Here is a 55,856-nt window from a genome sequence, read left to right on the forward strand (position 1 = left end):
AGATGCCCCGGCTCTTGGCCTCGATGATGCGGTTCTCGATCTGGTCGGACATGCCCAGCCCGTGCCGTCCGCCGATCGCGTTGGCCTCCAGCACGAGGTCGACGGAGGTGGCGAACTTCTTACCGTTGATCGTCACCGGGCGGCCCAGCTCGAAGCCGATGGTGACGTCTTCGGGGGCGATCTCGACGTCCGCGTCCCAGAACCGCACGCCCATGATCGGGTCGACGATCTCGACGCTGGTGTCGAGGTGCTCCAGCGACTTGGCCTCGTGCGTCGCGCCCCAGATGTTCGCGTCGGTCGAGTAGGCCTTCTCCGTGCTGTCGCGGTAGGGCAGGTCGTGCGCGACGAGCCACTCGGACATTTCCTTGCGGCCGCCCAGTTCGGTGACGAAGTCGGCGTCCAGCCACGGCTTGTAGATCCGCAGCGCCGGGTTCGCCAGCAACCCGTACCGGTAGAACCGCTCGATGTCGTTGCCCTTGAAGGTGGACCCGTCGCCCCAGATCTGGACGTCGTCCTCGAGCATCGCGCGCACCAGCAGAGTGCCCGTGACCGCGCGGCCGAGCGGGGTGGTGTTGAAGTAGGCGCGGCCACCGGACCGGATGTGGAACGCCCCGCAGGTCAGGGCCGCGAGGCCTTCCTCAACGAGAGCTTCCCGGCCGTCGACCAGCCGGGCGATCTCGGCGCCGTACGCCTGCGCGCGACCGGGCACCGACGCGATGTCAGGCTCGTCGTACTGGCCGATGTCGGCGGTGTAGGTGCAGGGCACCGCACCTTTGTCGCGCATCCACGCGACAGCTACGGAGGTATCGAGGCCACCGGAAAAGGCGATCCCGACGCGCTCGCCGACAGGCAGGGAAGTAAGCATCTTGGACACAGCATAATTATGCACACGGATGCATCATCGTGCAATTTGGGGTCGGATCAGTCAGGGAGAACCACTAGACATACGCCTCAAGACCCGGTCGCGCTCGGCAGCATCGCGGGACAGCCGCCGGTCTCGTAGGCCGGGTCGTACTCGAAGTGCCAGTACTCGTTCTCATAGCGGCGGCACCAGCCCAGCGCGCGGCCGTTGCCTTCCACCCAGGCCGCCGAGGCGGTCGGCTGGATGTCCACCGCGATTCCCTTGACGTGCATCGACTTCTCCGGCGGCAGGACGTATCTCGCGGCCAGTTCGGGAGTGCCGAACCGCCGCACGGCCTCGGTGAACTCACGCTGTTGCTGGGCCACGCTCCGTTTGCTGTCCTGCACACACAACCGGACCCCCTGCGTCTCCGCCTTGGCCCGCAGCCGCTTCCACCCGTCCAGGACGTCCGGACGCGGGCCCTGGGGTTCTTCGTCGACATACCGTTTGTCGAGCGGGCAGACCGGCCCGGTCTCCGGCCCCGGGACTTCGCCGGGACCGGTGGCGACCGGCAGCGGCGCCGGACAGCCGGCGGTCGCGTAGGCCGGGTCGTACTCGAAATGCCGATACTCGTCTTGATGACTCCGGCACCAGCCGAGCGCGTGACCGTTCCGTTCGACCCAGGCCGCCGACGCCGCCGGTTGCACGTCGATCGCGATTCCCTTGACATGCATCGACTTCTCCGGCGGGAGAACGTAGATCCCGGCGAGTTCCGGAGTGCCGAACAGCCGCACGGCCTCGGTGAACTCCCGCTGCTGCTGGCCGGTGCTCCGCTTGCCGTCTTGAAGGCACAGCCGGACACCCTGCTCCCCCGCCTCGGCCCGCAACCGCTGCCACGCGCCCAGGACGTCCGGGCGCAGGCCTTCGGGCGGTTCGTCGACGTACCAAGCGTCGAGCGCACAGGCCGCTCCGGCGTCAGGCCCCGGGACTTCCTCGAGAATCGCCGTGGGCTGCCCGGCGACCTGGACGTGGGCGAGTTCCAACCTGCCCGTGGCGCCCACCGCGGCCACGGCAGCCACCACGAGTATCAAGGGCAGCAACACACCGAACACCGTGCGATTGTTTCCGGGGATTGACACCAACTCGAACGTACCGACGGCTCAGGTGGTCGCCCACTGTTGATGATCTCGGTCACATCAGGGCCGAGACGCCGCTCGTTGCCTCCGCGTTCAGACTCGGATCACGCGCAGGCAAAGGCGTTTGAGGACGTCGCGGAGTTCGTCGTCGGGCAGGTGGGTCAGGCTGCGGGTCGCCGGGCCGAGATCGCTGAGCATGGCGTAGGCCGCGCGCTGGTCGGGCGTGGGCGCGTCGCCGAACAGGAGGCGCAGGCCGCGTTCGGACAGTTCGTCGAGTTCGCGGCTGATTCCCTCGTGCCGCCGGATGATGGGGTCGGCACGGTTCATCGGCGCGATGGTGCGGTGGGCGAGGACGACCTGATTGACGAAGCCGTCGACCAGGAAGTCCACCCGCGCCTGTTTGCCCTTGATCTTCTCGGCTTGATCCAGCATCCCGGCGAGGGCGGTGACACTGCCCTCCAGAAGGGCTTCCAGGATCTCGATCTTGGTGCGGAAGTAGTAGTAGACATTGGCTTTGGTCACGCCCATGGTGTCGGCGATCAGCTGCAGGGACGTCGCGTCGAACCCGTACTCGGTGAACAACCGCCGCGCTGTCTCGAGCACGGACTTCCTCGTGTTTTCGGCCTGTTCGGCCCGGGTCGGCGACATGGGGCGATGCTAACCCACCGGACGATCGGCGACCTGCGGCACAGCCTGCGTCAACTCGCGGTCCCGATGGGCGAGGTAGGTCTCCGGCCGTCCTTCGACATGCAGCTCCGGCAGGATCCGGCCTAGCCGGCGCGGCATCCACCAGTTGGCACGGCCGAGCATCTGTATGACAGCGGGTACCAGCATCAGCCGGATGACGGTCGCGTCGAGCAGGATCGCGGCCGACATCCCGACCCCCAGCAGTTTGAGGACGACCTCCGACCTGGGGATGAACGCGGCGAAGACCGCCACCATGATCGCCGCGGCCGCGGTGTCGGGGTGTCGACACCGATCAGCTGACCGGCCCAGCCTCCTTGCAGGACAAGGGAAATCACCCCGTAGGCGGCGGCGACCGACAGCAGGTTCATCACCGCCGCCTTGACGGCGACCGCGATACTCCGGAAGGCGACCAACAGCAGCAACATCGACAACAGCACGACACCGGTGATGAGCAACGGAATCCACTGAGCGATGTTGTCGTTGCTGTCGATGGACCTCGCCACGATGCCACCGACACTGACGTCCACGCCGGTGCCTGCCGTGGCGGCGGGAAGGATCGAATCGCGCAGTTGCCGGACCAAGTCCTCGGTCCGCGGGTCCTGCGGGCCGTCCGCCCCCGCGCCGAATCCGGCCGCCGTCATGTCGTAGGCCTGCCGGGTCGAGGTCTCCGCCCGGTTGTTGCCCGCGTCGGGGAAACCGAAGCGCACACTCAAGAACGGGGTGGCGAGCACGAGCATGATCACGACGCCCACGCCCGCGGCGATGAACCGGTGCCGCTGAGCGCGAGCCCGGCTATCGCGACCATGATCGGCAGGCCGGCCGCGACGACGGAACCGAACGTCGGCAACAGGATCACCGCCGCGGCGAGCAAACCGATGCCTTCCGAACCGATGGCGCCGGATTCGGCGGTCTGGATCGCCTGGCCGCCCACGGCGATGTCGATGCCGGGTCGCTCGGCCTGCGTGCCGAGGTCGATCAAGCGCTGCGCGACGAGCACACGGCCGTCCTGGGAAACCGATCCCGTTGTGGCATAAGGATCATCGGCGCCCACGACATGCGGCACGGTGGTCATCTCGGCCAGCAACCGCTGGACGTCCGCGGTCACGGTGGACACCCCCGCGTCGGCCTGGAAGTCCCCACTGAACGCCGAGGAGAGCGCGAAGGCGCCGACCAGGGCCAGCAGCCAGGAGAACAGGACAAGGCGACGCCGTCGATACATCACTCGCGCGAGCCTGCCGAGTGGTCCCGGTCTGAGATCGTTCATGGGGTTCTCCCGCTACGGTGATTTCATTAGCCACTCGGCTAACAAAATCACTAGCGCATCTTCGCACGACCGACTACAAAGGAAGAACGATGACCAGCACGACATCCCTCCACATCCAGCAGCTGCCCGCAGGCGCGAGTACCGACGCGGCGTTGATGCGGCAGATAGCGGACCTGGTCAACCGGGTCTACGCCACCGCCGAGGCGGGACTGTGGCAGCCGGGTGCCACCCGCACCACCGTCGAGGAGATCACGCGGCTGACCGGCGCCGGTCAACTCGTCGTCGCGCGGCACGGAAGCGCGGTCGTCGGCTCCATCAAGGTCCAGCATCTCAGCGCCGAACTGGCCGAGACCGGCATGCTGGTCGCCGATCCCGACCGGCGGGGCGAAGGAATCGGCCGGGAACTCCGGCGTTTCGTCATCGACCTGCTCCGGCAGCGGGGAATCACGACGTTGCAGATCGAACTGCTGTCACCGCGAGACTGGGAGCAGCCGTCGAAAAAGTTCATGGCCGAGTGGAACGAACGAGCCGGCTACCGGGTGATCCGCAAGGGAGCTTTCGAGGACCAGTACCCCGACCTCGCGCCACTGCTGGCCACTCCCTGCGACTTCATCATCTATCACATCCCCTTGCAGCCATGACGGTTTCGACGTTCGGCTGGAGGGATCGATATGTCGGGTACTGCGTCGGCGTCATCGAAACAGACGACGCCGCAAGCATCCTGACCGATTTCGGCGCGGACCCCCGACTCGCCGTCCACGGGAGATTTTCGTGACGCCGTCGAGCTTCACTCCGAAGCCACCGCCTACTACCCGGTGATACAGGTCGTCGGCCCGCGGTACTTCGCCAGCTGTCGAGGAATGCGCGCACGATCGATCGCGCTGCCCGCAAACCTCCTCAAAACACGTAAGGCAAATTTGGCGTGTCGTGGGTGTCTCAACGACCCTCGCCATCTGTCGACAGATGGCGGTCGTGAGTGGCAACAAGTGTTCTAACGCTTGTAAACACTCACGACCCACCCACCCGAGTGAGCGGTCTGTGAAGCCGAGTGAGTCGACGTAGTCCACTGTGGACCTGGCGGGACGGGGGGGCTTCCGCCCGGCTTCATTTCCGGATGGCGTCGTGGTCCATGAGGCTGCGGGCACAGTCGACGACGGTGACCTCGGCCGGTCGCGGGGTCCAGCCGAGGAGTCTCCGTGCTTTGGCTGCGCTGTGGCGATTGCGGCGGCCGAGGGCGGGCATGATCTCGCGCAGCGAGCTGTCGAAAAGGGCCGCGACGCGGACGGCGATGTCGGGCAACTGGCGCGTGGGGACCTTGCGCCCGTCGTCGCCGAGGCCTTCGCGCAGCGCCAGGGCGATGTCGTACATCCAGAGGAACTCGCCAGTGGCGAGGAAACGCTGCCCGGCGGCCTCGGGATCGGTCATGGCGCGGATGTGGATGTCGGCGAGGTCGCGCACGTCGACGACCTCGAGCCCGATACGCGGGGTGCCGCGCATCGCTCCGCCGACCAGCCGCGCGATGATCCGGACCGAGCCCAGGGCGTCGGTGGAGAGCACCGGCCCGAAGACCGCGCCCGGCAGCACCGTGGCTAAAGTCATCGGGCCGTCGTAATCGGCCATGAAGTCCCACGCCGCCTTCTCGGCGGCCGTCTTGGAACGCCGATAGGCGGGCAGGCCCGGGGTGTCCAGGTCCGTCCACAATGTCTCGTCGGTGACGCCGTCGGTGGCGTAGGACATGGGGCTGGCCGTGTTGGCCGCCGAGGTCATCACCACTCGTCGCACCCCCGCGGCGACGGCAGCGCGCAAGACCCGCACCGTGCCGTCCCGCGCCGGCACCAGCATCGCCTCCACGTCTTTCGACGCGTTCAAACCCAGCGGCGAGGCCACGTGCAGCACGTAGTCACAGCCGTCCACCGCCTCCTTCCAGCCCTCGTCCGAGGTCAGGTCCGCGACCGCGAACTCCAGCCGATCGGCCCGGCCGGACACCGACCCCACCGCGCGCCGCACCCGCTCCGCCCGGCTCGCGTCGCGCACGGTGGTCCGCACGTCGAAACCGCGCTCCAGCAGCTCCGCGATACACCAGCCCGCCACGTAACCCGTCCCACCGGTCACCAGCACCGAACCCGACATGACATCCTCCCCCGTTCATTAGCCATTCGGCTAATGAACCTACTTTAGCACCGCCGCAATCAGACGGCGCGACACGATGGGATGAGCCGCGTCACGAGAACCATGAACGCGGTATTGAGCGGAGAACCCCTGGAACCAAAGTGTTCTCCGCTCAGCGCCAGGTGATTCTCAGCCGCAGACCCGGACCTGCCCCCTCAGAGCCGAAACAAGAAGTGCCCCCAATGTGGCGTTGGGGGCATCCAGCGTCCCCAACGCCGCATTGGGGGCATCGCCGGTCAGGACGTGGCCGACGAGTCGGCTTGGCCGGGGGCGAGCGCGGCAACGCAAGCGTCGAGATCGCGAAGCAATCGCTCCTGATGGGCCGGAGAGAACGGCGTGAGCATCTGCCGCTCAACAGCCCGCACGGCGACGCTGGCGGCGTGCAGCTGCCGACGGCCCTCGGGGGTCAGCCGGCTGGGCAATGCCCGGCCCTTCGGAGCCGTCGCCGGACGGGTGACCAAGGCGCGCTCCTGCAGCCCGCGCAGCACCAGGTTCATCGACTGCCGCGAGACGAACGCGCCGCGCGCCAGGTCCGCATTGGACAGTCCGGGCCGCTGCGCGAGCAGTTCCAGGCAGGCGTACTGCGGCACGGTCAGCTCCAGCGGGCGCAGAGCGGCGTCCATCCCGCCGCGCAGCGCCGAGGCCGCCCGCTTGAGCGCGTAGCCCACCGACTCGTCCAGCGATTCGACCGTCTCCACTTGCGGCATGTCAACATCATGACATAGGTTAGCCATGTCAACATGCTGACATGCCTACGGAGGACATCATGACCGTGACCGGACCGGACTTCCTTGCCTTGCAGGTGCGCGATCTCGACCGCGCCGCCGAGTTCTACGAGACCCGGCTCGGGCTGCGCCGGCTCCCAGCCGGCCCACCCGGCGCGGTCGTGTTCGACACCGCGCCGGTCCCGTTCGCGGTCCGGGAGCCGTTGCCGGGGACCGATCTGGACGCCGCGTCCCCACGGCCGGGACTGGGGGTCTCGCTGTGGCTGCACGCGGACAACGCACAAGCCCTGCACGATCAGCTGGCCGCCGCCGATGTCCCGATCGCCGCGGCCCCGGTGGACGGGCCGTTCGGCCGCACGTTCACCTTCTCCGACCCCGACGGCTACGCGATCACCATCCACGACCGAGCCTGAAGGGACGGATCATGCCGCGCCACGAAGTGACCGTCGAGGTGCTCGGACCCTGGTCCCTGGACACCGGCAAGCGGTTCTGGGAGGGCTTCACGCCCGCCGCATTGGCCACGCAGGACCAGCCACACCAGTTGCGGACGGTGTTTCGCGCCGAGGATGACTGGACCCGCGCCGAGGTCCACGTCACCCAGCAGGGCGGCGCGGCCCGGATCGTCGTGCTCGGCGACGGTGACCTCGACCAGGCCGCCGCACAAGCCCGCCGGTTCCTTTCCCTGGACGTCGACGCCCGAGGCTGGCCCGAGGTCGCCCGGCGCGACCCGGTCATCGCCGACGCCCAGCACCGGTTGCCCGGGCTACGTCCCTGCGGGTTCCACTCCCCCTACGAGGCCGCGGCCTGGGCCGTGCTGTCCCAGCGGGTGCGGATCGCGCAAGCCGCACGGGTACGCGACGACCTCGTCCGCCGCCACGGCGAGGACGGCACGTTCCCCGCCCCGCGGCTGCTGCGCACCCTCGATCTCGACTTGCCCGGCCGAAAAACCGAATACCTGCACGCCGTCGCGGAGGCTGCCTTGGACGGACACCTCGACGGCGTCACGCTCCGCTCGTTGGACCCCGGCGAGGCCGTGCGCACCGTGCGGGAGGTGAAGGGGCTCGGGCCGTTCGCCGCCGAACTCGTCGTCCTGCGCGGTGCCAACGCCCCGGACATGGTCCCGCAGCACGAACGCAGGCTGGACGACGAGATCGGCCACCGCTACGGCCCCGGCCACACGCTCGCCGAGGTGTCCGAGGCGTGGCGGCCGTTCCGCACCTGGGCGGCGGTCCACCTGCGCACGCTGCGCGAAGAACGCACGCACGAAATCAGCGGCCACCGCGCGGCTCAGAGCGCGCGGGCCCCGGTTTTGGTGGAGAAACGGAATTCCACGGTCACCGGCAGGGTTTCGAGGTCGAGTGCTTGACGCAGCCGTGGGAGACCCTCGGTTTCGAGCCGGTGGCGGATCGCGGTGAGGTCGGCGTCCTGTTCGACGCTGATCACCAGCGCCACGGCCGGCGCGTCCTGAATGCCCGCCAGCGTGGCATGAGCGCCGTGAACGCCTTGGTAGGTCTTGACCTCACTGACGAACGGGTCGGCAGCGGTGCTCGCGGCAAGCTCCATGCGCCCTCGATCGGGATCGCCTTCGAAATGCCAGGTGTGCGTCTTGGGCTTGCGGGCCAACTGCGCGGCCAGCCACCGTACGAGAAGCAGCCCGAGCGCGACGGCGGCCGCGGCGGCGACGTAGAAGGCCCAGGTCGGCGGGGTTCCGATAGCGGGGATCAGCGCGGAATCACTGGGGACGACGTCGAGTTCGCCGAAATGCGTGGCCACGGCGAATCCGCCGGCGGCGAGCAGGACGATCCCGAAGACGGTGAGCAGGCCACGGTTGAGGCGGGCGGGACGGTTGAGGCCGGTCATGACGCGCTCCTGGCGGCGTGGACCTTGACCTTCACAGTCGGGCGGAGGGCGGGGGTGATCTGGTCGAGCCGGTGTTCGATCGCGGCGCGGACGGCGTCGGCGAGCCCATCGGTCGTGGTCCGGCCGGTGGTCACCTTCGCGAAGACCTTGCGCCGCTTGAGCTTCAGCTTCGCCCCGGACACACCATCCACTGTGGACGCGGCGGTTCGCAGGGTGGAACGGTAGCTCCGCCGCGACGCGCCCGAGTCCAGTTCGCCTTCCAGCGGGAGCACGGTGAGCCTGCCCGGCAGGAACGCCGTGAGCAGGAGGACCACACCGAGCAGCACGGCCCCGCCCCCGGCGAGCGCGGGGATCAGGTCGTTCCACCGCGCGCCGTGCAGTGCGTCGGCGGCGGTTTTGTAGCTGAGCCAAGGGGTTTCGCCGAGGATCGTCTGGATCGCGACAACCGCGACGACCGCGCAGGCGGCGAGCAGGACGACCGCGGTGAGGGTGGCGGGGGTGCTGCGGCGGGGGCGGCGTTTCACTGGACCCTCCTGGTTTCGGTGACACCTGAATGCAGCGCGGTCACGGTGATGTCCACCCGCGACACGGTGAGCCCGGTGAATTCCTCCACGCGGCGCATCAGATGCTCGCGAGCCCGTTCGGTGGTGCGCGCGACCGAAAGCGGGTAACTGATCGACAGCCGCACGTCGAGGCTGGCTGTCTCGCCGCTGACCTTCGCGGTGACCTTGGCCGGGTTGGCGAGATCCTCGCTGCCGACGGCGACGCCGAGCATCCTCGTCGCGGCTCCGCCGATGCCGTCGACCTCGGTGACGGCGCGGGCGGCGATCCGCTCGACGGTGCCATCGGAGACGGTGAGCCTGCCCCGCTCCCCCAGGCCGGCGGGCGCTGTCCTGGGGGAAGGGCCCGGCAAGGTGGTGGTCATGGCCGTCAGCCCCGGTCGCGGCCGGACAGCGCCGAGAGGTCGAGCTTGCCGTCGAGCACCCGGCCGGCGAGCAGGCCGAGCGCGCCGAGGACCAGGACGACGAGGAAGGCGCTGAACCCGCCGAACGCCGCGGCGAAGCCGAGGGCGACACCGGTGAGGAGGCCGAGTTGGGTGGAGTTCATGGGTTTTCTCCTTGCTGTGGTGATCGGTCCGCCCCGTGCCGGAGGGCCGTCACGGCGGCGGCGATACGGTCGGCGTCGATCTCGACGCCGGCGCTCACAGAACGCGACCGGTATCGTTCTTGGTGTCCTCGTCCTCGTCGTCGCCCGGGATGTGCACATCGGAGACGTTGATGTTGACCTCGACGACCTCGAGCCCGGTCATCTGCTCGACGGCGCCGATCACGTTGCGTCGCACCGAACGCGACAGGTCGGCGATGGACACGCCGTATTCCACGAGGATCTGCAGGTCGATCGCGGCCTGCGTCTCGCCGACCTCGACGGACACGCCCTGGCCCGCCGACGCCGACGCGCCCGGGATGCGCTCGCGGATCGCGGAGAACGCCCGCGCCGCGCCGCCGCCGAGGGCGTAGACGCCGGAAACCTCGCGGGTGGCGAGACCGGCGACCTTCTGCACCACGGTGTCGGCGATCGTGGTCGAGCCCTGCTTCGACACCAATGCGCCGGTGGTGGCCGTCTCGACGGTGGTCGAGCGAGCCGGGGTCTTGGTGGTGGTCGGGTTCGTCATGACGTTCTCCTCTGGTCCGGTTCTTCTTGCCTGGCGAGGAAATCCGCGGTGGCCCGCGTCGCTTCCACACCGGTAAGACCCGGCTCCCGTCAGATCGTCACGCCCCCGTTCCTGTGTCCCCCGTCTCCCCGATGCCGGCCTCGGTGCCTCCACCTGAAAGTTCGGATAACAGTGTGTCACCATGCATGGCCTTCAGGTGACTTCTGCGTATCTTCGCAGGGCGGGCTCACCACGCTGGCCGGCACAGGAGGATGATGCAGGACGTGACTTCTCCGGAGATGCCATCCACGGCTGGCAACGCACCATTCGACGCGTTGCGGATCACCGTGCGTAATCAGCGATCGGCCGTGATCTGCGAGGCCACCGGTGAAATCGACCTGGCCACCTCGTCCCAGCTGGGCGAAACCCTTACCGCCGCCCTCGCCGACGCGCCCGAGGCGGTGGTGGCCGATCTGTCCGCGGTGACGTTCCTCGATTCCTCCGGCCTGCGTGTGCTCATCAACGCGCACGTGTCCGCCACCAGCGCCACCCGGTTCGCCGTCGTCACCGGTGGCAGCGCGACGCTGCGGCCGCTGCAGCTCACCGGGCTGGACGAGGAGATCGCGGTGTTCGGCTCCCTTGACGACGCCTTGGCCGCCGGCTGAGTCTTCGCCATCTGTCGACAGATGGCGGTAGTTGCGGACGCGGGGTATCACGTGATGTCGACATCTCGTGGCGCCTTGCCGCGCGCGGCTTGCGGGAGCGTCTGATCTACAGTTGCGTTCTCAAGTAGTCAGCTGACGACTTAACCCGGGCCGGCGACATCGACCATCTCGTCCTCACCGGCATCGCCACGAGCGGCGTCGTGTTGTCCACCCTGCGCCAAGCCGCCGACCTGGACTTCGGCCTGACCGTCCTGGCCGACGGCTGCCTCGACGACGACCCCGAAGTGCATCGGGTTCTCACCGAAAAAGATGTTTCCCCGCCAGGCTGAGGTCACGACCGTGGCGGACTGGGCAGCAGCGCTCTGAAGAGCGGTCAGCGCGAGGGGTATTCGCCGTCGGTGACGTGGTCGCCCCAAGTGGACTCCTCGCCCTCACCGGGGCCTTCCCGCATGGCGACGTGGGTCATGAAGTGCCTGGGTGCCGCGCCGTGCCAATGCCACTCGCCGGGCGGGGTGTAGATGGTGTCGCCGGGCCGGATTTCGGTGACTTCGCCGCCACGGGACTGGACCAGCCCGAGGCCTTCGGTGACGTGCAGGGTCTGGCCGACGGCGTGGGAGTGCCACGCCGTGTGGGCACCCGGGGCGAAGCGGACGACGTTCACCCGCATCCGCGAGGGTTCCTCCCCCTTGGCGATGACGTCGACCCACACGTCACCAGTGAACATCTCCGCCGGTCCCTTGGTGCTCGGCTGTTTGGGCAGGATCTTCAACTTTTCCTCCTGACGATGTACTTCGTGGTTCAGGGTCGGATGAGGACCTTGAGCGCCTCGCGGTCGGCCATGGCGCGGTAGCCGTCCGGGACCTCGTCGAAGCCGACGGTACGGTCGAACACCTTGCCCGGCTCGATCTTGCCATCGAGGATGTCCGGCAGCAGCTCGTCGATGTAGGCCCGCGCCGGAGCCACACCACCGGTGAGGGTCACGTTGCGCATGAACACGCCGAAGTCCATCGGGACCTCGGCATACTGCGGCGCGCCGACCCTGCTGACGACACCACCGTCACGAACCACACCGAACGCCGTCTCCAGCGCGGGCTTCAGGCCGACGCACTCGAGCACAGTGTGCGTGCCGTCACCGCCGGTCAGCTCCCGCAGCTTCTCGACACCCTCCTCACCGCGTTCCGCGATCACGTCGGTGGCACCGAACTCGCGGCCGAGGTCGGTGCGGGCCGCGTGCCGTCCCATGAGGACGATCCGTTCGGCACCGAGACGCTTCGCCGCGAGCACCGCGGACAGCCCGACAGCGCCGTCCCCGATCACCGTCACCGTGGTACGCGGCCCGACCCCTGCCGTCACCGCGCAGTGGTGCCCGGTGGAGAACACGTCGGACAGCGTCAGCAACGACGGCAGCAGCGCGGAATCCTCACCGACGGGCAGCTTCACCAGCGTGCCCTGCGCCTGCGGCACCCGCACCGCCTCACCCTGGCCACCGTCCACATCGGACGCACCCCACTGACCGCCGTGACGGCACGAGGTCTGCAGGCCCTCGGCACAGAAGTCACAGGTGTTGTCCGCCCACACGAACGGCGCGACCACGACGTCACCGGACTTCAGCCCGGAGACCTCCGAGCCGACGTCCTCCACCACACCGAGGAACTCGTGCCCGATCCGGGCGCCGTGGTCGGCCGCCGGTTTCGAGCCGTAAGGCCACAAGTCGCTGCCACAGATGCACGAACGCAGCACGCGCACGACCGCGTCGGTCGGTTCGAGCAGTTTCGGGTCGGGCACGTGCTCGACTCGCACGTCGCCGGCACCGTAGATCAACGTCGCTCGCATGAAAACCTTCCCATCGAGGTGGTCCGGGGTCCCCTACTGCGTACCCTGGACATCCCTCAGGGAACCGCGTCTCACCCGGACGTGGCAGGGGCCACTGTTCCGGGTAATGCCAGCACCCCCCACCACCCAGGTGACACGACCTAGTGGACCGCCGATCGCAGGACTTCCCGTACCGGCACCGGCGGCCTGCCGAGCAGGCGCTCCAGTGCCGGGTCGAACCGCGCGAACTCGCCTTGGCGGCTCGCGGCGAACAGGCCGACGAGCATGTCGGCCGCCGGTTCGGGGAGCCCGTGGCCGAGGAGACCGGCTCGGTAGTCGGCCTCCGACACCATGACCCGGCGGATCGGTCGGCCTGTCAGCTCCGAGGCGATCGCCGCGACACCGGCCATGTCGATCGCCTCCGAACCGGTGAGGTCCGGGCTCACGCCGTCGAAGACGTCGTCGGCGAGGACGATCGCCGCCGCCTCGGCCAGGTCGGCGTGAGACGTCCAGGACACCGGGCCGTCCTCCGGAACGGCGAGTTCGCCCGTTTCGACAGCGCCACCGAGCAGCATGGCCGCCGACGCCGCGTAGAAACCGTTGCGGAGTGAGGTGAACGGGATCCCCGACTCGCGCAGCACCGCCTCGGCGGCGGCGTGGTCAGGCATCGGAGGGAAAGGCGAAGACGGGTTCGAGCCCATGTGGCTCGTGTAGACGACGCGTTCGGCACCGGCTTTCCCGGCCGCGGCGATCGCCGTCTCGTGCAGGCGCAACGCCGTCTCACCGGTGGAGTCCACCGACACGACCAGGACTCGCGACGCACCCTCGAACGCGTGCTCGAGGCTTGACGCGTCGGCGAAGTCACCTCGCCGGACACGAACGCCCCGCTCCGTCAGCTCACTCGCTTTGTCCGGGTCTCGGACACAGACACCGATCCGCTCGGGCCCGACCCGGTCGAGCAGCCGCTCAACGACCGCGCGGCCGAGTTTCCCGTTGGCACCACTAACAATGATCATGAGACCACCCTCCCGGCACCCCGGCCGTACCGGAAGGATCAGCCCGCTCCGGGTTGTTACCCTCAGGGACATACAGATCGGAGGTGGGGCCGTGGAGTCCCGGGCACTGCGCTACTTCCTCGCCGTCGCCGAGGAGCTCAACTTCGCCCGTGCGGCCGAGCGGCTGGGGATCTCCTCCCCGCCGTTGTCCCGTGCGATCCGGAACCTCGAAGCGGAACTGGGCCTCACGCTGTTCGAGCGAACCACCCATAACGTCACGCTCACCGCGGCCGGCGAAGTGCTCCTCGAACACGGCCGTGTCGCCGTGGACGCCCTGCAGGCAGCCGGACGGCGAGCGCAACGCGCCGCCGTCGTGGAACCCGTATTGGTACTGGCGGTCAAAGCCGACAGTGATGCCGGGCTGCTGGACGCCATTCTGGCTAGGTTCGCGGCCGAACCCGCGGCGCAGCCGGTCACGATCCGCTTGTGCGGTTGGGGCGAACAGCCAGGGCTCCTGCTTCGAGGCGAAGCCGACGCGGCCCTGGTCTACGAGCCGTTCGACCGCACCGGCCTCGACGCCGAGACCGTGAACATCGAACCGCGTGTCGCCGCGGTCCCGGCGGCACACCCGCTCGCCTCACGCGAAAGCATCAGTCTCGCCGAGCTCGACCTCCCGATCTTCGAGCCGGCGAATCCCGAGGAGCTCCGCCGGTATCTCGACGGGATCGTCGAGGACCACGGTGTCCGTGATCTCCCCCAGCTGCTCAAGCTCGTCGAACTCGGCAAGTTCGTCACGCTGCTGCCCGAATCCGTCGTCGCCCGCTACCCGCGACCGGGTATCGCCTACCTGCACGTCCCGGACGCCCCACCCGCGGTCCTCGCGATCGCGTGGCCACAACAGTCCCGCTCGCCGGCCACCGCGGCACTCGTCCGCGCCGCCGCCTCCCGGATGGACCACGACGGCCTCCGGGCGGACATCGACATCCGCCCGGAGGCCGCGCATTGATCAGTAGGCCGATCAGTAGGCCGCGAGGATGAACCCTGTCCAGCCACTGCCGATCTGGACACCTTGCCCGAACCTGCCGGTGCCTTCGCCGGACCACCGCCACAGGGTGTTGTCCGAGGCCCGGATGGCGATCATGTCCGCCCGGTTGTCGCCATTGATGTCCATTGTGGTCAGTTGACGGAAGCCGTTCCAGCCACTGCCGACTTCAACGGCCGTGTCGTAGGATTCGCCGTTCCGCTTCCAGTAGAAGAGGTCGCCCGCGCTGTTGGTGGCCCAGATGTCGCCGTCACCGTCCGCGTCCGCGTCTCCCCCGGTGTGGCGGAGCAAGCCGGCCCAGCCCGGGCCGACGGCGTCGCGCACGGCGAATCCGCCGTTGCCCCGGCCGATGTAGACGTACATGTTGCCGCCGTCGCGGGCGAGGATGTCGGCTTTGTTGTCCCCGTTGACATCCGCGAAGGACAGGTACTCGATCGCCGCCCAGCCCGCGCCCACCGTGACCACCGGGGTGAACGAACCATCACCGCGGTTGTGCCAGTAGTACAGGGTGTTTCCGTCGGTCGCGAAGAGGTCGGCCCAGCCGTCGGCGTCGGCGTCACTGATCGCGATCCGGTCGAAACCGCCCCAGCCGGGCCCGAGCCGGACAGCGGCGCCGAAGCCACCGGTCGACTTCCCGTGATAGACCCACGCGACCCCACCGGAATCGACGCCGATCGCGTCGTCGTACCGATCGCCGTTGATGCTCTTGGCCGCCCGGACGGGCGGCGGCGAAACCCCGATCGCCGCGCGTGCCTGGGTCAGGAACTTCTTGTAGGAGCCCGATTTGTACGTCGACCACGGTGACCAGTCGGTGCCGCCGTCGGAGATCCGGAACGCGGCGTTCGCGTTGCACTGCGCGTTGTAGGCACAGGTATCGGAAACGTCGGGGTGGTAGTAGTCGTTGATCTGCCAGAGGCCGCGGTCGATCGAATGGCCGGGGTTGACGCCCCGGGCCGCCGGGTCGCACCGGGACTCGGCCATCGCGACGGCGACCGCCACCACGAAGTTCTCCCCGGTGAACCCGGCGGTACGCCCCACGGAGACGCAGAGGTCGATGTCACCGGCGGCCTGTGCGGGCGCGGTACCCATCAACCCGGCGAGCAGAGCGGTCGCCGTGGCGACCGGAAGAAGTCGGCGAAGGAATGAACCATGTCTTCGGATCATCGGAAATCTCCTGGTGTCAAAGGGAAAGTCAGTACGTGGCGAGGGTGAAGCCCGTCCAGCCACTACCGATCTGTGCGCCTTGGCCAAACCGGCCGGTGCCGGCGCCGAGCCACTGCCACAACGTGTTGTCGGAGGTGCGGATGGCGACGATGTCCGCCCGGTTGTCACCGTTGATGTCCATCGAGGTCAGCTGACGGAACCCGTTCCAGCCACTGCCGACCTCGACGGCGGTGTCGTACGAGCCGCCGTTCCGCTTCCAGAAGAAGAGATCGCCCGCGCTGTTGGTGGCCCAGATGTCACCGTCGCCATCGGCGTCCGCGTCCGCCGAGGTGTGGCGGACGAGGCTCCCCCAGCCAGGGCCGACCAGGGAACGCACGGCGAAACTGCCGTTGCCGCGGCCGAGGTAGAGATACATGTTCCCGCCGTCCCTGGCGAGGATGTCGGTTTTGTTGTCCCCGTTGACATCGGCGAACGAGAAGTACTCGACGGCGCTCCAGCCCGCACCCACAGTGACCGCCGGAGTGAACGTGCCGTTCCCGCGGTTGCGCCAGTACTGCATCGTGCCGCCGCTGGTCGCGAACAGGTCGGCCCAGCCGTCGCCGTTGGAGTCGCCGATCGCGATCCGGTCGAAACCACCCCAGCCCGGACCCAGCCGCCGACCGGTGCTGAACCCGCCCCGGCCTTCCCGTCGTAGACCCAGGCGACCCCGTCGGCGTCGACGCCGATCGCGTCGTCGTACCGATCGCCGTTGATGCTCTTCGATGCCTTGAGCGCGGCCGTCCCGCAGTTCTTCGAAGTCACCGAACCCGTGGGATACGGGAACCGGGCACCGTTGAACTTCGCGGGCACGATGTTGCCCGGATAGCTGCCGGAGCCGCGCACTTCGTAATGCAGATGCGGGGAGATGCCCGGGTTGGTCGCGCTGGAGTTGCCGACGTGGCCGATGAGCTCGCCCTGCGCGACGTCGTCGCCCACACTGACCGCGAGGTTGAGGAGATGGGCGTAGTAGGTGTAGTAGCCAGTACTGCCGTGCTTGATCTTCACCAGCCGCCCGAACCCGTTGCCTTCCTGGTAGGAGGCAATTTCCACGGTACCGGCCGCGGACGCCAGCACCGGCTTGCCGAGGTCGTCGTCACCGCTGCCCCAGTTGAAGTCGAGCTCCCAGTCGGTTCGGTGCGCGCTGCTCCCCGGGTTGTTGCCGGACCACGTTTCCCCGCAGGGGAAAGGGAGCTGGAAAACGGGTTCCGCTGCTTGCGCGGGTGTCGCCAGGACGACGATCGCCGTCATTCCCGCGAGCGCGGTGATGCCCAGCCTCAGCCATGCCGGTCTCTTCTTCATCGGAAACTCTCCTCGATCCAGGTGAATCGGAAATTGTTTTCAGCATGCTTCGAACCCGACGTGAATAATTCGGAACCTCCACGCCGAAAATGAACACGGTTGAATCGCTCGCGAGGCACGAAGCCCTGCCACAGAAGGGAAATTTGTTCCTCGTAGCCTCAGGAAAGCTACGACAAGTCGCTAATTTTTCGCTAAGCGACCGGATCGGGTCCCGCGAGCAGGGTTTGAGCGGACCTGCGGAAGGCCGCCACGAGGCGATTGCTGTCACCGGCGCGGGTCGCCAGCACGACGTGACTCGGCTCGACGCCGTCCAGTGGCACCGTGGTGAGGTCGGAACGGACACTCCTGACCCGCAGACCACCCGGGACGATCGCCACGGCCTCCCCGGCCGCGATCAATTCGAGCTTGTCCTCGACGGCTCCGACGAGCGGCCCGTCGGGCGCGGGGCTTCCGTCAGGCCGTGGATCGATCCGCCAGAAAGCGTTCCACGCCGGATCGGTCACCCGGGGCAGGGGCTCGTCGGCGATGTCGTCGAGGCTGACGGATTCCTTGCCCGCCAAGCGGTGGTCGAGCGGGATCAGCAGCACCCGGGGCTCGTCGTAGAGGACCGTCACGTGCAGCTGGTCGGTGGAAAACGGCAGCCGCGTCACCACCGCGTCCACGCGGTGATCGAGCAAAGCCGTGCGCGGTTCGTCCCAATCCAGATGCAGGGCCCGCACTTCGGCGTCCGGATGCCGGCGCCGCACCTCGCGCACGGCCGGGGTGACGATGAGGTTCGCGGTGTAGCCGATGGTGATCCGGCTGGGCTCGGCGACAGCACGGGCGCGCGCCGCGGCCCGAGTGGCCGTGCGGAGCAACTCCTTGGCACTGGGCAGAAAGACTTCGCCCGCCTCGGTGAGTCGGCTGCCCTGCGGCGTCCGATCCAGCAGGCGGAAACCCAGCTGCTGTTCGAGGCGGTTGATCTGCCGGCTCAGCGACGGCTGGGCGAGACGCAGGGCGGCGGCCGCACGGCCGAAATGCAGGTGCTCGGCGACGACGACGAAGTACCGCACCAACCGCAGATCGAGGTCCACCGGAGACGGCGACGAAGCTGGCATCGCCCCAGTGTAGCCACCTCGCTCGCCTGCCGACGCCCCGGAACTCGCCTTGAGCTGTGGTGATGTCGATGCGGTATTGCCCTATGCGAAACAGGTCTTGGACAGGCGTCCTCAGCCATCCCAACCTTGGAGTACGAGCCCGTCGCCCGGCGGAACCCGGGCTGATCGCGGACTCGAAATGGGCCACTACTGCACCGCTTAACACATTCCGGGAAGGATCTTCATGAACACCGTGATCGCCGCGGCCCGCCAGGCCTTGGGGCCGGTCGGCGTCTGCCTGCCGGTCTCGTTCACCAGCGCGCTGTCCGTCGACCTCCAGCGCGAGGCCGTCGGCCGGCTGGAACGCGCCGGTTACCGCGCTGTCTGGACCAACGAGGTCATCGGCGGCAAGGACGCCTTCGTGCAACTGGCCGTGCTGCTGGCCGCCACGGACCGGATGGTGTTCGGCACGAGTATCGCCAACATCTGGGCCAGGGAACCACAAACGGCGCACGGCGCGGCGGCGCTGCTGGCCCAGGCCTATCCCGGCCGGTTCGTGCTCGGGCTGGGGGTCGGCTACCCCGAGCAGGCGGCAGGCACCGGCCGGGACTTCGGCAACCCGCTGACCACGATTCGCGACTACCTGGACCGGATGGGCAGCCCGACCTGGCCGCCCGCGCCGGACGTCGCCTACCCCCGGATCATCGCCGCGAACGGCCCGAAGATGCTCGCGCTGGCAGGTGAAATCGCCGACGGGGCCCTGCCCGCGATGCTGCCTCCCGAGGTCACCGCGCAGGCCAGGCAAGCGCTCGGCCCGGACAAGCTCCTGGTCGTCGGGCTGTCCGTGGTCGCGGATTCCGACCGCGACCGGGCGAAGGCGACCGCCAGGGAGAAGGTGTCGGACATGCTCGGCCGGCCGTCGTACGCGGCGGCCATTGCCCGGCTCGGCTACTCGGACCAGGAGCTCGCCGAGGTGGACGACCGGCTGGTGAACGCGATCGTCGGCCTCGGCGCCCCAGCCGCGATCGCGGCCAAGGTGCGCGAGCACCTGGTCGCGGGCGCGGATCACGTGACACTCATGCTGCCGATCGGCGGTGACTTCACCGAAGGCGTGGACGAGCTGGAGCAACTCGCTCCGGCGCTGGCCGACGTCACCTGACCACCGGTTCGATACCGTGCCCGGCCTGTGTGACAGCGGCAACGGCCGTCAACGCCGCACTCAGCCAAACAGCGTCACGATAGTCGCCGGTGGCTACGGTGACGACGCCCGCGAGCAGTGGCCCGAGGACGGCGCCGATGTTCAGCGCGACCGTGGCGAAGGAGCCCGCGAGCGAAGGCGCTTCAGCGGCCACGCGCAGGACGCGGGTGACGAGCGCGGAACCGGCACCGAACGACAACGCGCCCTGCACGACGACGACCAGGAAGAGCGGGACGAGAGACGAACCGGTCATGGCGAGCACCGCCCACCCGACCGGCAACGTGAGCAGCACACCTGCCATACCCCGCCCCTGGCCGATGCGCCCTGACACGGTGACGCCGACGAAGGCTCCGAAACCGAACGCGGCCAGCAGACCGGGCACGGCGCCCACCGGCAGCCCTGCCACCTCGGTCGCCACCACCGCGAGGTAGGCGAACGTCGCGAAGGTCGCGCCGTTGACCAGTGCCGCGAGGACGAGCGCGTGTCGCAGTGGCCGGGACCTCAGCACCCGGAACTCCTCGCGGACAGCGATGTCTCGCCGGTCCGCGGGATCGGCAGGCGCCGACCGGAAGACGAGAACCAGCGCCGGCATCGACAGACCGGCCACTGCCCAGAAGGCCGACCGCCACCCGGACACCTGCCCCAGCAGGGCTCCGGCGGGGACACCGGCCACACAGGACAGCGTCACGCCGCCGAGAAGGATCGCCATCGCTCGGGCCTGCTTCGCCGGACCGGCCAAAGTCGAAGCCACCGACATCGCGACCGCGAGGAATCCCGCGTTGGCGACAGCGGCGACGATCCGTGTCCCGAACAGCACGGCGAAATCCCCGGTGACCGCACCGATGACGTGCGCGGCGACGAACGCGATCAGGAAGATCGCCAAGGCCCGCCGCTGTGGCCACCGGGCGCTCAGCGCGGCCATCACCGGAGCACCGATGACCATCCCGATCGCGTAAGCGGAGGTAAGACTGGCGGCGGCACCCACGGACACGGACAGGTCGCGGGCGATATCCGGCACCAGGCCGGAAAGCATGAACTCGGACGTGCCTTGCGCGAAGACGGCAAGGCCGAGGACGTAGACGAACAACGGCAAGAAGCTCAACTCCAGCGTCGAAACGGACAGAAGATGTCCGTGCGCCGGTCGATCGAGCCTTCATTCCATCAAGGAAGACCGGACCAGGCACGGAGAATGCCCGGTCGCTGGAAGCGAGACCTATTGGGCCCGATGGGCCACAGGTTGGAGATCAGCCGGCTCGCCGCCGAGCAACCGGCGGCTCCGCTCTGTCCGATTCAGGGCTCGTCACCCGCGGAACACTACCGTCCCCCCCTTCGCGCCCAATCGGATTAACGCTCGCCGAGCGCGGAAAAATCTATGGTGACTGAGGTAGACATTCAACGTCGGACATATGTATTCTCCTCATCGCGTCGAGAGAGACAACGTCAATCAGGCGTCGGAGATGGTTCTCGGTTACAAGTAAGCGATCCTCGCGCTGTCCGCCGGGTCCCTTGTGATGCGGAGGTGGAATGAATCCAGGCCAGCAAGACACGGCCACGCCCGGCGGGGCCGACAAGTTCGACGACGAGCACTACCCGGCGTACACCATGGGCAGGGCCGCGGAGATGCTCGGCGCCACCCAAGGTTTCCTGCGAAGCCTCGACGAGGTGGAGCTGATCGAGCCGCAGCGCTCCTCCGGCGGGCACCGCCGCTACTCCCGCTACCAGCTGCGACTGGCCGCGCGGGTGCGGGAACTGGTCGACCAGGGCACCGGCCTCGACGCCGCCTGCCGCATCGTCACCCTCGAAGACCAGCTGAACGAGGCCCAGCGCGAAAACTCCGAGCTCCGGGCCAAGGACTGAAGCACTCGGCTTTCTCGGGTTCCGGGAATTCGCGGTGCGCTTCACCCGAATCGTGACGGCGGTCAGGCAGGATTCGACCCCATGGTCACCGACTCGACCGACGGGCCCCCGGATCTGCCGGCCGGTTCGCTGGCAACCATGCGGTGGCACGGCTCTACCGTCGTGGTGACCGCGTGCGGGGAAATCGACGTGCTCACCACCCCTGGCTTGCGGTGGCCGTTGACCCAGGCGCTGCGCCGAAACCCGAGTGTCGTGGTGTTCGACCTGACCGACGTCACCTTCATCGGATCGTCCGGACTCAGCGTCCTGGCTCTCGCGGGACGTGACTTCGACCGGTCGGCCGTGCGGGTAGTGGCCACCAGCCAAGCCGTGACCCGCCCGCTGGGGCTCATGGGCTTGAACCGCGTGCTCACCGTGTTCTCGTCTCTCCCCGAAGCACTCGCCGGCCCCTGACCGCGCCCTGTTTCCCCCCATGTGTCAACCAACCCACGCCACCTCGAGTCAAGCCCTGCGTTGCCAACCACAAGCCCAGTCCACCTTTACTGCACTCATGCGACCGCCAAGTCTCGAACTACCGCAGTAAACCCGCTGGGCGGCAGGCGAAAAACCTAAGCCGGGACCGGCAAGCCGTGCTTACTCAAATCACGCTTCGCGAGCGCGCTCGGGCGGTGGTGCGTCGGCGCGGAGCTTGGTGACCCAGCCGTGCGCCGTCGCGCACATCGCCGTCTCGGTCCCGCGCGCGTGCTCGGCCACGGTGTCATCGGCCCAGAGAATCGCCGCCACGACGTCGTCGCGGATCGGGGTCATGCCGATCACCCAACGCCGGCCCTGGCTATCGAGGCGGCATTCCGCGATGATCCACTGCCGGTTGGTCAGGTTCCGGGTGATCTCCCACTCCGGGTCGGTGGCGAGATCGTCGACCGAATGTGGCAGCTCGCGCGTGCCACTTCGCCCCGTCGTCGGGGCAGCGTCCTCAGCCATGTCGTCGATGTTCGCACGAATAGCCGTCTTGGCGTGGGTGACGAGGCCGCGCGGTGTTCACCGAGAACGCCCAAGGCCGGCTCACGGCAGCGGGAACGTCGCCACGACAGGACTGTGGTCGGAACCCGGCTCGTCCTGGCGGGCACCCGGGTTGTCCCCCACCGACGGCAATTCCTCCTCGAGGATTGTCCTGACCGTGGGCAGCGGGGTGAGCAGCGCGGCGCTGACGAAGATGTGGTCGATGAGTTCCTTGCGTCCGTTGTGGATCCGGGAAAAGCGTTGCTCGTCAGGGATGAGCGGCGCGAGGTTCCACAACCGCCACCGGTCGCCGGCGTCGACCCTGGCGAATCCGCCGGTGCCGATTTCGGAGCCGGTGGGACCGTTGAGGATCTGGGTGGTCGCGGCCGTAGTCTCATCGTTGAGGTCACCGAGCGCGATGACCCGTTGTGCGGAGCCGGGTTGAAGCAGTTGAGTGGCCAGCTCCCGCACCGCGGTGGCTTCGGCGGCCCGACGGTACAACGCGTAGGCGCCGTAGCGGGCGCGCTCCCCTTCGTCGCGGGGGCTGAAGCGCCCGCCGGGAAACGTCAGGAGCTTCGACTTCAGATGACAGGTGATCAGCGTCAGCACGAAGCCCGGTGCCGGCTCGACGGTGACGGCCAGGGCGCCACGGCCGAGTTCCCCGCTCGGCACGGCAGGTTTGTCCGCGATCTGGATCGGCGACAATTCCCCGGGAAGCGTTGTGGTGTCGGCGACCACGGTCACCGGGTGACGGCTGAGGAAACCGACCCGGATACCTCGCCGGTCGGGATGCGTCGACAATGCCGCGTGCCAGATACCGCCGAGGTGCCTGGCCAAGTCGTCGAGCGCCTCGGGGTCGCCGACTTCCTGCACGGCCAGCACATCGGGGCCGATCGAGGTGATGCTCCGGCCGAGCGCCTGAAGTTTCGCGTCGTAGGCCGGTTTGTCCTTCGGGCCGTCGCGGCCGGGACGGAACAGGTTTTCCAGATTCCACGTGCCGATGACGACCATGACGCCCCTCCTCGAGCAGGATCGACGGCCGCTTGCCCCGCCGTACCTGGACTTCGCGGACGCGGCCCGCGGAGTTACACGAATCACCTGAATACCGCGTTTTCGGGACCACGCCGAGACAAACCGACAGCGGGCGGGCCGGAAACTAACCAACGTGCGCGTGACCACCGGGCCGTTCCCGGGGAATATGTCGACACTTTCCCCAGGGAGGGCGCGACCTCACCCAGCGTGGGTCGCGCGCTCGGTGTTGAGCAGCGCCAGTAGCAGGATGGCGACGCCGAGCCCGGACACCAGCCACCACACGGCGTGCGCGGCGCCGATGAACGCCGTCCCACCGCGGGACGCTGCTGTTCCCACGATCGTTCCGGCGATCGCGACACCCAGGGTGGTGCCGGTCTGCCGGCCCGCGGAGGCCAGCGACGCGGCCAGCCCGGCCATCGAGCGGGGCATCCCGGAAACCGCCGAGTTGGTGATCGGCGGGTTGACCGTGCCCTGGAAGACGCCGAACAGCAGGTAGATCGCGAGCACGACCGGTAGCGGGGTGGCCGGGCCGAGCCAGATCGACGCGCCGCCGCCCAGCGCCAGCGCGGTCCCGGAGACCATCAGCGGCAGCCTGGGACCGCGCGTGCCGACCAATCGGCCGGTGAGCGGCGAAAGCAGCGCGATCAGCACCCCGACGGGGAGCAGGCAGAGCCCGGCCGTCAGCGCCGACATGCCGCGCACGTCCTGCAGGTACAGGGTGGTCACGAACAGGAACGCGCCGAATCCGCACAAGGCGAACAGCGCCGTCAGGATCGCCGAACTGAAGGACACGCTCCTGAACAAACGCAGTTCCAGCAACGGATCGGCGCGGCGGGGTTCGTAGCCGAGGATGCCCAGCACGCTGAGTACGGTGACGGCGAGCAGGCCGAGGATGACCGGTGAGGTCCAGCCCGCTGTGCCGGACTCGATGATCGCGAAGACGACGCTGCCCAGCATCAGGATCATCAGTGCCTGGCCCACCGGGTCGAACCGGCGCGCCCGGGCCGCGCGGGACTCGGGCACGAACAACACGGTGCCCACGATCGCGACGGCCACGATCGGCACGTTGATCCAGAAGATGGCGCGCCAGCCGAAACCGTCGACCAGCGCGCCACCGAGGATCGGCCCCAGGCCCAGCGACAGGCCGGACATCGAGCCGAACACACCGATGGCCCTGGCCCGTTCGGCCGGGCCGGGGAACGTGGTGGCGATGATCGCCATCGCCACCGGGTTGAGCATCGTGCCACCGACGGCCTGCAGCGCACGCGCCGCGATCAGCCAGCCGATGTCCGGCGCCAGGCCGCACAGCAGCGAGCCGAGCCCGAAGACGATGAGGCCGGCCCGGAAGACGCGCCGGCGGCCGATCCGGTCGGCCGTGGACCCGGCCAGCACCAGGAAACCGGCCAGCACCAAGGTATACGCGTCGACCGTCCATTGCAGACCGGACACCGACGCGTGCAGGTCGCGGCGAATCGACGGCAGCGCGACGTTGACGATGGAAATGTCCATCACCACGACGACGATGCTGGCACAACAGGTCGCGAGCACCAGGAGCCGGCGACGCCGGTCGAGTTCGGCGGCCGGCGGCGACGTTGAATCTCTCATGACCAAGACGCTAGGATTTAGAGCGTGCTCGAAGTCAAGCCACTTGCCGAAACCGAACCCACAGCAGGCCTGAGCATCGCTGACGCCGCCCTCCGGACCGGGGTCAGCGCGCACACCCTGCGCTACTACGAACGCGCCGGACTCGTCGTCACCACGGTCGACCGCACCCCCGGCGGACGGCGGCGTTACCAGCCGCAAGACCTGCACTGGATCACCGTCTGCACCAAACTGCGGGCCACCGGCATGCCCATCAAGACCATCCGGCGCTACGCCCAGCTCGTGTCCGCCGGGTCCGGCAACGAGGAGGAACGGCTTGCCCTCCTGGAAGCCCACCGCGCCGATGTGACCGCCAAACTCGCCGGGGTACAGGAAAACCTCAAGGCCATCGACCACAAGATCGACGTCTACCGAGGCCGCCTCGCCGCCGGTGACGTCGACCGCCTCTGGGCGCCCTAGAAGTGCCCCCGGGTCAGGACGGCCGGCCGCCGAACCGCCAGCGGTGCACCTCGATGTCGACGTAGCGATCCGGGTCCAGCACGGCACGTGCCTTGTCCGGGTGGGACGCGCGGATCAGCACCGCCGTACCCAGCCAGGCGGCGCCGCTGTCGGACAGCAGCGGCCCGTACGCGATCAGTTCGTCCTGGTCGGACGGCACGGCGAGGTCAGCGGCCTTCCCCTCGCCCAGACCGAGCACCAGGTAGCAGTTACCGCCCGTGCGGCCGCCCGGGAAGTCCCACATGCTTCGCCCCAGCGCGTTGCGCCATCGCCGCAGCAGCACGTCACGGTACACGCCGGCCTGGTAGTTGGGCTCGTCGAAGGCGAACGCGCGGGCCGCGGCGGGATCGGGCAGGTCGACGACATGCACACTGCCCGACGGTGTGTCTCCACCCTCGACGAAGGTCGGGCCACGAGCGATCATCCGCGCCGCGTACCGGTCCATGTAGGACCAGTGCTCTTCCAGCATCTCGTCGCGCAACGCTACGGAACCGGGCCTGTCGCGGTGATAGCAGAAGAACTCCATGCCCCTAGTCTCGACCATTGCACGACCCGGAAGTCGTCATTGGGCCGGTAGTCCACATCGAGGACGAACCCGGCCCGATCCCGGTAGTAGGTCAGCGATCGAAATGGTGACGACTTCGAGTCGGTAGTCCATGAGGTGGTCCTATCCCCGTACAAGGGCGTCGGCGAGTTCGGTGAAACTCTGGGCAGTGAGATCACAGGTGGTGTCTTCGGCACGGTCCGCGGTCCGGCCGGGGCCCTTCTCGTCCGGACGCTCCACGAAGGCGGTTCGCAGTCCGGCCGCGCGAGCCCCGTCGATGTCCCAGGTGTGGGCGGCGACCATCAGAATCCGGTCAGGTGGCAGGTCGAGCAGCCGCGCGGCGTGGCGATAGGCCCGGACATCCGGTTTGTAAGCCTGGACGTTCTCGGCGGAGATGACCGCGTCGAACGGCAGCCCCGCGGTCTTGATCAACCGCGTCAGCAGGGCGAAGCCGCCGTTGGACAGCGCGACGACGATGTGGTTCTCCCGCAGTTTCCGCAAGCCGTCGAGAGAATCCCGCCATGGCGGCAGGACGTACCAGGCACGGACCATTTCTTCCCGCTCGGCCGCACCGAAATGCTCCGAATATCCGAAGAGGTCCAAGCATTCGTCCAGGGCTTCAGCATGGATGGTGTCGAGATTCGCCCACGCCCGCTCGCCGCTGTTGATCTGCGCGACCGCGGGTAAGTAGCGTTCTCGCCACGCGTCGGCGAGGGCACCGGCGCCGAACGACAGGTCCTTGTCCGCCGCCAGGCGATGCAGCCCATCGACGACTCCGGTTCGCCAGTCGACGGTGGTGCCGAAAATGTCGACCGCTATCGCTTCGATTTCCCTCAAGATGGATACCTCACTTCCGGTACGGATCAGGCGTCTGCCGGCTTTCAGGATCCACTGTGGACCATCAGACCAGGGGTTCGCCACCATCTATGCCCAACAAGATGCCGGTCATGAAGGTGTCGGTGAGCGCGAAGACGACCGCGCCGGCGATGTCGCCGGCGGTGCCAACGATCCGTCCCGCGGCATGCGCGGGGCGAAGTGCCTCGCGAGGAGGTGGTCGATCGCGCCGAGGCGGGCGGTGACGCTTCGCTAAGCGACGGGCGCACGCGTCGACCTGGGTGGGTGGCTCGTGAGTGGCAACAAGTGTTATTAATAGAACCCCGTAAACACTCACGAGCCACCCACCCAGCCGCTCCCCCGCGCCCACGAACATGTCTTCTACACCGGCGTCGCACCGAATCGGCGCCTCACCCCGGCCTCGCTCAGCGGTTTGGAACCTGGACCGGACCGCGGATCACGTTCGCCCGCAGCGGCATCACCGTCCGCTGGTCCGCAGAATCGTCCTCCCTGCTCGAACTCGCCGAAGCGTGCGACGTCCCGACCCGGTGGTCCTGCGCCCGCCCGGACGGCGACGTCGTGCTCGATCTCTGAGTTTTCTTCGGCGAGTCAAGGAATGGCTGTCACAGATCGAGGCGCTGTCCGGTCTTTGCTGACGACAACCCTGACAGCGAAGGAAAACCATGACCGTCGAACACTCTCACCACCTCGAGAACCCGAACGCGACCACCCCGCCGCCGAAGATCGACCTCATCTCCTCGGTACCGGCTCCGCCGATCCCGGACAACGCCGACGCGATGACCATCCTGGTCACCCTCCCTCCGGGTAGCGAAGGCGCCCCGCCGCATCGTCACACCGGTCCCGCGTTCGGGTACGTGCTCAAGGGCGAGATCATCTTCGAGCTCGAGGGTGAACCGCAGCGCGTCATCAAGGCCGGCGAGTCGTTCTGGGAGCCCGGCGGCGACGTCATCCACTACCAGGACGGCAACAACCTCGCGGACGCCGAGAGCGCGTTCGTCGCCACGATGTTCGGGGTGGCCGGGCAGCCGATGCTCATCCCCGTGAGCGCGGAGGAGCTCGAAGAGCGCCGCGACCGCCGGGCGCCCCGGCCGCTTTAGTCCTCAGTAGACATACGAAGGGGCGTCCTCGCAACTCTTTGCGAGGACGCCCCTTCCGTTCACTCCACGAGCTTCCCGGGGTCCGCCGACACCTCCCGCATGAGCGAGGCGATGTCGCCGGGAATCGACGGGATCTCCTCCCGGTCGATCCGCCCCGGTCCCGCCCAGACCAGGTTCACCCGCAGCGACGGGTCGGACTCCGGATGGTCGGAACGGTTGTGGCAGCCCCGCGTCTCGCGGCGTTCGAGGGCCGCCTCCAGAGTGGCGCGCGCCGCGAGCGCCGACGCCTTCAGGTCGAACGCGTGCGCGAGGTCCTGGAAACCGGCGATGTCGGGATGGACACCGACGCTCTTGCTCCGTTCCTCGACTTCGTCCAGTTCGGACAGTCCTTTCCGGAGTCCCGTCTCGTCGCGGGCGACACCGGCGTGCTCGGTCATCGTGTCGCGCAGCGCGCGCTGCAGGGCCCGCACGTTCTCCGGGCCGTCGGCGGCGAGCAGCTCGTCGACCTCGCCGCGCGCTTCCGCAAGTGCCGCTGGGGAGCGGTGCTGGGCCTGGAGACCGCGGGTGTACGCGGCGGTGGCCTCGCCGACGATCCGGCCGTACACGAGCAGTTCGATCAGCGAGTTGCCCCCGAGCCGGTTCGCCCCGTGCAAGCCGCTGGCAGCCTCACCGATCGCGTAGAGGCCGTCGACCCCGGTCCCGTGGTCCTCGGACCGGACCCACACGCCGCCCATCGAGTAGTGCGCGGTCGGCGCGATTTCGATCGGCTCGCGGGTGATGTCGAGCATCTGCAATTCGAGCAGGGTCTGGTAAACCCGCGGCAGCCGGCGCATGATCGTCTCCCGCGGCAGGTGCGAGACGTCGAGCCACACGCCACCGCGCGGAGTGCCGCGCCCCTCCTTGATTTCGGTGTACGCCGCGAGCGCGACTCTGTCGCGAGTGGACAGCTCCATCCGCTTCGGGTCGTACCGGACCATGAATCGTTCGCCGGAAGCGTTACGCAGCAACCCTCCCTCGCCCCGCGCCGCCTCGGACACGAGGGTGCCTGCCGCGTTTTCGGGGTCGATCAGGCCCGAGGGGTGGAATTGCACCAGCTCCGGTTCCCGGATGCGGCCACCGGCCAGCACCGCGAGCCTGAACGAGTCGCCGGTGTTCTCGTCCCGCCGCGACGAGGTCCGCCGCCAGATCCGCGTGTGCCCGCCGGCGGCGAGGATCACCGCGTCGGCGTGGATCACGTACCGGCGCCCGGTGTCCAGGTCGAACCCGTAGGCACCGAACACCACGTTGTCCCGCACCAGGATCCGGGTGACATAGACGCTGTCGAGCACCGGCACTTCGAGCTGCGCGGCCCGGTTGACGAGTGTCCGCTGGATCTCCAGCCCGGTGTAGTCGCCCGCGAACGCGGTGCGCCGGTAGGTGTGCGCGCCGAAGAAGCGCTGGGAGATCCGCCCGTCGGCTTCCCTGGCGAACGGCATTCCCCACCGCTCGAGGTCTGCGATCCCGCGTTCGGCGTTCTCGGCCACGATCCGGACCGTCTCCGGATGGGCGAGCAGGTAGCTCTCCTTCAGCGTGTCCGCGGCGTGTTGCTGCCACGAATCTTCTCCGTCCATAGTGGACAGTGCGGCGTTGATTCCGCCTGCGGCGAGCGAGGTGTGCGCGTCCGCCTTCGGCCGCTTGCCCACCACCAGTACGTCGACACCACGCTCGGCCAGTTCGATGGCGGCACGCAACCCGGATCCACCGGTGCCGATGACGAGCACCGAGGTCGCGATCTGCTGTTCGGGAAGGGTCATCGGGTCACCGTCTCGGCTAGTCGGGCACTCTGTTCCGGTATCGGGTCGCCGCCGGAGACGAAGGCGTCACGCGGGTGTTCGACGGAGGCGAGCGAGACGATGTCGCGGCCGAAGAACGCCGCCGTCAGCCAGATCGCCAGGACGCGGAGCTTGCGCTCCCAGCTCGGCACGGCCAGCACGTGGTACCCGCGGTGCATCAGCCAGGCCGGGAAACCCTTGATCACCAGACGGCGGTACTGGAAGATCCCGCGGCCCAGCCCCAGCGTCGCGACCGTGCCGAGACCGTGGTGCACATAAGGTTTCGCCGTCCCGCCGCGCAGGGTGACGGCGATGTTGCGGGCCAAGAGCTTGCCCTGGCGGACAGCGTGCTGCGCGTTCGGCACGGTCCGGGCGCCCGGCACGCGTGAGGTGAGGTCGGGCACAGCGGCGTCGTCACCGGCCGCCCAGGCGTCCGGCACCGGCTCGTCGTCGGTGCCGACCCTCAGATCGGCGCGCACGGTGAGCAGCCCGCGTTCGTCGATGGGCAGGTCGGTGTGCTTGCGCACCACCGGGTTCGCGCCGTTGCCCGCGGTCCACACGATCAGCCCGGAGTCGAATTCCTCCCCTGTGGACAGGGTGACGTGTCCGTCCACAGCGGACACCACCTGCGCGTTCAGATGCACCCGCGCACCTCGCCGTTCCAAGGAACTGACCACCCAGCGGCCCGGGCGGTCGGTGACCTCGGGCAGGATCCGGCCCTGGGCCTCGACGAGATGGAACTCCAGTTCTCCCCGATCGAGTTCGGGGTAGGACTTCAGCAGCGCGGTGCCCAGTAAAAGCACCTCGCCGAACCCCTCGACCCCGGAGAAACCGCCGCCGACGAAGGTGACCGTGAGCAGCTTCCGGCGCGTCGGCCCCGGCTCCAGCGCCGATGCCCGGTCGAACGCCGTCAGCAGCCGGTCGCGGATCGCCACCGCTTCCTCGACGTGTTTCATGCCGATCGCCTGCTCGGCGATGCCGGGCACCGGGAACTTGCGGGTGACCGCACCGGCCGTGACGACGATGACGTCGTAGCCGAGGTCGAACTCGGGGCCGTCCGCGGGACGGACCGTCACCCGGCGGTGGGCGTGGTCGACCATCGTCACCGTGCCGGCGACCAGCCGCGTGCGGCGCAGGTGCCGGCGCAGCGACACCGCGGCGTGACGGGCCTCGACCGAGCCGGCCGCCACCTCGGGCAGAAACGGCTGATAAGTCATATACGGACGCGGATCGACCACCGTCAGCTCCGCCTCGTCCGGGCGCAGCCGCTTCTCCAGCTTCCATGCGGTGTAGAAGCCCGCGTACCCGCCACCCACCACCAGGATCTTGCGCATGACGTCCCCTGTTCTTGTCGGTTCACCAGCTTGGACTGGATAGCCGAGCCGGATGTGACAACAGGTGGGGCGCCTCACAGCGGGAACCCCGGAGTCAGCCGCTGTGGCGCACCACGAGCTTGTGCGGGGCGATGATCGATCGGCCGGCCGCGTGCGTGCCCTGCTCTGCCAGGCAGTCGAGCGCCAATTCGGCGATGCGACGCTTGTCCGGGGCGACGGTGGTGAGGGCCGGGATACTGAACCGGCCGTCCTCGATGTCGTCGAATCCCACCAGGGCGACGCTTTCGGGGACAGGGACCCCGCGATCCGCCGCCGCCCGCAGCGCTCCCAGAGCGAGTTCGTCGGTGAAACAGAAGACGGCGTCGGGCGGCTCGGCGAGCTCGAGCAGTTCCAGCATCGCGCGGTGCCCGTCGCCGCGATGCAGCGTCTCCACCGCCATTTCGAGCTCGGGCGACGACGACAGCCCGGCCTCGGCCAGCGCCCGCCGATAGCCGCGCAGCCGGTGCCGGGACGTGGCGTTGAACAGGTGCGACTGCACGCCTACCGCGGCGATTCGGCGCCGCCCGGAGGCGATCAGATGCTCGGTGGCGGCGCGGGCGGCCTCGACGTTGTCGATCGCCACGTGGTCGACGCCGGAGGTGCCGTCGTGCTCGCCCAGCAACACGAGCGGGATGGTGTCGGTGCGGGCCGAGAGCTCCTCGGGCGAAACGGACCACGGGCTGAAGAGCACCCCGTCGACGAGGTGACGGCGTTTACCGTTGAGCAGCCGCCGTTCGCGCTCGGCGTCTCCCCCGGTCTGTTCGACGAGCACGGTCCAGCCGCGGCTCTCGGCGATCTGGACCGTGCGCGCGGCCAGTTCGGAGAAGTACGGCGAGTCGATCTCCGGCACGACCAGCGCGACCAGCCCGGTCCGGCTGCCGCGGAGCGTGCGGGCGGCCATGTTGGGCCGGTAACCCAGCGCGTCGATGCTCGCCTGCACGTGGGAGCGGGTCGCCGGCGCGACGTGCCGGAACCCGTTGACGACGTTGGACACCGTCCGCACGGACACCCCGGCGTGCGCCGCCACGTCCTGAAGCCTCGGACCCACGTTCTCTCCCGTTGTTCGCCGGCTTCGAGCATAAACCTTGCAACGTGGCATGCCACGTTGCAAACTGAACTGCCACGCCGTCGACCTTGGAGCCGTCATGACCGCAAAGCAGGCAGCCGCCGCCCCGCTTATCGACGCTGAGCTGCGCGATCTCACCCACCGGCTGGATCAGGACGGCGTCATCGGCCTTCCCGGCGCGTTCAGCCGGGACTGGGTGAAACTGCTGGGCGCCGACATCGACACGGCGTTCGCGGAGGCGCGCGAACGGCCCGGTGGCGCCGTGGGACGCGGCCCGCACCGCTACTACGTCGAGATCCATCCGGAGCAGCTGCGCGGCTTCGTCGACCTGGTCAGCCATCCTTGGATCACCGCGATCTGCGAAGCCGTGCTGGGCGCCGACTACCGCATCGTCGAGGTCGGCTTCGACGTGCCGCTGCCGGGAGCGGTGAACCAGCCGTGGCACCGCGACTTCCCCAGCCCCGAGGAGACCCGCACCGGGCGGCGGCTGACGTCACTGGCGATCAATGTCACCGCGGTCGACACCGAGGCCGACATGGGACCGTTCGAGGTCGCCCCGGGCACCCACTGGGACGACGGCGCGGACTTCGAGCACGGCATGTTCCCGGCCAAGGCGGCGTACCCGCGGTTCGAGGCGCTGGCGCAGCGGAAGTATCCGCGGATGGGCGACATCTCGATCAGGTCGGCGCTGACGGTCCACCGGGGCACGACCAACCACTCGGCGAAATCGCGGCCGGTGCTCGTGCTGGGTGTCGACGCGCCGGGCGCGGGCAACGACGCCCAGCACGACACCGCCGTCACCGGGGATTTCTGGCGTTCACTGCCCGATTCCGTGCGCGCCCACCTGCACTGCCCTATCGTCGGGAAGCTCGAGCCGATCACGCAAAAGCACACGATCGAAGGTCTTGTCATGGGCGAGGGCTGAAACCCGGCCCCGATCCTGTCCAGGCCTTCCAGGAGGATATGTGAGCGAGCACGAAATCGGCGGCGGGAGCCTGCTCGCGGGCGCCGAGGAATCCCCGGTCGGCCTGCATTTCGCGGTGACGGACCGGTATCGCCCGTTCGACCTGATCGCTCCGCGGTTCGTGCAGTTCGACAGCGTCGTGACCCCTCGGCGCTCGGCCTTCGCCGGCACCCTGCTCACCACCGGCATCCGTCCCGTCGCGCCGTACGGCACGGTGACCGTCGAGGTACGGCGGCTCGACGACACGGCCGGGGTGACCGCGGGGCTGGCCGGCGACGCGGGCTCGGTGCTCGGTTTCTACGACGCCGCGACCGGGCGGGCAGGCATCGAGATCACCGTCGGCGGCGCGGCCACGGTGGTGAAATCCGTGCCGGCGGACCTGCCCGCGCCCTTCGGTTTCGCCTTGGTGGTCAACGAAAACGCCGTCACCGTGCTCGCCGACACCACCGGCACCGGGACCGGCTGGCAACCGCTGCTCACCGAACGGGACGGTGTGCGCGCGCTGATCGACCTCCGCGATCCCGTTGTGCTTGGGGAACTCGGTTACGCGTACGGCGGCCGGGGCACCGGATCGACGGTGCTCGGCCGGGTGCGGGCCGGGTACTTCGGCCAGGCCGGGATCCGCGACCCGCACGTGGTCCAGCACGCCGACGGCCGCCCGTACGTCAAGGACGGCAAGCTCTATCTGACGATGACCAACGCCGGGCTCGGCTTCTTCCAGCAGGCCCACTGGGCCGTGTGGACCCTCGACCTCGCCGATCCGTCGAAACTGGAACAGGTCGCGACCCTGTTCTTCCAGCGCGACGGCGTCGTGCTGGGCGATCACGCAGGGCAGATCGTGTACGACGACGAGCGGCGGCACTTCATCGTGGCGATGAGTTCATGGGGTGACTTCGACTTCGACGGCGTGCACGTCCGCCACACCACCACGCGCGCCGACGTGCTCTCAGGAGTACACGTGCTCGCCACCGAACGGCTCATGCTGCCCACCACCGTCAGCTCGTGGGACCCGTCGTTGACGAAGATCGACGGGCGGTGGCATGTCGGGTACGTCGAAAGCCCCGCCCAGCAACCGGCTTTCGTGTTCCACCCCGCCCTCGCCGCAGGCCCCCGGGGCGCCGACTACGACGAAAACCTCGAACTCGTCGGCGCCGACACCTCGCTCGACCAGACCGAGGGCACCATCCTGCAGAAGATCGACGGCAAGTGGTACCTGCTGGCCAGTGACGGCCATGCCCGCCACTACCCCGTCTACGACCTCTCGCTGCGCCGGCTCGGCGTCCTGGATGCCCCGTACGGCACCAACATCCCGCACCCGATGATCGTGCCGGTCGGCCGGGCCTGGTGGATGATCACCTTCGACAGCACGCAGTACGCCGAACCGGTGCTCGGCTACGGCGGCCACGGCGACTTCCTCCTCCTGAAGGCTTGACGCCGCCGGGGTCGTGACGACGAACCACGCGCCACGAGATGTCGACATCACGTGATACCCAGCGTCCGCAACTACCGCCATCTGTCGACAGATGGCGAAGGTCGTTCAGGGCATCCCACAGCACGGCCATGTTTGCCTTACCCACCAATAACCCCGCGAAACACTCACGAGGGAAGCTGGGTCGGAGAGTGCTCGGCGTCGTCGGGGTCCGGGGACGGGTCGGAGAGCTGCTCTCGCAGGTAGTTCCAGAGGACGGCGAGCAGCGCCGCGACGGGCACGGCGAGCAGGCTGCCCGCGATGCCGGCCAGGCTGCCGCCGAGCGTCACCGCCAACAGGATCACCGCGGCGTGCAGGCCGAGTCCGCGGCTCTGCAGCATGGGCTGCAGCACGTTTCCCTCGAGCTGCTGCACCACGATGATGATGGCCAGCACGATCAGCGCGTCGGTCAGGCCGTTCGACACCAGCGCGATGAGCACCGCGACGAACCCGGCGAACAGCGCACCCACGATCGGCACGAACGCCGCCACGAAAGTCAGCACCGCCAAGGGAAGCACCAGCGGCACGCCGACGATCCACAGGCCGACGCCGATGAAAACGGCGTCGAGCAGGCCCACGTACGCCTGGGACCGCACGAACGCGCCGAGGGTGTCCCAGCCGCGCGTGGCCACGACCGGGACGTCGACGGCGAGCCTGCCGGGGAGCTGCTTGGTCAGCCACGGCACGAACCGCGGGCCGTCCTTGAGGAAGAAGAACATCAGGAAGAGCGCGAGAACCGCGGTGACCACACCGTTGACCACGGTGCCCACCCCGGCGAGCGTCGCGTCGATGACGCTGCCGACGCTGTCCTGCAGGCGCGCGACAGCGGAGTCCAGGGCTTGCGTCACCTGGTCGTCACCGATGTTCAGCGGCGGCCCGGCGGCCCACGTCCGCAGCCGCTGGATCCCGTCGACCACGCCGTCGACGAGCTGACCGGACTGCGACGCCACCGGCACCGCGATCAGCACCACGATGCCCGCGGCGACCAGCAGGAACAGCACGGTCACCAGCGACGCCGCCAGCGCGGGCGGCCACCCGCGCCGCCGCAGGAACCGGGTCAACGGCCACGTCAACGTCGTGAGCAGCAGGGCGACCACGAGCGGCCAGACCACGGACCACATCTGGCCCACAATCCACAGCGCCACCCCGGTTCCCACCAACAGCAGCAGCATCTGCAGGGAAACGCGCGCCGACGTACGGAGCGCGGCCCTGGTCTTAGTGGAACTCAGCGTCGCTGGCATGGCACCACCCTAGAGATCCGGACGCCGACTGACAGGATGGGCCCGGGCGACGAACGGAGCACTGTGGACGACGTGGTGAATGCGGAACTCGTGGCCGACAGCTGTGTACCGGCCGATCCGGTGCTGTCGCCGGACGGCCGGTGGGTGGCTTTCGTGGTCGCCGCGGTCGGCCGGGCGGGCGAGTTCCCGGTCAGTACTTTGTGGATCTCGGCGGTCGACGGAAGCGCGCCGGCGAGGAAACTCACGGTGGGCTCGGCGGAGGACTCGGCTCCGCGCTGGGCGCCGGACTCGGAGTCGATCTTCTTCCTGTCGGATCGGGCGGAGCGTGGAACCGTGCAGCTGCACCGGATCCGGGTCGCCGGGGGTGAAGCCGAAGCCCTCACGAAGTGGAAGAGCGGGATCAGCGATCATCTTCCGCTGGCGGACCCCGAGCTGGTCGCGATCGTCGCCCCGGACGAGCCGACGGACGAGGACGAGCGCCGGGCGAACGAGAAGGACGACGCCTGGGTGTGGGGCGAGCGGGTGCGTCCGTCCCGGCTGCGGCTACTGGATCTCGGGACAGGCGAGATCCGGACGCCGGCAGCCTTCGGCGACCGGCACGTGGTCGAGCTGGCCCAACGGCCCGACGACGGCCCGCTGGCGGCGCTCACCTGGGCGACGCCGGAGGTGAATCTGGGCCCGATCGAGCCGCGGCTTCACCTCTTCGACCCGGAAAGCGGTGCGACGCGGGACCTCGGGCCGGCCGGCGTGGAAGCGTGTTCGCTCGCCTGGTGGCACGCCGCAGGCGGTTGGCATTTGGCGTACTTGGCCGTGACGCCGCCCGGATTGGTCGGCGGTTACGCGGTCTTCGACGTCACCCTGTCGACGGGTGAGCATCGCAACCTGACGGCCGGGATGAACATCTGCCCTACCGAGCTCGTCCAGGTCGGTTCCGGGGTGCCGCTGGCGCTGTTCGCCGACGGCCTCGACACCGCGGTCCACCGGCTCGACCCGGCGGCGCTCCGGTTCGGGGAAGTGTTGTGCGTCAAGGGTTTCGCGAAGTCCTTGACGGTGAGCCGGCGCGGTGACGTCGTCGCGGCCGTCATGAGCACGTGCCACGAACCCAAGGACGTCCACGCCGGATCCCTGCCGGGGCCGCTGACCCGGGTCAGCGACACCAGCCCGGAACTGCGCGGAATCCGGTGGGGCGTCCAGGAACGCCTGTCCTACCGGGCATCCGACGGACTGGCGCTGGACGGTCTCCTGATCCTGCCCGCGGGCAAGTCCCGCGAGGACGGCCCGTTCCCGCTCGTCACGCTGGTCCACGGCGGCCCGGACGACCGGTACGCCGATCAGCTCATGCTCGGCTGGTATCCCTCCGGGCAGTGGCTGGCGACAGCGGGCTACGCGGTGTTCCTGCCGAACCCCCGCGGCGGTCTGGGGCACGGGCACGCGTTCGCCGTGAGTGTCGCCGGCGCGGTCGGCACGGACGAGTGGACCGACCTGCTCACCGGGATCGACCTGCTGATCGAAGACGGCGTCGCCGACGCCGATCGGCTGGGCATCGGCGGCTGGAGCCACGGCGGTTTCGTGGCGGCGTGGGCGGTCGGGCAGACAGACCGGTTCAAAGCCGCGCTCATGGGGGCGGGCATCAGCGACTGGGGAATGCTTGCCGCGGCAGGCGAACTGGGACCGTTCGAGGCCGCGCTCGGGGGAAGCACCGGCTGGGAGGGCACGGGTCCGCACCGGCACGACACGCTCAGCCCGATCTCGTTCGCGTCGAAGATCCGCACCCCCGTGCTGATCGTGCACGGCGAGTGCGACACCAACGTCCCGGTCTCCCAGGCGGAGTTCTTCCACCGCGCGCTTCGCCGATTCGGCGTCGAGCACGAGTACGTCGTCTATCCGCGGGAGAACCACCCAATCCGGGAGCGCAACCACCAGCTCGATCTGCTCCGCCGCACCCGCGCGTGGTTCGACCGGTGGCTGGGCGCGACCTAGGCCAAGATGTCGGCGGGCGGGCCCGCGGTGCCGAAGTACTCGCCGGTGGCCAGGCCCGCACCCGCCTTACGCCACCAGTTCGCCTGGTCCTCGGTGTCGATGCCGTCGACGATGACCGTCGCGCCGGCCTGCCGGATCCGCGGCATCAGCGTGCCGACGTACGCCGGGTCCGTGCTGGCGAGACGCTCGGTGAGACCACGGGCGACGCGGACGAATCGCACATGGAGGTCTTCGATCGCCGCGACGTCTCCCGGTCCGAGGCCGAAGTCGTCGATGACCGTGCGGACGCCCATGTCGGAGAGCACGATGAGGTTGTCGGCGGCCACGGCCATCGGGAGCACCGCCACAGGCATGCCGACCATGAGCTGTCCGGGCCGCAGGCCGGTGTCTTCGAGTACGCGCACCAGGCGCGAGACCAGATCCGCGTCGGCGGACTGGTGCGGGGTGAGGCCGATCGAGACCGGATGATCGAAGCCGGACTGCTGATGCCACCACTGCGCCTGCCCAGCCGAGACCCGGAGCAGCCATTCGCCGAGCGACAGGATCAGGCCGGTCTGCTCGGCCAGCTCGATGCACCGGCTGTGCGGCAGTACTTCGCCGTCCGGGCGATCCCAGCGCAGCAGCGCTTCCATGCCCGCGACAGGGTTGCCGTCGGAGCCGAGGTCGACCATCGGCCGGTAGTGCACCCCGATCTCGCCGCGCTCCCACGCGCCGGCCATGCTGACGGCGAGCAGCTGGACACGCCGGTCCTCGACGTCCTCGTCGGGGTGGAACAGTTCCCACTGTCCCCGGCGGCCCGCCTTGGCGCGGCGCAGGGTCAGGTCCGCGGCGCGCAGCAACTCGGCCGGATCGAAGTCCCGCGGCGGCCGGTGCACCACACCGATACTCGCCGAAACGGCCACCCCGTGACCGTCCACATAGAACGGTTCGGCGAGTTCCTCGTTGATCTTGGCGGCGGTGGCGGCGACGTCCGGGGTGGTCGCGGAATTCTCGACCACGATCGCGAACTCGTCGCCGTCGAACCGCGCGATCATGGCCTTTTCCTGAGCCACGACGGTCTTCAGCCGACCGGCGACGTGTACCAGCAGCTGTTCACCGGCACGCCTGCCGAGACTGTTGCAGACCATGGCGAACCCGTCGAGGGCGAGGTGGAACAGGGTGATGCCGCGCGTCGAGTCGGCGCGCCGGAGCACGCTCTCCAGGTGCGTGCCGAAGAACTGCCGGTTCGGCAGGCCGGTCGTCACGTCGTGCAGTGCCTGCCGGTGCAGTTCTCCTTGCAGCAGCATGAGTTCGGTACCGTCCTCGGCGACCAGGAAGAAGTGGCTCGGAGCGTCGTCGGCGCCGCGCAGCAGGGACGCGGTCAGCGAGATCCGCGCGATGTCGCCGTCGGCCCGGCGAAGCCGCTGCAGCTGCCGGAACCGGTCCATCGTGCCTTCGAGCACACTGGCCATCCCGTCGCGCAGGAGCTGCACCGAATCCGGGTGCACGAGGTCGAAAACGCTGGCTCCGGTCAGCTCCGCCGCGGAGATGCCGAGCATCTCGGCGAGCGCGGTGTTGGCCCGTTCGAGCCGCCCGTCGAGATCGATGATCATGATGCCGCTCGCCGAGGAGGTGGCGACCTCGTCGAAGCGCGCCTCGCTCTGCTTGAGGTTCCAGTTGGCGTCGCGGACCGCCTTGAGCAGGGACAGGTGCAGGCTTTCCTGCTGGCGCAGCACAATGCGCTGACTCCCGGCGAGGAATCCGCACGCCAGCGCGCTCAACACGGCCACGATCGGCTCGGCGAACCTTTCGACCGGCCGGAACTCGGGCAGGGACAGCAGGCCCTTTCCGAGCACGTCCAGGGTGCAGCGCAGACCCGGCTCGCCGACATAGCCGAGCGTGACCAGCTTATCCCCCACCTGCTCGACCGCCACCGCGTCGAAGGTCCCGGCCAGCAGCGCTTCGCAGATCACTTCGAGCTGCTCGCGCAATTCCTGATCGAGTTCTTCCCGGTTGAGCGGGATGACAACAACGCCACTGAGCAGATACGTCCATTTTCGCGCGAGTAAAGCCCTCCCGCGGGCGCCGTCCGGCGAAGGCGGGGTGGCGTCCGGTCTCTGACTGGGATTCGGCATCCACGTTAACCCTGCTGTGATTTGAGATTGCGCGGAAGTGTACCTAATCCGACCTCGGTATACGTTCGGCTGACGGCGTGAAATCGCGTCACCCGATCGACGCCTACGGCTTACAGCCGACACCGGCGTAAACGAGCATGTTCATTTCGGGTTCGTCCGCGATGTCCCCGGGCCCGCGTGGCCGCCATTCGCCGCAGCCGACAAGACCGGGTTCGACGAGTTCGAAACCGTCGAACAAGCCGGTGACCTGCGCATGGGTGCGCAAATTGACCTGGTCGGGACTTTTGCTCCGCTTGATCACGTCAGTGGCCTCGGTGAGGTTTTCCCCTTGGTGATCACCGGTGACATGCGTCATCGCGAAAAGGCTTCCACTCGGCAGCGCGTCGCGGTACCGAGCCATCAGCCCCGGCGGGTCGGACTCGTCCGGGATCCAGTGCAGCATCAGCAACATCAGCAAGCCGATCGGCTCGTCGAAGTTCAGCAGCCGCTTCACCTGCGGACTTCCGATGATGCCTTCGGGGTCCCGCATATCGGCGTGGACGACCGCCGCCAGGTCGTTGTCGGCCAACATGAGTTCACTGTGCGCGACCGCCACCGGATCGCGATCCACGTACACCACGCGGCATTCCGGATACGCGTCCTGCGCGACCTCGTGCACGTTGGACACCGTCGGAATACCCGAACCGATATCGAGGAATTGACGGATTCCATTGTCAGTCATGTATCGGACCGCGCGTCCGAGAAAGGCGCGATTCACCCTCGCCGCATGTCCCAGCCCTGGCATCGCCTTGCTGATCTGGGCTCCCACCTCGCGGTCCACCGCGAAATTGTGCCCACCGCCGAGCATGTAGTCGTACGTGCGCGCCATGCTGGGCACGGATGTATCCACGCTCGGCGGTACCCAGTCCTGCCGTGCAGTCATGACGCACACCTCATTCGTTGGCGGAAGCGGACAATACTAGCCACACCTTCGAGCGGCCCAATTCCGCCATCCGCGTGACCGCCATTTGCCCATGTCCACCCGTTCGGGGGTCCTTCCGCACCCGAACGGACGTTGTCGTCATCCCCGAATGACGCCACTGTGGGCCTTCCCCTTTCTTCGGTCCTCTCAAGGAGCACCACATGGCCGTACCGGTGGCCCCGAGCCGCTGGCCTTTGCTCGGTCATACACCGTCGATGCTGCGGCGGCGGTTCGCGTTCACCGATTCACTGCGCGAGCACGGTGAAATCGTCCGAGTCGATCTCGGCCCGATGCCGACCTTCTTCGTGACCAACCCGGAATTGACCCATCGCGTGCTGGTCACCGAGGGTGCCAGTTTCCGCAAGGGCGCGATGTTCGACAAATTCCGACCGTATCTCGGAAATGGTTTAGTGCTTTCGAACGGGCCCTTTCACCGGAGCCAGCGGCGGTTGATCCAGCCCGCCTTCCATCGCGACCGCATCGCGCGGTACGCGGAAACCATGGTGCGGGCGGCGACCGAGCTGACCGGATCCTGGCAGCCGGGCGAAATCCGCGAGATCGACAAGGACATGCAGGGGCTCGCGGTGACGGTCGTCGGCGAGGCGCTGTTCTCCACCGAAATGGGGAAACGCGCGATCGACGAAGTGCGCCGGTCGATCTTCGTGGTGATCAAACAGGGCATGATCCGCGCGCTTTCGCCGTCGTTCGTGGAAAAGCTGCCGGTGCCGGGCAACCGCGCGTTCGACGGCGCCATCGAGCGGATGCGGGCCATCGTGCTGGAGGTGATCGAGAGCTGGCGAACCGACGGCGTCGACCACGGCGACGTGCTGTCGATGTTGTTGCTGGCGCAGGACGAGGACACCGGCGCCACGATGACCGACCAGCAGACCTACGACGAGGTCCTCACCCTGCTCACCGCCGGGATCGAGACCACCGCGCTCGCGCTGTCCTGGATCTTCCACGAGATCGCCCGCAATCCCGAGGTGGCACAACGGCTTTACGCCGAGATCGACACCGTGCTCGCCGGGCGCCCGGTCGGTGTCGCGGACGTCCCGAAGCTGACCTACACCCTGCAGGTGGTCAACGAGGTCCTGCGGATGTACCCGATCTGGATCCTGATGCGCCGGGCCACCGCCGACGTGGAACTCGGCGGGGAACACATCCCGGCGGGCACCGAAGTGATCATCAGCCCGCACGCGCTGCACTTCGATCCCCGTTCCTACCCGGATCCGGGCCGTTTCGATCCGGATCGCTGGGATCCCGGCCGAGCCGGGGACCTGCCGAAAGGCGCGTTCATCCCGTTCGGCGCGGGCACCCGGCAGTGTGTCGGTAATGTCTTCGCCCAAACCGAGATCATCATCACGGTGGCCACCGTGCTCACGAACTGGCGGCTCGTTCCCGTTCCGGAGCAACCGGTTCGCGTCAAGTTCACCTCGGCCGCCTATCCCAGCCGTCTGCCGATGACAGCGGTTCCCCGTACCTGACCGGAGGTTCTTCTCCTTGCGTTCGCCCCGTTTCCGCCGTCTGTGTGCCACCGCGCTGCTCGCCGCGGGAGCCTGTCTCCTGCCCGTCTCCAGCACCGCGACGGCCGCGCCGGTTTCCTGCCAGGACCTTCGAGTCCCCGTCACGCTCGCCGGCACGCCGCAGACCATGTACGGCAAGCTGTGCGTGCCCGACGGCGCGAAGACCGTCCAGGTCCTGATCCCCGGCGGCACCTACAACAGCTCGTACTGGGACATCGCGTACGGCGGGGGCACCCGCTCGTACCGGCTCGGGATGAACAAGGCCGGGATCGCCACCCTCGCCGTCGATCGGCTCGGCACCGGGAAGAGCTCGAAGCCGCTGAGCGCGCTGGTGACCGCGACCGCGCAGGCGACCGCGGTGCACCAGGTGATCCAGACCCTGCGGCCGCGGTTCGCCAAGGTGATCGTCGGCGGGCATTCCATCGGTTCAGCGATGGCGCTGATCGAAGCCGGCCTCTACCACGACGTCGACGCCGTGCTGGTCACCGGCCTCACCCACAAAATGAACGTGGTGACCGTCGCGCCGGTACTGGCGAACATGATCCCCGCGCCGCTCGACCCGCAGCTCGCGAGCCGGGGCCTCGACCTCGGTTACCTGACCACGAGGGCCGGGACGAGGTACACCGCGTTCCACGAGCCGGGCCCGAACGTCCCCGGCGCCATCGCCGAAGACGAGTCCACAAAGGACGTTTTCGCCGCCACCGAAGCGGTGGACACCCTGCTGCTGACGAACGTCGTCATCCCGTTCACGAAGCTGATCACCGTGCCGGTGCTGATGGTCGAGGGCAACGACCACCACTACTGCGGGCCGCCACTCGGCGCCGACTGCGCGACGGCGGACGCGCTGCGCATCGCGGAGCAGCCGTTCTACTCGCCGTCGGCGCCGCTGAGCACGTTCATCCTCGACGGCTACGGCCACGCGATCAACTACGCGCCGAACGCCTCGGTCTTCCACCAGGCCATCGCCACCTGGACCAAATCCCTCAGCTGAGACTTCACGCTGCGCGCCGGCCCGCCATCTGTCGACAGATGGCGGGTCAGGGGGCGGGGATGTGTTTGAGGAAGACGACGCCGTCGGTGTTCTCGAGGTGCTCGGGGTCAAACGGGATGTAGCGGTAGTCGATGTCGGTGCGCACGAGCAGCTTGGTTTCGTGAAGGGCGGTGGCCAGCCCTGCCGAATCAAGGACGTAACGGTTCTGCGGCAACGTATGCAGGACGCCTTCAAGAGTGTCCGACGGAGGAACGCCGATCCCCATTTCGGGTACCTCGCCCATTGCCATGGCGACGAACGCGTACTCCTCACCCAGCCGGGTTCCGGCGATCGCTCCGGCACTCCACCATTCCAGCGCTATGTCCCCCATCTGCCACCTGCCCTTGTCACGTTGGAGATGACCGTTGTGAGCGAACGCCAACGTGGGCCCCCGGTGCGCCTCGCGCTCCAGGATGGCGAAGAGGTTGTCCGCCATCATCGCGTCCCGCTCGCCCATGAGCCGCCCGACGCGGCTCGCGGAGGTATCGGCCATCCAGGTGTGGTAGCGCAGCAACCCGGCCGCGGTGCGCCCGTGGAGACTCGCCCGCCACCACTCGTCTCGCGAGGTCGCCGACACGAGGTGCGGGGCCTGCGCGGTGAGCAGGGCGTGCAAATCGTCCGCGATCAGGCGCAAGGTCTTCACCTCGTCGGCCGCGCCCACCGACTGCGCGGGATCCATGGCCGCGTCGGGGTTGGTCCACTGTGCCTCGTCACCGAGCAGCAGCGCGATGTCGCCCGAGGGGAGCAGACCGCTGTCGACGTGGGTGGCGAGGTAGTCGTGCAGCGCGAGGAGGGCGGGTCCCGGGCTGGCGGCGGCGGTGATCTCCAGCGGGCCGTCGAACCCGAAGAACCGCACCTGGTCCGCCTCGGCACGGTCCCGGTTGTATTCCCGCAGCCAGCCGACGAGCTCGCGGTTCGCCGCCGACTCGCCGAAGCCGTGGCTGAATCCGTGACGCATCACGTCGTCGAGCGACCCGGCGCCCTCGGTCACGAACCTGTCGACACGCAAGCCCAGCAGGCAGTCGCTCTCGATGGCGATGGACCGGTAGCCCTCGTGCTCGACGAGATGCCGGAACAGCGCGTTTCGCAGCTGCGGCAACGCTTCCAGGCCGTGCGTAGGTTCGCCGAAGCCGAGCAAGCGCGGCTTTCTCGGGAAGGATTCGAGGAGTTTCGTGAAGGCGGTGCCGATGTTTTCCCCGGTGAAGGGCAATCCGGTCTCGTCGAGCGGAGGGTGGATAGCCATGAAGATTCCCGTTCTGGTTGACGTCCGGTGTGATGCCCTCAACTCTATCGTTGAACCGCCCATTTAAACTTTCCCCGAAACCACCTGAAGAACAGAGAAAAACCTTAAACCATCAAGGAGGGCCGATGCGGCCGATCGACCTGGCGCGCGGGCACGGTCTGTCCTCCCAGGCGGTGCGCAACTACGAAGAGGAGGGCATCCTCCCGCCCGCCGAGCGCACACCCCACGGTTACCGGGTTTACACCCACCTCCACGAACAAGCACTGCGCACCTTCGTCGCCCTGATCCCGGGACACGGGCACTCGACGGCCACGGCGATCCTGCGAGCGGTCAACGAAGGCGCCCTCGACGAGGCGCTCGCGCTGGTCGACGAAAGCCACGTCCAACTCCTCAAAGACCGGCAAACCCTCACCGCGGTAGAGAAAGCCCTCCACGCGCTGGCACCCACAGAGCGGTCCCCGGCCGGGCGGATGTTCGTCGGCCCGCTCGCCCGGCAGCTGCGAATCCGGCCCGCGACGCTGCGTAAATGGGAGCTGGCCGGGCTGCTCCATCCCGAACGCGACCGCGAGACCGGCTACCGCGTCTACACCGCCGACGACGTCCGGGACGCCCATCTCGCTCACCAACTCCGGCGCGGCGGATACCTGCTCGGCCAGATCGCCCCGCTGCTCGCCCAGGTCCGCGCGGCCGGCGGTGTCGAGCCGCTCAACGCCACGTTGGGCGAGTGGCGCACCCGGCTCACCAGGCGCGGCCGCGCCATGCTCACGGGTGCGGCCGAACTCGACACCTATCTGAGGGACTTTCCCCAGAGCCAGGCCGTGTAACACCGGCAGCGCACCGGGCGACTTGACCTCGTGGCGGGATCCGGTGCCGGACCGGAGGTCCCCCTTTCACAGACGAGGTGTGCGCAGTGCCGTTGGCTGCCGGGTGGAGCGACGTACCAAGCTGGCTACAGGGATTCGGCTCCCTCCTCGCGTTGGGGTTCGCGGCGGTCGCGGTGGTGGTCACGCGCCGCACGTACCAGATCGAGTCCGATCGCGACCGGGTCAACGCGGAGGCCAGGGCCGTCCAGGAGGCGTTCGCGCGCCGGGCGCAGGCCGCGCTGGTTTCGGCGTGGTGGGGCGAGTCGCCGGACGGGCGCTGGGGCGCGTTCGTGCGCAACGCGTCGGAAACACCGGTCTACCAGGCGTATCTGACCGTGCCGGCGGCCGGCGAGAGGTCCGAGGGCACCAAGGTCAACTACGTGGTCGTGCCGCCGTCGGGCAAGCCGCAGTTCTACCCGGTCGACGAGGAGCAGCCGTCGCGACGCGGAGCGAGCCGGCGGGTGACGCTGAGTTTCACCGACGCGGCCGGCGTGCGCTGGCTGCGCAACCAGTACGGCAGGCTGACCGAGCTGGAGCCGAACCTGCGGATCAAGGCCGACTCGACCAGGTCCGCCGCGCTCGGGCGGTTCCACGACGACTTCCTGGCGACTTACGGCGTCAACGCCACCTTCGAGACGGAAGCCGCCGAGCATCCGCAGGAACGGTTCGTCTCCGATCCGCAGTCCGAGTCCGTGGCCGACGCGCTGATCTGCCCGCACGACTGGATCGGCGACCTGATCGCCCGTGACGTCATCGAGCCGACAGTGCTCTCCGCGGAACACCAGAAGGGCTTCCCCGAGTGGGCGCTGTCCGCACTCACCGTGAACGGCCGCCTGTACGGCCTGCCGACCAGCGTCGACACGGTCGCCTTGCTGCGCAACACCGATCTCGCGCCACGCCAGCCCATGACGTTCGACGAACTCGTGGCCACCGGCAAGATCCTGCGGGATTCCGGGCGCGTGAGCGACGTCTTCACGCTGCGCGTCGGCGAGACCGGTGATCCGTTCCAGATCTGGCCGCTGTTCACGAGCGCGGGTGGCTGGCTGTTCGGCCGCACCCCCGAGGGCGAGTGGGACACGTCGAACATCGGGCTGGCGACCCCGGAATCCATCGCCGCGTTCGAGCTGCTGCAGGCGCTCGGCGAGTCGGGCGCGGGAATCCTGCGCCGGTCGATGGACCGGACCGAGGCGATCGAGCTGTTCGCGACCGGCCGCAGCCCGTACCTGATCAGCAGTTCCGACGCGCTGGAGCGGGTGCGGGAGACCGGGATCCCGGTGGCCGTCAGCGCGGTGCCGCCGTTCGCCGGTGGCGCGCCGGTCTCGGCGTTCACCCTCGTGCACGGGCTCGTCATGGGCAAGCACGGCGCCAACAAGATCATCGCGCACGACCTGTTCGCCGACTACATCACGCATGACGACGTGATGGAGGCGCTCTCGGACGGCATCGTCGCGCCCGTCGCCGCCCACGGCACGGTGTCCGAGGACGGCGCGCTGCGGCAATTCGCGGCACTTTGCGAAGGGGGAACCCCGATGCCGTCGTTCCCGCAGATGGACGCGACCTGGCGGATCCTGGAACGGGCCGAGGTCGCGGTCATCGCGGGAGAGGACGCCGAAGCCACCGCGAAGCAGGCGGCCGCCGAACTGGCCGCGCTCTTCGTGGCCGAGGAAGGAACTCGGCACGGCAGATCCGTGGTGATGTGACGCCGTCGTCTGCACGCTCGGCGATTTCGACGCACTCATCGCCGATGCCCCCGCGTTGCCGGGAACCGCTTATCTGTACCAGGGCGAAGAACTCGGTCTTCCCGAGGATTTCTCCATCCCCGCCGACCGGCGCGACGATCCGACCTGCCACCGCACCCAGGGCTCGTCCTAGGTGTCGCTATTTGAGACCTCCACGTCCCGGCCGCCCTGCGAGCCTGTGACGGTCGTGAGGGGGTGAGCACCTTGGCCGAGGTGGAGCTGACGGTGACCGCGGGCAACTACCGGTTCGACGGCGTCTCGTTCGCCGTCGACACCAACATCTGGCTGATCGGCGACGAAAACGAGGTGCTCGTCGTCGACGCCGGATTCGACGTGAGCGCGATCCTCGCCGCCGTGGACGGCCGGGAGGTCGTGGGCATCGCCTGCACCCATGCCCACAACGACCACAGCGACGCCGCCCTGGAGCTCTCCGACCGGACCGGCGCGCCCGTCCTGCTGCATCCCGCCGACGCGAGGCTCTGGGCCAAGGTCAACCCGACTCGGCGTCCGGACGCCGAACTCGCCGACAGGCAGGTATTGACGGTGGCAGGCACCTCGGTCGTCGTGCTCCATACGCCCGGGCACACCGCCGGTTCGGTCAGCTTCCACCTGCCCGACGAAAGCCTGCTGTTCAGCGGCGACACCCTGCTCGCCGGCGGTGTGGGCGCGACCGGCGACATCTGGTCCAGCACCTCGACCCTGCTCGACTCGATCCGCCGGTTGGATCTCCCCGATGAGACCGTCGTCCATCCCGGCCACGGCTACGACACCGACCTCGGCACCGAACGCGCGCGACTGCGAGATGTCGACATCTCGTACCGGGAAAAGTCCCGCAAGTGGTGAAGGTCCAAGGCTTTGGCGAGCCGGATCCGAGGGTAGCGTCGTCGGTATGGACTCGCCGCTGATCACCGACAGACTCGTCATCCGTGACTGGTCGATCGACGATGCCGAAGCCGCGCAACAGATCTACGGCTCGGCGGAGGTCACGCACTGGCTAACCCCGGCGATGGACCGGATCAACGACCTCGCCGCGATGCGCTCGGTGCTGGGGGCCTGGCAGGAAGCCCAGCCCAACCTGCTGACCCCGCGCGGACGGTGGGCCGTCGAGCGGCGGGACACCGGCGAGGTGGTCGGCGGCCTCGGGATCCGGCTGCTGCCGCCCTACGAGGAAGACCTCGAACTGAGCTGGCAGCTGCACCCCGAAGCCTGGGGTCAGGGCTACGCCACCGAGGCCAGCCAGGCGCTCATCAAATGGGCGTTCACCCAGGACGCGGACGAGCTGTTCGCCGTCGCCCGGCCCAATAACGTCCGGGCTGTCGCCACGGCCAAAAGGCTTGGCATGCAATGGGTCGGCGAGACGACGAAGTACTACGACCTCCGGCTGCAGGTCTTCCGCATCCGCCACAGCGACATAGCCTGACACCCCGCGACCACCGCCATCTGTCGACAGATGGCGGTGGTCATTCGTCCAGGACCGCGCGCAGCCGCGGCGCGAAGGCGGCCGGGTCCTCCGCGAACCCGATGTGCCCGCCAGGGAACATCGTCGGCTTGAGGCCGAGCCCTTCCGCGAGCGCGATCGACGTGCGCTCGCAGAGCTGGTCACCCGAATCCTCCCCGATCCCGACCACGATCCGGCTCGCCACCGAACCCAGCACGGCGAAATCGGGCCGCCACCACACACTCGGGCCCAGCATGTGCTCGAACTGGTACCGCTCGTCCGCGACGTCCTGCGGCTCGTGTTCCCCGCCGAACATCTGCTCGATCATTTCTTCGGGTATCGGCATATTGGCGATGGCCATGAATTTCTTCCACGCGCCGACGGTGTCGCCCGCGAGGTACGTGGCGATCATGTCGTCGGTCTTGACCCGCAGCTCCTCCCGGTCGTCGACGAGCTCGTCCAGCGGGGGCTCGTGCGCGATGACCGTGTGGACCAGTTCCGGGTGGGCTTGGGCGAGCGCCAGCACGGTGACGGCGCCGCCGCTGGAGCCGAAGACCACGGCCGGTCCGGCGTCGACTTGGGTGATGAGCCGGGCGAGGTCGTCGGCGCGCATCTCCGGTGTCGAGTCGCGGTCGGGGTCGTCGACCGGGCTGCGGTTGATACCCCGCGGGTCGGTGGTGAGCACGGTGTGGTCTGCCGCGAACAAGTCGGCCAGCGGCGCGAAGGATCTCGCGTCCATCGGAGCGCCGACGAGCACCAGGAGCGGGCCTTGTCCCCGCACTTCGTAGTACAACTCCGCGTCGGGGACCCGCAGCGTCGCGGCGGTGGTCGGGTGGTTCATCGATCCTCCTGGTGCGGGCCTGAAATGCGCTTTTGTGGGAATTGACTCCCCTCGTGGGGCAGAATCATCGCTCGTGAGCGAAATTTCTACGGCGTCGGCCGATCCGGTCGAGGACGGCCCTGATCTGGCCCGGGCGCGCGGCGGGGACGACGACGCGTTCACCCGGCTCGTGGAGCCGCTGCGCCGGGAACTGCACGCCCACTGCTACCGCATGCTCGGCTCGACCCATGACGCCGACGACGCCCTGCAGGACGCCTTGGTGCGCGCGTGGCGGGGCGTCGCCGGGTTCGAAGGCCGGAGCTCGCTGCGCTCCTGGCTCTACACCGTGGCCACCCGTACCTGCCTGGACACCGTCAAGGGTCGCGGCAAACGAGCCCTGCCAATCGACCTCGGCCCCGCCAGCGATCACGCCTTGGTCGGCGACATCCCGCGCACCGACGTCGAATGGCTCGGCCCTTATCCCGACGCGGGTCTGGAAGGCGGGCCTGCCTCTCGCTACGAACAGCGCGAGGCCGTCGAGCTCGCGTTCGTCGCCGCCCTGCAGCACTTGCCCGGCAACCAGCGGGCCGCATTGCTGCTGTTCGAGGTGCTCGGGTTTTCCGCCGCCGAGATCGCCGCCACCATGGACACCTCGGTCGCGTCGGTGAACAGCGCCCTGCAACGCGCGCGGCGGATCATCGCCGAGAAGGTCCCCTCCCGTACCCAGCAGCAGACCCTGCGCCTGCTCGACGACACCCGGCTGCGGGAGATCGTCGCCGGATACTCGTCCGCGCTCGAACGCGGCGACGCGGACGCGCTGGTCGCGCTGCTCACCGAGGACGTCACCTGGTCGATGCCGCCGATGCCGCACTGGTACCGGGGCGTCGACGCCGTCATGGACTTCGCGGTGAGTGTCCCGCTGACCACCTGTGGCTCGTGGCGGCACCTCCCGACCAGCGCGAACGGCCAGCCCGCGGTGGCCTGCTACCTCTGGGACGAGGCCGCCGGCGCGCACCTGTGCTGGTCGATCAACGTGTTTGCGCTGCGCGGCGAGCGGATCTCCGAGATCACCTCGTTCATCGGCCGCGAGCACTTCGCGGCGTTCGGCCTGCCCGGCTCACTGGCCTGAGCAGGGACGGGTGCACGGCTAGGCTGGACGATAACCGTGCGCCCACGTTCTGGCTCGTCTCCGAGTACGGGGAAAAGTCCCAGTACGTGCGGAACATCCAGGCCCACAACGAAGTCCGCGTCCGCCTCAAGGGCCGTTGGCACACCGGCACCGCCCATCTGCTGCCCGACGACGACGCCCGCGCGCGGCTCAAAACCCTGCCACGGCTCAACAGCACCGCTGTCCGGGTGGTCGGCAGCGGCCTGCTCACCCTGCGCATCGACCTCACCTCGTGATACCCCGCGTGCGCAACTACCGCCATCTGTCGACAGATGGCGAAGGTTGTTGACCGCGACAACAACACTGCTCTCGATCTGGACGCCGAGATCGAGACGTCACGGCTGATGAGCACTTCGTCCCGACAAGCCGTGCCCTGGTTCGCCGTACCGGAATAGACGAGCGCTGACACCGTTGTCGAAACCACCGTTGGCGATCTTCAGATCAGCGGCCTGAACGGGAATCGGGGCGAACAGCGCCGTGCACACCGCGGCCGAAAGCGCTCCGCAGAGCAGGCGTTTCCTGGCCGCACCGCTGGATTCTCGAGCCTCCTCTGTCGTCCTCACCCCTGGTCTGGCGAGATACGACGATGGAGCCGGGTCATACAAATCCGATACACCACGAGCCCAAGGCTTGTACCGGAATGTCCTGTTGTCAGCCCGCGATCGATCTGGGCTGTTTGGGTGTATTGAAGATACTTGGCAGGTTTTTCACCTTGACGGGTGACATTCACCCACCTACTTTCGCTCCGAGACGACAAAAGTCCCTACCCAAGACCACAGGGCGGCTGTGACAACTCACCGGCCGTTCGGCTTTCCAGCTGTTCGACGACACCCGAGGAAGTGTGTATTCGTCATGCGCGGAATGAGAAAATCCCGATCGGACGACCCGTCCGGCCCGAGCCGTGTCGCCACCCGGCTCGGTGTTCTCGCCCTAGCGGTGGCCACCGCGTTCGGCGTCGCGACCGCCCCCGCGGCAGCACAGCCGGACGAGGTCGGCGCCCAGCACGAAACGGCCCGGGTCCTGGTCTTCTCGAAGACCGCCGGATTCCGCCACGATTCGATCCCGGCCGGGATCGCGGCGGTCAAGAAACTCGGTAAACAGAACCACTTCAAGGTGGAGTCCACAGAGGACGCCCGCGCGTTCACCGACAAGAACCTCGCCCGGTTCGACGCCGTGGTCTGGCTGTCGACCACCGGCGACGTGCTCGACACCGCCCAGCAAGGCGCTTTCGAGCGCTACATCAAGGCCGGTGGCGGCTACGCGGGCATCCACGCCGCGTCCGACACCGAGTACGACTGGCCGTTCTACGGCGACCTCGTGGGCGCGTACTTCAACTCCCACCCGCAGATCCAGCAGGCCACGGTCGACGTCGAGGACCACGATCATCCGTCCACCGCGGGGCTGCCGGACAAGTGGTCTCGGACCGACGAGTGGTACAACTACCGCGAGAACCCGCGCGCGGACGTCCACGTGCTCGCCTCGCTCGACGAGAGCAGCTACGCTCCCGGCTCCGGCTCGATGAGCGATCACCCGATCGCCTGGTGCCACACGAACAGCGGCGGCCGGTCCTGGTACACCGGTGGCGGCCACACCAAGGAGTCCTACGCCGAACCGCAGTTCCTCAAGCACCTGACCGGCGGAATCCTTTACGCCGCAGGCGTCGAGGACGGCGACTGCTCGCCACCCAGTACCCCCGAAGAACCGCCGGTGGACGCCGACTTCGACCAGATCACCCTGGCCAAGGGCGAAGAGAAGACCGGTGAGCCGATCGCGCTCGCGGTGCTGCCGACGCGCGATGTCATCCACACCTCGCGGGACGGCCGCGTCTGGTACACCACCTCCGGCGCGACAACCTCGCTGGCGGGCCAGATCCCGGTCTACAACCATGACGAAGACGGCCTGCAGGGCGTGGCGATCGACAAGGACTTCGCCACCAACCGCTGGGTGTATCTCTACTACGCACCGACATTGAGCACCCCGGCCGGGGACGCGCCGGAGAACGGCACGGCGGCCGACTTCGAGCCGTTCAAGGGCTACAACCAGCTCTCGCGGTTCAAACTGGCCGAGAACAACACGATCGACCTCGCCAGCGAACAGAAGATCCTCCAGGTCGCGACCGAACGCGGCATCTGCTGCCACGCCGGTGGCGAGATCGACTTCGACGCCCAGGGCAACCTCCTGCTGTCCACCGGTGACGACTCGAACCCGTTCGCCTCGGACGGATTCACCCCGATCGACGAGCGTGCCGACCGCAACCCGGTCTACGACGCGCAGCGCAGCTCCGGCAACACCAACGACCTGCGTGGCAAGCTCCTCCGCGTCACCGTCGCCGCGGACGGCACCTACACCATCCCCGCGGGCAACCTGTTCGCGCCGGGCACGGACAAGACCCGGCCCGAGATCTACGCGATGGGCTTCCGCAACCCGTTCCGGTTCTCCGTCGACAAGGAGACCGGCTGGATCTTCCTCGGTGACTACGGTCCCGACGCCGGTGCGGCGAACCCCGCGCGCGGCCCGGGCGGCACGGTCGAGTTCAACCTGATCAAGCAGCCTGGCAACTTCGGCTGGCCGTACTGCGTCGGAGCGAACCAGCCGTTCGTCGACTACGACTTCGCCACCGGCCAGTCCGGCGCCGCTTTCGACTGCGCGGCACCGAAAAACCTCAGCCCGCACAACACCGGCCTGACCGACCTGCCACCGGTCCAGCCCGCCTGGATCCCCTACGACGGCGGTTCGGTGCCGGAGTTCGGCACCGGCGGCGAGTCCCCGATGGGCGGCCCGACCTACCGGTTCGACGCAGGCCTGGACTCGCCGACGAAGTTCCCGGAGTACTTCGACGGCAAGAACTTCTCCTACGAATGGGATCGCGGCTGGATCAAGGAGTTCACCGTCGGGGCGAACGGCGAACGCGGGGAGATCAAGCCGTTCTTCGACTCGATGACGCTCACCAGGCCGATGAACGTCGAGTTCGGCCCCGACGGTTCGATGTACGTGCTGGACTACGGCAGCGGGTACTTCGGCGGCTCGGCGGACTCGGCGGTCTACCGGATCGACTACACCAAGGGCAATCGCACGCCCGAGGTACAGCTGACCGCGGACAAGACGTCCGGTCCCGCACCGCTCACGGTGAACCTCGACCCGGCGGGCACCACCGATCCCGACGGCGGAAACCTCAGTTACGCCTGGGACTTCGACGGTGACGGCACCACCGACTCCACCACGGCCGGGCCGGTGTCGCACACCTACGCGACGGTGGGGCAGTTCACCGCGAAACTTTCGGTGACCGACCCGACCGGGCTCACCGGGGCCGCGAGCGTCGTGATCACGGCGGGCAACACCGCTCCGGTGGTGACGCTGGAAGCACCGGTCAACGGCGGCTTCTTCGGCTTCGGCGACAAGGTTCCCTTCAAGGTCACCGTTTCCGATCCCGAAGACGGGCCGATCGACTGCACGAAGGTGACCGTGGAGTACATCCTCGGCCACGACAACCACGGCCATCCGCTCAGCCGCGCCACGGGCTGCGAAGGCGTCATCGAGACGCCCGCGGACGAAGGCCACGGCCTCGACGCCGACATCTTCGGCGTGATCAACGCGAGCTACACCGACACCGGTTCGGGCGGCGCTCCCCCGCTGAGCGGCTCGGCGGAAACCGTGCTCCAGCCGAAGCTGAAGCAGGCCGAGTTCTTCACCGAGGCCAACGGCGTCCAACTGGTCGACGCGGCCGGCGCCAGCGGTGGCACGCGGGTCGGGTACATCGATCCGGGTGACTGGATCCAGTTCACGCCGGTCAATCTCACCGGGGTGACCGGGATCGGCTACCGCGTCAGCTCCGGCGGTCCCGGCGGGACCATCGAAGTCCGCTCAGGCGCGGCCGACGGCCCGCTCGTGCAGTCCGTGCAGGTGCCGCAGACCGGCAGCCCCGACACCTACGTCGACCTGCCCGCGACACCGATCACCGACCCGGGTGGCACGCATCCGCTGTTCCTGGTGTTCACCGGGACCGGGGGCGGGCTGTTCGACGTCGACACGATCACCGTCCAAGGTCCCGGGGTGGCCCAGCCCGGCGTCAGCCAGTGCACCCCGTCGACGCCGGAGGAGGGCTACCGCACGCTGTTCGACGGCACCGCGGCGAGCGCCGCCGGCTGGCACCAGGCCGGTCCGGGCTCGTTCGGGGTACAGCCCGACTGCACGTGGAAGACCGTGGGCGGCATGGGTTTGCTGTGGCACGAAGAAGAGTTCAACGCCTACAGCTTGAAGCTGGACTGGAAGCTCGACGGTGACGACAACTCCGGGATCTTCGTCGGTTTCCCCGATCCCGGCAACGATCCGTGGGTCGCGGTCAACCAGGGCCAGGAGATCCAGATCGACGCCACCGACGCACCCGATCGCACCACCGGCGCGATCTACGGCTTCCAGGGCGCCGACATCGCCAAGCGCGACGCGGCACTCAAGCCGCCGGGTGAGTGGAACGCCTACGAACTGGTGGTGAGCGGGCAGACGATCAAGGTCGTGCTCAACGACGTGGTGATCAACGAGTACACCGAAACCAACCCCGCCCGCGATCTGGCCCAGGGTTTCATCGGGCTGCAGAACCACGGCGACGGCGACGACGTCTCCTTCCGCGACGTGCGGATCAAGGAACTTCCCGCGCCCGCCAATCGGAACTGAGAGGAACGATCCATGATCGGCAAAAGACCCCTTTCCCGGCGGACTCTGTTACAGGGTGCGGCGCTCGCCGCGGGCGCGGCGCTGACTCTGCCGGGCGTCGCCTCCGCGGGGCAGGACGGCTTCGGCCGTAAGCGCCGCATCCCGCCGGAACGGATCAGTGTGCAGCTCTACACGTTGCGCTCACTGCTGGAGAACGATCTGGAGGGCACGCTGTCGGCGTTGTCCGACATCGGGTACCGCCACGTGGAACTGGCCGGGACCTACGGCCGCACGGCGGCT

58 protein-coding genes and 1 pseudogene (1 of these 59 running past the window's edge) are annotated in these 55,856 nt (G+C 68.4%); 25 read left to right on the forward strand and 34 right to left on the reverse strand.

The features are described 5' to 3' along the window. The 6 genes from argG to VGP60_RS27995 form a co-directional block, all read right to left on the reverse strand. The coding region (argG, locus tag VGP60_RS27970; protein WP_327551101.1) for an argininosuccinate synthase at positions 1-874 on the reverse strand (874 nt) is incomplete at its 3' end. Between the two features lie 77 nt (positions 875-951). Further along, positions 952-1,980, reverse strand: a complete 1,029-nt coding sequence (locus tag VGP60_RS27975) for a D-alanyl-D-alanine carboxypeptidase family protein (RefSeq protein WP_327551102.1) — start codon at positions 1,978-1,980, stop codon at positions 952-954. Positions 1,981-2,070: 90 nt separating this feature from the next. After that, the gene (locus tag VGP60_RS27980) at positions 2,071-2,625 is read right to left on the reverse strand and encodes a TetR/AcrR family transcriptional regulator (RefSeq protein ID WP_327551103.1); all 555 of its coding nucleotides are present in this window, start codon (positions 2,623-2,625) and stop codon (positions 2,071-2,073) included. 9 nt (positions 2,626-2,634) lie between these two features. Next, a complete protein-coding gene (locus tag VGP60_RS27985) occupies positions 2,635-2,853 on the reverse strand; it encodes a hypothetical protein (protein ID WP_327551104.1) in 219 nt (72 codons plus the stop codon). After that, positions 2,811-3,416 carry an MMPL family transporter gene (locus VGP60_RS27990; protein WP_327551105.1) on the reverse strand — a complete coding sequence of 202 codons (606 nt, stop codon included), beginning with the start codon at positions 3,414-3,416 and terminating at the stop codon, positions 2,811-2,813. The genes VGP60_RS27985 and VGP60_RS27990 overlap by 43 nt, the downstream gene beginning before the upstream one ends. Beyond that, entirely contained in the window at positions 3,404-3,928 is a 525-nt protein-coding gene (locus VGP60_RS27995; RefSeq protein WP_327551106.1) for a hypothetical protein, read from the reverse strand. The genes VGP60_RS27990 and VGP60_RS27995 overlap by 13 nt, the downstream gene beginning before the upstream one ends. 89 nt (positions 3,929-4,017) lie before the next feature. Here VGP60_RS27995 and VGP60_RS28000 point away from each other — a divergent pair, with 89 nt between their 5' ends. After that, positions 4,018-4,569 carry a GNAT family N-acetyltransferase gene (locus tag VGP60_RS28000; protein ID WP_327551107.1) on the forward strand — a complete coding sequence of 184 codons (552 nt, stop codon included), beginning with the start codon at positions 4,018-4,020 and terminating at the stop codon, positions 4,567-4,569. Between the two features lie 463 nt (positions 4,570-5,032). On the opposite strand, the gene VGP60_RS28005 is transcribed toward VGP60_RS28000, so the two are convergent. Then, positions 5,033-6,058, reverse strand: coding sequence for an NAD-dependent epimerase/dehydratase family protein (locus VGP60_RS28005; RefSeq protein ID WP_327551108.1), 1,026 nt, complete (start codon positions 6,056-6,058; stop codon positions 5,033-5,035). 275 nt (positions 6,059-6,333) lie between these two features. Further along, positions 6,334-6,804, reverse strand: a complete 471-nt coding sequence (locus tag VGP60_RS28010; RefSeq protein WP_327551109.1) for a MarR family winged helix-turn-helix transcriptional regulator — start codon at positions 6,802-6,804, stop codon at positions 6,334-6,336. Positions 6,805-6,863: 59 nt separating this feature from the next. Between VGP60_RS28010 and VGP60_RS28015 the strand changes: the two genes are divergently transcribed. Continuing rightward, positions 6,864-7,235 (forward strand): VOC family protein, encoded by a 372-nt coding sequence (locus VGP60_RS28015; RefSeq protein ID WP_327551181.1) that lies wholly within the window; start codon positions 6,864-6,866, stop codon positions 7,233-7,235. Between the two features lie 11 nt (positions 7,236-7,246). Then, entirely contained in the window at positions 7,247-8,188 is a 942-nt protein-coding gene (locus tag VGP60_RS28020; RefSeq protein ID WP_327551110.1) for a DNA-3-methyladenine glycosylase 2 family protein, read from the forward strand. On the opposite strand, the gene VGP60_RS28025 is transcribed toward VGP60_RS28020, so the two are convergent. The 5 genes from VGP60_RS28025 to VGP60_RS28045 form a co-directional block, all read right to left on the reverse strand. Next, positions 8,110-8,682, reverse strand: coding sequence for an alkaline shock response membrane anchor protein AmaP (locus tag VGP60_RS28025; RefSeq protein ID WP_327551111.1), 573 nt, complete (start codon positions 8,680-8,682; stop codon positions 8,110-8,112). The genes VGP60_RS28020 and VGP60_RS28025 overlap by 79 nt on opposite strands. Beyond that, positions 8,679-9,206, reverse strand: coding sequence for a DUF6286 domain-containing protein (locus VGP60_RS28030; RefSeq protein ID WP_327551112.1), 528 nt, complete (start codon positions 9,204-9,206; stop codon positions 8,679-8,681). Before VGP60_RS28030 ends, VGP60_RS28025 begins: the two co-directional genes overlap by 4 nt. After that, entirely contained in the window at positions 9,203-9,607 is a 405-nt protein-coding gene (locus VGP60_RS28035; protein WP_327551113.1) for an Asp23/Gls24 family envelope stress response protein, read from the reverse strand. Before VGP60_RS28035 ends, VGP60_RS28030 begins: the two co-directional genes overlap by 4 nt. Before the next feature lie 5 nt (positions 9,608-9,612). Further along, positions 9,613-9,789: a hypothetical protein gene (locus VGP60_RS28040; RefSeq protein WP_327551114.1), complete on the reverse strand. Its 177-nt coding sequence runs from the start codon at positions 9,787-9,789 to the stop codon at positions 9,613-9,615. Between the two features lie 94 nt (positions 9,790-9,883). Then, positions 9,884-10,354 (reverse strand): Asp23/Gls24 family envelope stress response protein, encoded by a 471-nt coding sequence (locus VGP60_RS28045; protein WP_327551115.1) that lies wholly within the window; start codon positions 10,352-10,354, stop codon positions 9,884-9,886. A gap of 263 nt (positions 10,355-10,617) precedes the next feature. Here VGP60_RS28045 and VGP60_RS28050 point away from each other — a divergent pair, with 263 nt between their 5' ends. Continuing rightward, positions 10,618-10,998 carry an STAS domain-containing protein gene (locus VGP60_RS28050; RefSeq protein WP_327551116.1) on the forward strand — a complete coding sequence of 127 codons (381 nt, stop codon included), beginning with the start codon at positions 10,618-10,620 and terminating at the stop codon, positions 10,996-10,998. Between the two features lie 182 nt (positions 10,999-11,180). Beyond that, positions 11,181-11,327: a hypothetical protein gene (locus tag VGP60_RS28055; RefSeq protein WP_327551182.1), complete on the forward strand. Its 147-nt coding sequence runs from the start codon at positions 11,181-11,183 to the stop codon at positions 11,325-11,327. Between the two features lie 44 nt (positions 11,328-11,371). Here the strand turns inward: VGP60_RS28055 and VGP60_RS28060 are convergent, their stop codons facing one another. The 3 genes from VGP60_RS28060 to VGP60_RS28070 all read right to left on the reverse strand — a co-directional run bounded on the left by VGP60_RS28060 (position 11,372) and on the right by VGP60_RS28070 (position 13,826). Next, positions 11,372-11,767, reverse strand: coding sequence for a (R)-mandelonitrile lyase (locus VGP60_RS28060; protein WP_327551117.1), 396 nt, complete (start codon positions 11,765-11,767; stop codon positions 11,372-11,374). Between the two features lie 29 nt (positions 11,768-11,796). Further along, positions 11,797-12,831: a zinc-dependent alcohol dehydrogenase family protein gene (locus tag VGP60_RS28065; RefSeq protein WP_327551118.1), complete on the reverse strand. Its 1,035-nt coding sequence runs from the start codon at positions 12,829-12,831 to the stop codon at positions 11,797-11,799. A gap of 140 nt (positions 12,832-12,971) precedes the next feature. Then, on the reverse strand, positions 12,972-13,826 hold the full coding sequence (locus VGP60_RS28070) for an SDR family oxidoreductase (protein WP_327551119.1): 855 nt from the start codon (positions 13,824-13,826) through the stop codon (positions 12,972-12,974). Between the two features lie 91 nt (positions 13,827-13,917). Here VGP60_RS28070 and VGP60_RS28075 point away from each other — a divergent pair, with 91 nt between their 5' ends. After that, entirely contained in the window at positions 13,918-14,811 is an 894-nt protein-coding gene (locus tag VGP60_RS28075) for a LysR family transcriptional regulator (RefSeq protein WP_327551120.1), read from the forward strand. A gap of 12 nt (positions 14,812-14,823) precedes the next feature. On the opposite strand, the gene VGP60_RS28080 is transcribed toward VGP60_RS28075, so the two are convergent. From VGP60_RS28080 to VGP60_RS28095, 4 genes and pseudogenes are all read right to left on the reverse strand, one after another. Further along, entirely contained in the window at positions 14,824-16,011 is a 1,188-nt protein-coding gene (locus VGP60_RS28080; RefSeq protein WP_327551121.1) for an FG-GAP-like repeat-containing protein, read from the reverse strand. A 28-nt stretch (positions 16,012-16,039) separates the two neighbouring features. Further along, positions 16,040-16,798, reverse strand: coding sequence for a VCBS repeat-containing protein (locus VGP60_RS28085; protein ID WP_327551183.1), 759 nt, complete (start codon positions 16,796-16,798; stop codon positions 16,040-16,042). A gap of 140 nt (positions 16,799-16,938) precedes the next feature. Continuing rightward, a pseudogene (locus tag VGP60_RS41795) lies at positions 16,939-17,349 on the reverse strand (M23 family metallopeptidase); the annotation flags it as partial. A gap of 191 nt (positions 17,350-17,540) precedes the next feature. After that, the gene (locus VGP60_RS28095; RefSeq protein ID WP_327551123.1) at positions 17,541-18,446 is read right to left on the reverse strand and encodes a LysR family transcriptional regulator; all 906 of its coding nucleotides are present in this window, start codon (positions 18,444-18,446) and stop codon (positions 17,541-17,543) included. 223 nt (positions 18,447-18,669) lie between these two features. Between VGP60_RS28095 and VGP60_RS28100 the strand changes: the two genes are divergently transcribed. Further along, on the forward strand, positions 18,670-19,584 hold the full coding sequence (locus tag VGP60_RS28100) for a TIGR03620 family F420-dependent LLM class oxidoreductase (protein ID WP_327551124.1): 915 nt from the start codon (positions 18,670-18,672) through the stop codon (positions 19,582-19,584). On the opposite strand, the gene VGP60_RS28105 is transcribed toward VGP60_RS28100, so the two are convergent. Continuing rightward, entirely contained in the window at positions 19,577-20,716 is a 1,140-nt protein-coding gene (locus VGP60_RS28105; RefSeq protein ID WP_327551125.1) for a Cmx/CmrA family chloramphenicol efflux MFS transporter, read from the reverse strand. The two genes, VGP60_RS28100 and VGP60_RS28105, sit on opposite strands and share 8 nt — an antisense overlap. Positions 20,717-21,147: 431 nt before the next feature. Here VGP60_RS28105 and VGP60_RS28110 point away from each other — a divergent pair, with 431 nt between their 5' ends. Both VGP60_RS28110 and VGP60_RS28115 read left to right on the forward strand, forming a co-directional pair. Continuing rightward, positions 21,148-21,480, forward strand: coding sequence for a MerR family transcriptional regulator (locus tag VGP60_RS28110; RefSeq protein ID WP_327551126.1), 333 nt, complete (start codon positions 21,148-21,150; stop codon positions 21,478-21,480). 81 nt (positions 21,481-21,561) lie between these two features. Continuing rightward, positions 21,562-21,933 (forward strand): STAS domain-containing protein, encoded by a 372-nt coding sequence (locus tag VGP60_RS28115; protein ID WP_327551127.1) that lies wholly within the window; start codon positions 21,562-21,564, stop codon positions 21,931-21,933. Between the two features lie 189 nt (positions 21,934-22,122). Here VGP60_RS28115 and VGP60_RS28120 read toward each other — a convergent pair whose 3' ends face one another. The 3 genes from VGP60_RS28120 to VGP60_RS28130 form a co-directional block, all read right to left on the reverse strand. Beyond that, on the reverse strand, positions 22,123-22,461 hold the full coding sequence (locus VGP60_RS28120; protein ID WP_327551128.1) for a hypothetical protein: 339 nt from the start codon (positions 22,459-22,461) through the stop codon (positions 22,123-22,125). An 81-nt stretch (positions 22,462-22,542) separates the two neighbouring features. Then, positions 22,543-23,490, reverse strand: a complete 948-nt coding sequence (locus tag VGP60_RS28125) for an endonuclease/exonuclease/phosphatase family protein (RefSeq protein WP_327551129.1) — start codon at positions 23,488-23,490, stop codon at positions 22,543-22,545. A 219-nt stretch (positions 23,491-23,709) separates the two neighbouring features. Further along, positions 23,710-25,116, reverse strand: a complete 1,407-nt coding sequence (locus VGP60_RS28130) for an MFS transporter (protein ID WP_327551130.1) — start codon at positions 25,114-25,116, stop codon at positions 23,710-23,712. Between the two features lie 24 nt (positions 25,117-25,140). Here VGP60_RS28130 and VGP60_RS28135 point away from each other — a divergent pair, with 24 nt between their 5' ends. Then, positions 25,141-25,572: a MerR family transcriptional regulator gene (locus tag VGP60_RS28135; protein ID WP_327551131.1), complete on the forward strand. Its 432-nt coding sequence runs from the start codon at positions 25,141-25,143 to the stop codon at positions 25,570-25,572. A gap of 13 nt (positions 25,573-25,585) precedes the next feature. Here the strand turns inward: VGP60_RS28135 and VGP60_RS28140 are convergent, their stop codons facing one another. Both VGP60_RS28140 and VGP60_RS28145 read right to left on the reverse strand, forming a co-directional pair. Next, on the reverse strand, positions 25,586-26,137 hold the full coding sequence (locus VGP60_RS28140) for a YciI family protein (RefSeq protein WP_327551132.1): 552 nt from the start codon (positions 26,135-26,137) through the stop codon (positions 25,586-25,588). Between the two features lie 141 nt (positions 26,138-26,278). Then, the gene (locus tag VGP60_RS28145; RefSeq protein WP_327551133.1) at positions 26,279-26,992 is read right to left on the reverse strand and encodes a haloacid dehalogenase type II; all 714 of its coding nucleotides are present in this window, start codon (positions 26,990-26,992) and stop codon (positions 26,279-26,281) included. A 680-nt stretch (positions 26,993-27,672) separates the two neighbouring features. On the opposite strand from VGP60_RS28145, the gene VGP60_RS28150 reads away from it, so the two are divergent. Further along, positions 27,673-28,107 (forward strand): cupin domain-containing protein, encoded by a 435-nt coding sequence (locus tag VGP60_RS28150; RefSeq protein ID WP_327551134.1) that lies wholly within the window; start codon positions 27,673-27,675, stop codon positions 28,105-28,107. A 59-nt stretch (positions 28,108-28,166) separates the two neighbouring features. Here the strand turns inward: VGP60_RS28150 and VGP60_RS28155 are convergent, their stop codons facing one another. The 3 genes from VGP60_RS28155 to VGP60_RS28165 form a co-directional block, all read right to left on the reverse strand. Continuing rightward, positions 28,167-29,900: an L-aspartate oxidase gene (locus tag VGP60_RS28155; protein WP_327551135.1), complete on the reverse strand. Its 1,734-nt coding sequence runs from the start codon at positions 29,898-29,900 to the stop codon at positions 28,167-28,169. Then, complete coding sequence (locus VGP60_RS28160) at positions 29,897-31,252, reverse strand: NAD(P)/FAD-dependent oxidoreductase (RefSeq protein ID WP_327551136.1); 1,356 nt, start codon at positions 31,250-31,252, stop codon at positions 29,897-29,899. The genes VGP60_RS28155 and VGP60_RS28160 overlap by 4 nt, the downstream gene beginning before the upstream one ends. Positions 31,253-31,346: 94 nt before the next feature. Continuing rightward, a complete protein-coding gene (locus VGP60_RS28165; RefSeq protein WP_327551137.1) occupies positions 31,347-32,339 on the reverse strand; it encodes a LacI family DNA-binding transcriptional regulator in 993 nt (330 codons plus the stop codon). Between the two features lie 97 nt (positions 32,340-32,436). On the opposite strand from VGP60_RS28165, the gene VGP60_RS28170 reads away from it, so the two are divergent. Continuing rightward, positions 32,437-33,282, forward strand: a complete 846-nt coding sequence (locus VGP60_RS28170; RefSeq protein ID WP_327551138.1) for a phytanoyl-CoA dioxygenase family protein — start codon at positions 32,437-32,439, stop codon at positions 33,280-33,282. 40 nt (positions 33,283-33,322) lie between these two features. Then, positions 33,323-34,753, forward strand: a complete 1,431-nt coding sequence (locus VGP60_RS28175) for a hypothetical protein (protein ID WP_327551139.1) — start codon at positions 33,323-33,325, stop codon at positions 34,751-34,753. 164 nt (positions 34,754-34,917) lie between these two features. Here VGP60_RS28175 and VGP60_RS28180 read toward each other — a convergent pair whose 3' ends face one another. After that, on the reverse strand, positions 34,918-36,030 hold the full coding sequence (locus tag VGP60_RS28180; RefSeq protein WP_327551140.1) for an AI-2E family transporter: 1,113 nt from the start codon (positions 36,028-36,030) through the stop codon (positions 34,918-34,920). 63 nt (positions 36,031-36,093) lie between these two features. Here VGP60_RS28180 and VGP60_RS28185 point away from each other — a divergent pair, with 63 nt between their 5' ends. Next, complete coding sequence (locus tag VGP60_RS28185) at positions 36,094-38,010, forward strand: S9 family peptidase (RefSeq protein ID WP_327551141.1); 1,917 nt, start codon at positions 36,094-36,096, stop codon at positions 38,008-38,010. Here VGP60_RS28185 and VGP60_RS28190 read toward each other — a convergent pair. Then, a complete protein-coding gene (locus VGP60_RS28190) occupies positions 38,007-40,124 on the reverse strand; it encodes a putative bifunctional diguanylate cyclase/phosphodiesterase (protein ID WP_327551142.1) in 2,118 nt (705 codons plus the stop codon). The two genes, VGP60_RS28185 and VGP60_RS28190, sit on opposite strands and share 4 nt — an antisense overlap. Positions 40,125-40,227: 103 nt before the next feature. Continuing rightward, positions 40,228-41,046 (reverse strand): SAM-dependent methyltransferase, encoded by an 819-nt coding sequence (locus VGP60_RS28195; RefSeq protein ID WP_327551143.1) that lies wholly within the window; start codon positions 41,044-41,046, stop codon positions 40,228-40,230. Between the two features lie 200 nt (positions 41,047-41,246). Here VGP60_RS28195 and VGP60_RS28200 point away from each other — a divergent pair, with 200 nt between their 5' ends. Both VGP60_RS28200 and VGP60_RS28205 read left to right on the forward strand, forming a co-directional pair. After that, positions 41,247-42,569, forward strand: a complete 1,323-nt coding sequence (locus VGP60_RS28200; RefSeq protein WP_327551144.1) for a cytochrome P450 — start codon at positions 41,247-41,249, stop codon at positions 42,567-42,569. Positions 42,570-42,585: 16 nt separating this feature from the next. After that, complete coding sequence (locus VGP60_RS28205; protein ID WP_327551145.1) at positions 42,586-43,599, forward strand: alpha/beta hydrolase; 1,014 nt, start codon at positions 42,586-42,588, stop codon at positions 43,597-43,599. A 46-nt stretch (positions 43,600-43,645) separates the two neighbouring features. Here the strand turns inward: VGP60_RS28205 and VGP60_RS28210 are convergent, their stop codons facing one another. Next, a complete protein-coding gene (locus tag VGP60_RS28210; RefSeq protein ID WP_327551146.1) occupies positions 43,646-44,881 on the reverse strand; it encodes an erythromycin esterase family protein in 1,236 nt (411 codons plus the stop codon). Between the two features lie 125 nt (positions 44,882-45,006). Here VGP60_RS28210 and VGP60_RS28215 point away from each other — a divergent pair, with 125 nt between their 5' ends. The 4 genes from VGP60_RS28215 (at position 45,007) to VGP60_RS28230 (ending at position 48,903) form a co-directional block, all read left to right on the forward strand. Beyond that, positions 45,007-45,705, forward strand: coding sequence for a TioE family transcriptional regulator (locus VGP60_RS28215; RefSeq protein ID WP_327551147.1), 699 nt, complete (start codon positions 45,007-45,009; stop codon positions 45,703-45,705). A gap of 86 nt (positions 45,706-45,791) precedes the next feature. Beyond that, positions 45,792-47,444, forward strand: coding sequence for a sugar ABC transporter substrate-binding protein (locus VGP60_RS28220; protein WP_327551148.1), 1,653 nt, complete (start codon positions 45,792-45,794; stop codon positions 47,442-47,444). 234 nt (positions 47,445-47,678) lie between these two features. Then, complete coding sequence (locus VGP60_RS28225; RefSeq protein WP_327551149.1) at positions 47,679-48,326, forward strand: MBL fold metallo-hydrolase; 648 nt, start codon at positions 47,679-47,681, stop codon at positions 48,324-48,326. Between the two features lie 46 nt (positions 48,327-48,372). Continuing rightward, positions 48,373-48,903 carry a GNAT family N-acetyltransferase gene (locus VGP60_RS28230; RefSeq protein ID WP_327551150.1) on the forward strand — a complete coding sequence of 177 codons (531 nt, stop codon included), beginning with the start codon at positions 48,373-48,375 and terminating at the stop codon, positions 48,901-48,903. A 40-nt stretch (positions 48,904-48,943) separates the two neighbouring features. Here the strand turns inward: VGP60_RS28230 and VGP60_RS28235 are convergent, their stop codons facing one another. Next, a complete protein-coding gene (locus VGP60_RS28235) occupies positions 48,944-49,762 on the reverse strand; it encodes an alpha/beta hydrolase (RefSeq protein ID WP_327551151.1) in 819 nt (272 codons plus the stop codon). 73 nt (positions 49,763-49,835) lie between these two features. On the opposite strand from VGP60_RS28235, the gene VGP60_RS28240 reads away from it, so the two are divergent. The 5 genes from VGP60_RS28240 to VGP60_RS28260 all read left to right on the forward strand — a co-directional run. Next, a complete protein-coding gene (locus VGP60_RS28240) occupies positions 49,836-50,870 on the forward strand; it encodes a sigma-70 family RNA polymerase sigma factor (protein ID WP_327551152.1) in 1,035 nt (344 codons plus the stop codon). Next, entirely contained in the window at positions 50,759-51,145 is a 387-nt protein-coding gene (locus VGP60_RS28245; RefSeq protein ID WP_327551153.1) for a nitroreductase/quinone reductase family protein, read from the forward strand. The genes VGP60_RS28240 and VGP60_RS28245 overlap by 112 nt, the downstream gene beginning before the upstream one ends. Positions 51,146-51,181: 36 nt before the next feature. After that, a complete protein-coding gene (locus tag VGP60_RS28250; protein WP_327551154.1) occupies positions 51,182-51,304 on the forward strand; it encodes a hypothetical protein in 123 nt (40 codons plus the stop codon). A gap of 466 nt (positions 51,305-51,770) precedes the next feature. After that, the gene (locus VGP60_RS28255; protein WP_327551155.1) at positions 51,771-55,577 is read left to right on the forward strand and encodes a ThuA domain-containing protein; all 3,807 of its coding nucleotides are present in this window, start codon (positions 51,771-51,773) and stop codon (positions 55,575-55,577) included. Between the two features lie 12 nt (positions 55,578-55,589). Next, on the forward strand, positions 55,590-55,856 hold the beginning of the coding sequence (locus VGP60_RS28260; protein WP_327551156.1) for a sugar phosphate isomerase/epimerase. The gene runs 582 nt beyond the window's last position; only the first 267 of its 849 coding nucleotides appear in the window; the start codon lies at positions 55,590-55,592; its stop codon lies off the right edge, out of view.

The sequence above is a fragment of the Amycolatopsis sp. genome (assembly GCF_036008905.1).
Classification (GTDB): Bacteria; Actinomycetota; Actinomycetes; order Mycobacteriales; family Pseudonocardiaceae; genus Amycolatopsis.

What these genes read in the sequence shown, in the direction of transcription:
- VGP60_RS28025 (WP_327551111.1), bottom strand. Translation starts at nt 8,682, where the DNA reads ATGACCGGCCTCAACCGTCCCGCCCGCCTCAACCGTGGCCTGCTCACC.
- VGP60_RS27980 (WP_327551103.1), bottom strand. Translation starts at nt 2,625, where the DNA reads ATGTCGCCGACCCGGGCCGAACAGGCCGAAAACACGAGGAAGTCCGTG.
- VGP60_RS28095 (WP_327551123.1), bottom strand. Translation starts at nt 18,446, where the DNA reads ATGCCAGCTTCGTCGCCGTCTCCGGTGGACCTCGATCTGCGGTTGGTG.
- VGP60_RS28235 (WP_327551151.1), bottom strand. Translation starts at nt 49,762, where the DNA reads ATGAACCACCCGACCACCGCCGCGACGCTGCGGGTCCCCGACGCGGAG.
- VGP60_RS28100 (WP_327551124.1), top strand. Translation starts at nt 18,670, where the DNA reads ATGAACACCGTGATCGCCGCGGCCCGCCAGGCCTTGGGGCCGGTCGGC.
- VGP60_RS28130 (WP_327551130.1), bottom strand. Translation starts at nt 25,116, where the DNA reads ATGAGAGATTCAACGTCGCCGCCGGCCGCCGAACTCGACCGGCGTCGC.
- VGP60_RS28040 (WP_327551114.1), bottom strand. Translation starts at nt 9,789, where the DNA reads ATGAACTCCACCCAACTCGGCCTCCTCACCGGTGTCGCCCTCGGCTTC.
- VGP60_RS28115 (WP_327551127.1), top strand. Translation starts at nt 21,562, where the DNA reads ATGGTCACCGACTCGACCGACGGGCCCCCGGATCTGCCGGCCGGTTCG.
- VGP60_RS28015 (WP_327551181.1), top strand. Translation starts at nt 6,864, where the DNA reads ATGACCGTGACCGGACCGGACTTCCTTGCCTTGCAGGTGCGCGATCTC.
- VGP60_RS28005 (WP_327551108.1), bottom strand. Translation starts at nt 6,058, where the DNA reads ATGTCGGGTTCGGTGCTGGTGACCGGTGGGACGGGTTACGTGGCGGGC.
- VGP60_RS28155 (WP_327551135.1), bottom strand. Translation starts at nt 29,900, where the DNA reads ATGACCCTTCCCGAACAGCAGATCGCGACCTCGGTGCTCGTCATCGGC.
- VGP60_RS28250 (WP_327551154.1), top strand. Translation starts at nt 51,182, where the DNA reads ATGGCGAAGGTTGTTGACCGCGACAACAACACTGCTCTCGATCTGGAC.
- VGP60_RS28255 (WP_327551155.1), top strand. Translation starts at nt 51,771, where the DNA reads ATGAGAAAATCCCGATCGGACGACCCGTCCGGCCCGAGCCGTGTCGCC.
- VGP60_RS28150 (WP_327551134.1), top strand. Translation starts at nt 27,673, where the DNA reads ATGACCGTCGAACACTCTCACCACCTCGAGAACCCGAACGCGACCACC.
- VGP60_RS28110 (WP_327551126.1), top strand. Translation starts at nt 21,148, where the DNA reads ATGAATCCAGGCCAGCAAGACACGGCCACGCCCGGCGGGGCCGACAAG.
- VGP60_RS28045 (WP_327551115.1), bottom strand. Translation starts at nt 10,354, where the DNA reads ATGACGAACCCGACCACCACCAAGACCCCGGCTCGCTCGACCACCGTC.
- VGP60_RS28230 (WP_327551150.1), top strand. Translation starts at nt 48,373, where the DNA reads ATGGACTCGCCGCTGATCACCGACAGACTCGTCATCCGTGACTGGTCG.
- VGP60_RS28160 (WP_327551136.1), bottom strand. Translation starts at nt 31,252, where the DNA reads ATGCGCAAGATCCTGGTGGTGGGTGGCGGGTACGCGGGCTTCTACACC.
- VGP60_RS28035 (WP_327551113.1), bottom strand. Translation starts at nt 9,607, where the DNA reads ATGACCACCACCTTGCCGGGCCCTTCCCCCAGGACAGCGCCCGCCGGC.
- VGP60_RS28080 (WP_327551121.1), bottom strand. Translation starts at nt 16,011, where the DNA reads ATGATCCGAAGACATGGTTCATTCCTTCGCCGACTTCTTCCGGTCGCC.
- VGP60_RS28170 (WP_327551138.1), top strand. Translation starts at nt 32,437, where the DNA reads ATGACCGCAAAGCAGGCAGCCGCCGCCCCGCTTATCGACGCTGAGCTG.
- VGP60_RS28195 (WP_327551143.1), bottom strand. Translation starts at nt 41,046, where the DNA reads ATGACTGCACGGCAGGACTGGGTACCGCCGAGCGTGGATACATCCGTG.
- VGP60_RS28065 (WP_327551118.1), bottom strand. Translation starts at nt 12,831, where the DNA reads ATGCGAGCGACGTTGATCTACGGTGCCGGCGACGTGCGAGTCGAGCAC.
- VGP60_RS28180 (WP_327551140.1), bottom strand. Translation starts at nt 36,030, where the DNA reads ATGCCAGCGACGCTGAGTTCCACTAAGACCAGGGCCGCGCTCCGTACG.
- VGP60_RS28000 (WP_327551107.1), top strand. Translation starts at nt 4,018, where the DNA reads ATGACCAGCACGACATCCCTCCACATCCAGCAGCTGCCCGCAGGCGCG.
- VGP60_RS28210 (WP_327551146.1), bottom strand. Translation starts at nt 44,881, where the DNA reads ATGGCTATCCACCCTCCGCTCGACGAGACCGGATTGCCCTTCACCGGG.
- VGP60_RS28140 (WP_327551132.1), bottom strand. Translation starts at nt 26,137, where the DNA reads ATGGAGTTCTTCTGCTATCACCGCGACAGGCCCGGTTCCGTAGCGTTG.
- VGP60_RS28070 (WP_327551119.1), bottom strand. Translation starts at nt 13,826, where the DNA reads ATGATCATTGTTAGTGGTGCCAACGGGAAACTCGGCCGCGCGGTCGTT.
- VGP60_RS28190 (WP_327551142.1), bottom strand. Translation starts at nt 40,124, where the DNA reads ATGCCGAATCCCAGTCAGAGACCGGACGCCACCCCGCCTTCGCCGGAC.
- VGP60_RS27995 (WP_327551106.1), bottom strand. Translation starts at nt 3,928, where the DNA reads ATGAACGATCTCAGACCGGGACCACTCGGCAGGCTCGCGCGAGTGATG.
- VGP60_RS28120 (WP_327551128.1), bottom strand. Translation starts at nt 22,461, where the DNA reads ATGGCTGAGGACGCTGCCCCGACGACGGGGCGAAGTGGCACGCGCGAG.
- VGP60_RS27985 (WP_327551104.1), bottom strand. Translation starts at nt 2,853, where the DNA reads ATGTCGGCCGCGATCCTGCTCGACGCGACCGTCATCCGGCTGATGCTG.
- VGP60_RS28010 (WP_327551109.1), bottom strand. Translation starts at nt 6,804, where the DNA reads ATGCCGCAAGTGGAGACGGTCGAATCGCTGGACGAGTCGGTGGGCTAC.
- VGP60_RS28215 (WP_327551147.1), top strand. Translation starts at nt 45,007, where the DNA reads ATGCGGCCGATCGACCTGGCGCGCGGGCACGGTCTGTCCTCCCAGGCG.
- VGP60_RS28020 (WP_327551110.1), top strand. Translation starts at nt 7,247, where the DNA reads ATGCCGCGCCACGAAGTGACCGTCGAGGTGCTCGGACCCTGGTCCCTG.
- VGP60_RS28125 (WP_327551129.1), bottom strand. Translation starts at nt 23,490, where the DNA reads ATGGTCGTCATCGGCACGTGGAATCTGGAAAACCTGTTCCGTCCCGGC.
- VGP60_RS28200 (WP_327551144.1), top strand. Translation starts at nt 41,247, where the DNA reads ATGGCCGTACCGGTGGCCCCGAGCCGCTGGCCTTTGCTCGGTCATACA.